We start from the raw sequence: 57,671 nt of genomic DNA, 5'->3' as shown, positions 1-57,671 counted from the left end.
GATGGGCGGCATGGTTGGCAATAATTCCTCGGGAAGTACTTCTATAAAATACGGCGTTACACGCGATAAAGTTTTAGAAATTGATGCTATTTTAAGTGATGGAACTACCGCGATTTTTAAAGAAATTACTTCGGATGAATTCATCAATAAAACAAAAGAAAAATCCCTAGAAGGAAAAATATACCAATCGATTTACGCTGAACTTTCTTCAGAAGAAAATCAACAAGAAATAAAAAAAGAATTTCCGAAACCAGAAATTCATAGAAGAAATACAGGATATGCGGTTGATGAGTTTTTAACTTCTAATTTATTTGGCGGAACAGAACCCACTATAAATGTAGCAAAATTCTTGTCTGGAAGTGAAGGAACTTTGGCTTTTTCTACCTCAATTACGCTGCAATTAGACATTTTACCACCCGCAAAAAGTATTATGGTCTGTTCTCATTTTAAAAGTATAAATGAGAGTTTAATTGCCACTGTAACTGCTATGAAACACAATTTGTACAATTGCGAATTGATGGATAAAACCATTTTAGATTGCACAAAAAACAATCGCGAACTTGCAAAAAATCGCTTTTTTCTTCAGGGAGATCCTGAAGCGGTTTTAATGTTAGAAGTTTCTGCAAATACCATTGAAGAAACAGAAATTTTAGCAGACAACTTAATTGCTGCTTTAACGAAAAATAACTTCGGATACCATCACCCGAAAGTATATGGAGATGATATTGCAAAAGTCCATTATTTAAGAAAAGCAGGTTTGGGCGCTTTAGGAAATATGATTGGCGATAGAAAAGCGGTTGCCTGTATTGAAGATACTGCCGTAGCCTTAGAAGATTTGCCAAATTATATTGTAGAATTCACTAAAATAATGGATAAATACCAGCAAAACGCTGTATACTACGCCCATGCAGGCGCTGGGGAATTGCATTTACGTCCGATTTTGAACTTAAAGAAAAAGGAAGATGTTGTACTGTTTAGAAAAATCACCACGGAAACTGCTGAATTAGTCAAAAAATATAAAGGTTCTTTTAGTGGCGAACATGGAGACGGCATTGTGCGTGCAGAATTTATTCCGTTGATGATTGGTGAGCAAAATTATCAACTCTTAAGACGTATTAAAAAAGCATTTGATCCCAACAATGTTTTTAACCAAGGAAAAATTACGGATGCTTTTTCGATGGATAAAAACCTTCGGTATGAAGTTGACAGAAAAGAACCAGCAATTAAAACAATTCAAGATTTTTCTGATAGTGAAGGAATTCTAAAATTAGCCGAAAAATGCAACGGTTCTGGAGATTGCAGGAAACCGGTAGAAGCTGGCGGAACCATGTGCCCAAGTTACAGAGCTACAAAAAACGAGAAAGATACCACAAGAGCGCGAGCAAATACTTTACGAGAGTTTTTAACCAATTCAGACGAAACGAATAAATTTAATCACGAAGAATTAAAAGATGTTTTTGATTTGTGTTTAAGCTGCAAAGCCTGTGCTTCTGAATGCCCAAGTAATGTAGATATTGCCACGATGAAAGCCGAATTTTTATATCAATATCAAGAAACAAATGGCTATTCCTTAAGAAACCATTTGTTTGCCAATAATGTAAAATACAACAAACTAGGAAGTATCGCGCCAGCAATTACAAATTTAGTGTTAAGTACTTCTTTAGCAAAAGCTTTTATGGGAATTGCGCAAGAAAGAAAAGTACCCAAGTTAGCGCCAAAAACTTTAAAAAGCTGGTATCAAAAACAACCAAAATCCAAAAACACCAAAACAGTTTATCTATTTTGTGATGAATTTACCAACTTTTATGATGTAGAAATCGGTAAAGACGCTTTTTATCTATTAGAAAAATTAGGCTATAATTTACAAATCATCAATCATGAAGAATCTGGAAGAAGTTTTATTTCTAAAGGATTTTTGAAAGAAGCAAAAGCAGTTTGTAATTTAAACGTCGAAATTTTTAAAGATGTAATTACCAAAGAATCTCCTTTAATTGGTGTGGAACCCTCTGCAATTTTAACCTTTAAAGACGAATATATTCGGTTGGCAGACGATAAAAAATCCGCAGAAAAAATTGCAGAAAACGTATTTACTTTTGAAGAGTTTTTAGCAAAAGAGTTAGAGAACAATAATATTAATATTGATCATTTCACATTAGAAAAAAAGGAGATTAAAATTCATGGACACTGTCACCAAAAAGCATTATCAGGAACACATTCAAGTTTTCAAGTTTTAAACATTCCTAAAAATTATTCGGTAACATTGATCAGTTCAGGGTGTTGCGGAATGGCAGGTTCTTTTGGGTATGAAAAAGAGCATTATAAAGTAAGTATGCAAGTTGGCGAAGACACCTTATTTCCGAAAGTAAGAAATTATAGTGCAGAAACAGAAATTGCTGCAGCTGGCACAAGTTGTAGGCATCAAATTTTTGATGGCACAAAACGAATTGCAAAACACCCAATAACGATCTTAAAAGAGGCCTTATTGTAAGTTTTTAGATTTAAATGTTTAGTTTTCGGTTGTTAATTTTTAACATGTAATTATTTAGCCAAAGGATACTAATTACAATCTTCTCGATACAAATTTTTTCGTTCCTCAAAAATTCACTCGAAGTGACACTATGTTCTTAATTTCACAAATTGTCACATCGAGTGAATTTTTTTTTTAAGAATTTTGTATCGAGCTATTTTTGTACCTCAAAAATTCACTTGAAGTGGCACTATGTTTTTACTTTTGCGCATTGTCACATCGAGTGAAATTCTTCTTTTTAAGAATTTTGTATCGAGATGCTTTCAACTCAATAGTTACCTTTAAATCTTTTAATCGATTGTTTTTGTACCTCAAAAATTCACTTGAAGTGGCACTACGTTTTTACTTTTGCGCATTGTCACATCGATTGAAATTCTTCTTTTTAAGAATTTTGTATCGAGCTATTTTTGTACCTCAAAAATTCACTTGAAGTGGCACTATGTTTTTACTTTTGCGCATTGTCACATCGAGTGAAATTCTTCTTTTTAAGAATTTTGTATCGAGATGCTTTCAACTCAATAGTTACCTTTAAATCTTTTAATCGATTGTTTTTGTACTTCAAAAATTCACTTGAAGTGGCACTATGTTTTTACTTTTGCGCATTGTCACATCGAGTGAAATTCTTCTTTTTAAGAATTTTGTATCGAGATGCTTTGAATTAAATAGTTACCTTTAAATTATTTAATATTTTAATCGATTGTTTTTGTTCCTCAAAAATCACTCGAATTTTCATTATGTTCTTAATTTCACAAATTGTCACATCGAGTGAAATTCTTTTTTTTTAGAATGTTGTATCGAGCTATTTTTTAACTCAATAATTCCCTTTAAATTATTTCATCTTTTCATCGATTGTTTTTGTACATTTAAAGTCTAATCAACCAATTTTGCCAAAACAATCAAAAGTAACAACGATGTTTGCCCTCATTATTGCAGGGGAAGCAATTTTCTTATTGCCATTTATTTTAATGCGGGTTTTTAAACCAATTATTAGAGAAGCCTTTGTTATTTCTGATGCTCAAATAGGAGAAGCACAAGCGTTGTATGGCATTACAGCGGTAATTTCCTATTTCTTTGGTGGTTTTATTGCTGATAAGTGGGAACCTAAAAAACTCTTATCACTTTCTTTATTTTTAACCGCTATTGGTGGCTTTTGGATGACGATGATTCCGTCGATATTTACCCTTAAAATCTTATACGCCTTTTGGGGAGTTTCTACTATTTTATTATTTTGGGCTTCTTTGATAAAAGCAACAAGGCAATGGGGAAATAAACACAATCAAGGGTTGTCTTTTGGTTTGTTAGATGGCGGAAGAGGTTTTTTCGCCGCTGCTATCGCACTGTTCGGAGCCTCAATTTTAACCTATTTTTTTCCAGAGAAAGGCATCGAAATTACCTTTGAAAATAAAATTGAAACCTTGCAATATATTATCGGAACCATCACCTGCATTGTATTTTTAGTCGCCTTGTTGGTTTGGAAAGTTCTACCGAAAGAAGAACATAAATTTGAAACTGAAAAAGAGTTTCAATTCAATTTTAAAAAAGCGTTTTCTTTAATGAAACAGCGAAAAGTAATTTTCCATTCCGTTATTATTTTTTGTGCCTATTGTTCTTATAAACTAACAGGCGTTTACGGAACTTATGCGAAAGATGTTTGGAATTATTCTTTAGAAGAAGCAACTTATTTTGCCGTTTTTATTCAGTTTTTAAGACCAATTGCTGCTATTTCTATCGGTTGGATTGCAGATAAATTTATTCCATCAAAAATGATTCTACCAAGTTTTACGATCTTGATACTTGGATCTGCGATATTAGGATTCGGATTTTTTAACCAGCAAGCCATCTATTTGTCCTTTATAGTTTTTATCTTTATCGCTTTAGGAACTTATTCTTTAAGAGGCTTGTATTTTGCCATTATTGAAGAAACAAAAACCCCTATTCAAATGACAGGAACTTTAGTCGGCATTATTTCTGTTGTTGGCTTTACACCAGATATTTTCATGTCCTTATTTATAGGATATATGTTAGGCGAAAATCCGACACTAATAGCATATCAACAATTATTTACAACATTTACAATCATTCCTATTATTGGTTTATTAGCAACTTTAGGATTTAGAAAAACGATACAAAAATTATGAGTAAAAAAAGCAATTATGTAGCAGCTGAAAATCGCTATGAGAAAATGAATTACAGAAGAACAGGAAATAGCGGTTTATTATTACCCGAACTTTCTTTAGGTTTATGGCATAATTTTGGAGATCAAGACAATTTTAAAAACGCGAGAAACTTATTAAAATGTGCTTTCGATCAGGGGATTACCCATTTTGATTTGGCAAACAATTATGGACCTTCACCAGGTTCTGCCGAAAGAAATTTTGGAAAAATATTAAAGAAAGATTTCAGTGCTTATAGAGATGAGCTGATTATTTCTACAAAAGCGGGGTACGGAATGTGGCCAGGACCTTATGGAGATTTAGGCTCTAAAAAGTTTTTAGTAGCAAGTTTAGATCAAAGTTTACAAAGAATGGGACTGGATTATGTGGATATTTTTTATCATCACAGACCCGATTATGATACGCCTTTAGAAGAAACTATGGGCACGTTAGATTTAATGGTACGCCAAGGAAAAGCCTTGTATGTTGGTCTTTCTAATTATCAACCAAAAGAAGCAGAAAGAGCATTTAAAATCTTGAACGATCTCGGAACGCCTTGTTTAATTCATCAACCAAATTATAACCTTTTTAATCGATGGATTGAAGATGGATTGTTAGAACTTTTAGGAAACTCAAAAATTGGAGCAATCTGTTTTTCTCCTTTAGCACAAGGAATGTTAACCGATAAATACATCAACGGTTTACCGGAAGATTCAAGAGCAGTAAAAGATAGTCCGTTTTTAAATAGTAACCAAGTTTTAGAAATGCTGCCAAAAATTAAAGGCTTGAATGAAATTGCAAAAAGCAGGAATCAGAGTTTAGCGCAAATGGCAATTTCCTGGATTTTAAAAGACGATAGAATTACCTCTGTGCTGATTGGTGCTAGTAAAACTGAACAAATTATAGATAGTGTAAAAGCGATTGAAAATACTGTTTTTTCTGATGAAGAACTAGCAAATATTAATGCCATTTTAAAATAGAAAATTAGAAATAGAAAGCGCAGGGCACATGCTAAAAACGTTGTGTTATAAAAGACACGAAACACATCCTTTTTGCAGTGCGCTGCATTTTATGAGCACGTAAGCACTAATATCTTAAACAAATAAAGAGCAAATAGTAGCCATTAAAATGCCTATAATATAACGCTAAAATTCCATACATAAAAAAAGTGCTCTCCTATTTAGCAGATGATGTATTAATAACCACCGGAGATGGAGCTTTGTTAACTAGAAAAAAAATACTTGCCTTTAATATTTTAGGGCAGAAAAAGTAAGAATTATTTAAGCCGCTAGGCAAAAGATATTATACTTGGTAAAAAAGTGATGTGGCTTAAGAGAACGGAGTTTGGAACGCATACCATCCTAAAAAAGGTAATATTTCTCTTACTCATGAGAATTATGTCGCTATGTACACAAAAAAGTTTTGGTGTTTAAAAAATAAAATCTCAACTTTTTGTAATCCTTGGTTCTCCATAAGGACTAAATTCAGCTAAAAAACGCTTATTTTATATTCATCTTACTCTTTACAAAACAGTTTATTGGCTAAACAACTAACGATACTTTTATAAGCGCTGTAACTAATTTAAATACTCAAAATACATTCATCAAAAAGCATGTTAGATAAAAAACATATCAAAAAACCAACAGATAAAAAGATCATATTTTCTTAAAAAATAGAAATTAATTGGTAAAAAACTTTCAGAAAAACAAATAATATCAAAAACATTTCGCTGTTACTAGCCGATTGTTTTTATTTTCAAAGCATTAGAAATTATGGCTAGAAAAAAAACAATACACAGAAAAAGAAGTAATTGAAAAAGCAATGCAATTGTTTTTGGAGAAATGGCTACGAAATCACTTCTATGCAAATGTTAGAAAAGAGAATGGGGGATTAATAAATTCTCTATCTTTGCAAGCTTCGGGAGCAAGCAAGGCCTTTTATAGAAAGTTTAAAAGCTTACAAAGAAAGAATAAGAGAAATATTCGAGAAATTTAAGAACGCATGCAATGGTGTTGAAGATATCAAAAAAATTTTCTATGATTCAGTTCAAATTTGCTACAAAGAAGGCAACCAAAAAGGATGTTTGATAACAAATAGCTACAATGAATTCTCTAAAAATAATCATGATTTGATTCATCCTCAAATACAAGAATTTATAGATACCTTAAAAGAAATTTTCATTGAAAAATTAAACATGGATCCCAACAAAAGCGAAGAAGCTGTTTTAAAACAGGCCAGTTTTTTATTGATAGCTAAACATGGTTTGGCCGCAGCAACAAGAGTTAACAAAAAAAAAATAGATAAATGACTATATTGAAATGACATTTTATAGCAGTTAGTTTTTTTTTACCCTAAAACTAAACGATTGTTTAGTTACTTAAAGTTAATTTTAGAAAGCAATAAATTCTTGTTGAACTTTGTACATTATATCCAATTTCAATACGTACATTCTGGTATATTTTTTCACCACGCTAATGAAAGCATAAAATACAACTTAAACGAGCTCTTAAATGAATTTAACGAAAATAAAAAGCAATGATAGCAGGTTCAATAACATCTTTGAAAACATTTAATAGTGCTGCTGTGTTTATATCGTTTTTTTAAAAGTGCAATCATATCAACCTTTTCATAAAAGCCCAACAGTAAATCTGCTCCCTCAAAATTTCGATTATCATAAATTACTTCTATAAAAATCTCTAAAAGTTACCGCCAAAATTCTTTCCTATAAACACTAGAATTTCTGATAGCTTCAAAAAAATCCTTTATCCTTAAAACCACCTCAATGATAATTTAAATAAACAGCCTTGCGGCGAAGCCTTCGAAATATTAAAAAAAATTCCCCCTTTAATATTTCGAGGCATAGCATCGGGGATATTAAACCCAAGATCCCGCTAAATACTGAAACAAGCCTACCTAACGGACAAGAAGGTTCAGCCCATAAAGTGCGATTAGCCTCACCGCTAGACAGAAAATTTCTACTTACAATTTTGAATTCATAACTGCTCCAGTTTTCAAAATTGATTTTTACTAAATAAGCATAATAAAAACAAATAAACCTCTAAAAAACTGTTTTTATAAAGGATTATTTTATTGAATTTTAGTAGATTATTTAACATTAAAAAAGATTTTTACTGTTCATTTTTAAGATAAAACCGCTAACTTTGTTTAACTATATATCAAAATTGATAAACAGTTTTAAGTTAGTGTATTCAACAAAGAATGAGCAAATTTTATTGTAGTTATGAAAAAAAATCTTGATAAATTAGATAGAGGCCTTATAAAAATTATGCGGAGCACGAGCCTACCTGCCATCCGCTTATCTTTTGGTGTTATATTTATTTGGTTCGGAATATTAAAACCATTAGGCCTTTCGGCAGCAGAAGGTTTGCTAAAAGCAACCGTAATTTGGTTGCCTTTTGGTTCTGCAGATACTTGGTTAATAGTTATTGGGCTTTGGGAAGTTGTTATTGGTATTTTCTTTTTCTTTGAAAAAACAACTAGAATAGCCATCATACTTTTATTTTTGCAAATGTTAGGAACTTTTATGCCTTTAGTTTTGCTGACCGAAGTAACTTTTCAAGCTAATAATTTTCTTCTTCCTACGCTAGAAGGGCAATATATCATTAAAAATTTGATGATTATTTCAGCAGCGTTGGTTCTTGGTGGCGAAATTAAAAGAAAAAATGGATAAGAAATAAAGCTATAAAGTTAGGGATCGTTCATTGTAAATACGTATAGCAAAAAACCTAATTTAGCTTTATGTTTGGCAAAAATATTTGTATTTCTTTAGAGAGAATCCTTAAAAAAAAACCATACAAGCATCTAAAAAGAACATCTCTTTTACTATTTAAAAACAAAGCATTTCAGTTGTAAAAATAAACACCGCTTACTCCTAAAACAAGTTTAGTACTAAGCGGTGTTTGTTTTATATACAATTTTGAATTTTAAGCTTCGCTATTTTTCAAAACTGAATTATCTTTTTAAACAATACAATTCAATAAAACTCCCTACTCAAAACCAATCTCATCAATTATATCTGATGATGGATTTTTTTGTTCTTTAATATCAAAAAACACAAAAACAGTAACGATTGTAGAAAGAATGTATAAAATGAACTTTACGAAATAAGAAAAAGCTATTAACGTAAGATAAATTGGATCTGTAAAAGCATTTAACAACTCTGTAGTATCTTGATCTTTTAAAATTGTAGTGATATCAGCCGTTTGATAAAAAGCTGCAGGTATGTCTGCAACATAAGAAATAGCGAGAATAATCAGTTGTACTACAATTAAAATACCAAAAGTTTCCCACCAATGTTCTTTTATAAAACTAAAAGAATCACTAATAGATTCGAGAACCCCTTTATTCTGAAAAATAACCAAACAAAAAGATACGGAGAGTACAACCCAAAAATAGATTCCGGGAAGAAAACAAAATATAGACCCCACCAATATGATAAGACTAACTAGAAAAAACAACCCAACATAAGGCCAAAATTTTACTTTGGTTGCGTCTTGTATTTCTTGATAATTTACGAGCCCTTTATGATCTATATACGATTTTATATAAGATAGTGTTGCAATGGTTATTAACGCATACGCAACTAAATAAGAAAGCAACAATGCAGAAGTTGGAATTACTAAATCTGAAAAATTTAAATTTAAGGAATCATAATTCGAAGCTTCCGAAATATCACCTATAAAGGACACCGAAGACATGGTGTAATACACCACGGCGCAAATAGCAATTAAAATAGGTATAATTGATATTTTTAAAATAGTGGCAAAAAATGGTTTCCATTCTGTGTTCAGAAACTTAAAAGTATCAGAAAGCATGGTACCTAAATCTCTTTGTTTTTTAAAATTTATAAAATTTTGGTCGTTCATTCTTCTTTTTTAATCCTAGATATTTATGTTAGAAATTACCTTCTGCTATAATTTGGTGATTCTTTGGTAATGGCAACATCATGAGGATGGCTTTCATTTATACCACTCGCGGTAATTCTTACAAATCTTCCGGTTTCTTTTAGAGTTTCAATATCTTTTGCGCCACAATAGCCCATTCCTGCACGTAAACCGCCAATAAATTGATGAATGCTTTCATCTAAATCTCCTTTGTAAGGCACACGACCTACAATACCTTCAGGTACTAATTTTTTAATATCATCTTCTACATCCTGAAAGTAACGATCTTTAGAACCTTGTTTCATCGCTTCTACAGAGCCCATTCCTCGATAAGACTTAAATTTTCGTCCTTCATAAATAATTGTTTCCCCTGGCGATTCTTTTGTACCTGCCAATAAAGAACCTAACATCACACAATCTGCACCTGCTGCAATTGCTTTCGGAATATCTCCTGTATATCGAATTCCGCCATCTGCAATCACAGGAACTCCGCTGCCTTTTATGGCGTGCGCAACTTCTAAAACCGCAGAAAATTGAGGAAAACCAACTCCTGCAACAATTCGTGTCGTACAAATAGAGCCTGGACCAATACCTACTTTTACCGCATCTGCACCTGCATCTACTAAATATTTAGCTGCTTCTGGTGTTGCAATATTACCAACAACCACATCTAAATTCGGAAATTTTGCTTTTAAAGCTCTTAATACTTTGACTACACCTTCTGTATGTCCGTGAGCAGTATCTATAACAACAGCATCTACACCCGCATTTACAAGGGCTTCTGCTCTATCTACAGCATCATTTGTTACTCCTAACGCCGCAGCAACTCTTAATCTACCGTATGTATCTTTATTTGCTATTGGTTTTTGAGTAACCTTTGTAATGTCTCTAAAAGTAATTAGTCCTTTTAACTTGTAAACATCATCAACAATTAATAATTTTTCTATTTTATTTTTTTGAAGAATTGCTTCCGCACCTTTTAATGAGGTACCAACTGCGGCAGTAATTAAGTTTTTACAGGTCATTACCTCTGAAATAGGTCTGCTATTATCATGTTCAAAACGCAAATCTCTATTGGTTACAATTCCTTGAAGAATTCCCTCGTCATTTACAATAGGAATTCCGCCAATGCCATGCTCTTTCATGTTTCTTTTTGCATCCAACACAACCGCAGTTAATGGCAACGTTACCGGATCTATAATCATACCGCTTTCAGCTCGTTTTACTTTTCTTACTTCTTGTGCTTGGTGTTCAATAGACATATTTTTGTGCAAAACGCCAATACCGCCTTCTCTTGCCATGGCAATTGCCAAAGCAGATTCTGTAACGGTATCCATAGCTGCTGAAGCTATCGGTACGTTTATTGTAATATTTCTAGTGAATTTTGTTTGTATGTTTACTTCTCTGGGAAGAACTTGAGAAAAAGCTGGTATTAAAAGAACATCATCGTATGTTAAGCCTTCTCCTATAATTTTTTTATCGTGTGCTATCATGGTGCAATTAAGATATAATTGCGAACAAATTTAAGGCTTATAATTGATTTTATCGAAAATTACAACTTAAAATTGATGAAAATTATTAATTTCTAGAACTCATGACACTTAAACAAACCGTCTTTTCAAACGAAATTGCTGTTTTTATCCTGAATATTTTTGATCTATAAATAGCATTAAAATAACAAATGATTTAAATATCTACAGGAGAAATTTAAATCATTTGTTATCAATTGAAATACGGTTACATAGTTCTTTAACTAATTTTATCATGTTCACTTTGCCAAGAATATTCGCTAAAATTCTTACCAGAACTTCCGCAAAGAATAAAGAACATACCAACAATACCTTTAAAATAAAACATAAACACCATTAAAAGATAGCCAAAAGTTGGAGGTCTTTTAAAAAACAGCGGATAGGAAATAGCAGTTAGTAAAAGACTTAAAACAGCTAAGGCAATCCCTAAATTCTCAATATTTTTAAATGCCCAATATTTTAATTTTCTTAACGGATGTAAATCAGTTCCCCATTTGTGAATTAGATAATAATAACCATTGCCCATGGGTGCAAACAATAAGGGATCGTCTGCTTTTTTTAATTTAAAAGCTTCCATCGGAGCAATAATCTTAAAACCATTAAAAGTAGTTTTATGTAATTTTTCTAATGCCTGAAGTTTGCTAATTGCTTCTGGTGGATAAGGTTCTTTAAAAAATACTGCATCTAAAAAACGCAACCTATAATCGATACATATTTTTCTTATTTGACTCTCATGAAAAATATGTTCTGACTCAATTTTATCAATATCAAATTTATTTGGAATTGAAGAGTTCCCAAAATTTAGTTTCTCTAAAGTCTGCTCTCTTTTAGTATCTGCTTGCGCTAATATTTGTTTATAACCTGAAAATAACTCATCACAAGAAATGGATTTTTTCCTTGTTTCCTTTAACTCTTGGAGTACATTAATTAGTTTCATTTTTTTTGTTTAAAATTACGGACAAAATAGGTGTTGAGAAAATAATATTTTTAAATGATGCTTATTTAAAATGATTTTAAATTTTGATTTCTAAAGATACATAATAATTTATTTTTAGAGCCGTAATAATTCCGTGTTCGCCATACCCAGTTGCTCTTCTTGTAAAATACACATCGTTTGAACGATTGTTCATCGCTTTTTCTAATTTCATAAAGGTATCCTTTAAAAGTTGCTGAAAATTCTAAAATTTCATCTGCAAAGAGTTCTGTTGTTCCGACACTTAAACGAACTCCTTTTACATTGTTAGTGTCAGAAAACTGACTCGATAAATAAGAATATTGAATACTACTTAAAGGTTTTAATACCCGCACCTAACGCCTGTTTTTATATTAATATTCAGTATAAATTCTAATGTATTACAACCAATTTTATCAATGTAATATTTATTGTATTCTGATGGATTAATTGACGAATTTAAAAAGTGTTTAAACACGTATTCTTAATAATTTAAAAAATAATTTATTAATAGTTCTCGTATAATTTTTAAAGTTTGCGAGCAATATTTAAATCTGATAAAAAACATTAGTGTCCGTTTAAAAATAGGACAAATTCAGAAAACGCTTTAAAATAAAAGAGTTACGCTTGATTTTAGAGAGATCCTTTATTTTTAAAATTAATTCTGAAATGAAAAATTTATCTTTGTTTTTTATCTTATTTTAGTTCATAATCATCTCATCTTGGTTTTTGATTCTTGCATCTAAAAGCAAAATACTCTTATTTTTTTTTCAGCCAACAATGATTTAAAAATAAGTTAAATAAGGCGTGTGTGCTTTATGTTACAATTTATAATCATCAAATAACAATTCTATATAATTACAATTAGGTTTTTCAAATACTTCTTTTGTATTTCCTTGTTGTAATATAATTCCTTTTTGAAGTATTATAATATCGTCAGAAATCTTTAAAGCGTCTTTAATATCGTGGGTTACAAAAATTGCAGTAGCATTTGTTTTTCGTAAAATTTCTACAATATCATTTCTTAATTGATGCCTTAAAATAACATCTAAATTACTAAAAGGTTCGTCTAAAATTAATAATTCTGGCTTTGGTGCCAAAGCTCTTGCCAAGGCAACTCGTTGTTGTTGTCCTCCAGAAAGTTCGTGCGGATATCTTTTCTCTAAACCTGATAAGGCTACCAATTCTAAAACTTCTTCTGTTCGTTCTTTTTTATCAAGGTTTTGAGAAATACCGTAACAAATATTGTCAAACACATTAAAATGCGGAAATAATGCGTATTCCTGAAAAACCATTCCAATATTTCTTTTTTCTGGATTGATAAAAACCGTTTCTGATGAAAGCACTTTATTTTTAAAATTAATACTTCCTGTATCTTGGGTTTCCAAACCTGTAATCAACCTTATAAGGGTTGTTTTACCACTACCACTCTCTCCTACAATTGCTACAATTTTTCCTTTATCCAAAGAAAGCGAAACATTATTCAAAGCTTTTACTTTACCGTTATTAAAGGTTTTAGTAATATTTTTGATGTCTAAAAGTGTAGAATTCATTAAGCTTTAGAGATTAATCTGTTTAAAAATATAATTGGTAAAATGCCTGTAAAAATAATACATAAAGACGGAATGGCTGCTTCGGCTATTAATTCGTCACTTGCATATTCGTAGGCTTTTACCGCCAATGTGTTAATATTATAAGGTTTTAAGATTAAGGTTAGTGGTAATTCTTTCATCACATCTACAAACACCAAAATACAACCACTTAAAATTGCTGGCTTAATGGTGGCAAATTCTACCTTAAAAAAGGTGAAAATATTTCCTTTTCCTAATAATTTAGAGGCTTCTACCAAAGAGTTTCCTTGTTTTAAACTAGAAGCTTCAATTGGCGAATAAGCAACTGCTAAATACCGAATTACAAATGCATAGATTAAAATGATGATGGTTCCGTTTAAAACAAAACCGATTTTTATATCAAAAACATTTTTAAAAAATACGATCAGGGCTTTGTCTAAAGCTAACGAAGGAATTAAAATACCAATGGCAATAATAGCTCCGGGAATTGCATAGCCTAAAATCCCTATTTTTTCTACAGATTTTAAAAAGGACAAACGATTCCATTTTGACGCAAAAATAAACAACAAAGCACAAAAAACAGTAAAGATTGCAGAAAGCAAAGAAATTCCTAAACTTTGAAATGCGATTAATAAAAAACTAGCATTAAATACGTCTGAATAGGTTAAAAATGCCCAATAAAATAGCTGCGCTACAGGAATTATAAATCCTAAAAAGAAAGGCAAAACTACTATCAAAAATAAAAAATATTGCCGATTTTTAGAAGTGCTTATTTTCTTTACTTCTCTATGATTTTTTACGCTATTAAAATAACCTATATTTCTACGTTGCCTTTTTTCTATTAGAATAAAAAGAAGAATACAAACCAATAATATTACAGACAAATAAATAGCGGTTTCTGGTTCTTCTAAAGAAAACCAAGCTCTAAAAATACCGGTTGTAAATGTATTAATTCCGAAGTATTTAGCAGCACCGTAGTCATTTAAAACCTCCATTAAAACCAAAATTAACCCACCAACAAAAGCGGGTCTTGCTAAAGGTAAAATCAGTTTAAAAAAAGTTTTTCGTTCGCTTGCCCCTAATAATTTAGAAGCTTCTATAATATTGTTAGATTGATTTACAAAAAAAGCTCTAGAAGCTACATAAACATAAGGATACAAAGAAACACTCAACACAAAAACAAGTCCGTAAATATTCATAATATCTACTTTTAAAGTACTAATTTTTAGAAAAAAACCACCATAATCGAAAAAACCTGCATAGGAATAGGCGGTAATATAAGACGGAATTGCCAAGGGTAAAATGAGCAGCCATTCTAACTGTTTTTTAAAAGGAATGGTATATCTAGAAACAATCCAAGCAGAAGAAATACCCAATAATAAGGTTAAAATACTGGTACCAACAACCAACCAAAAAGAATTTTCAAGATAGGTTGGTAATACAGTTGTTAGAATATGATGCCAAGACTCACCAGGACCATCAAAAGCACTTATTACAATAGATAAAACCGGAATTGATACAAACAAAACAATGGTCAATAAAATTATTGACCATTTATTTGTATCTCTTTTTATGTTGTATAATCGCTTTAACTTCATAGAAACCCCACATCCACTAGGATTGAGTAAAAATAGTAATTATTTCCAGCCTGCGTTGTCAAAAACCAACACTGCTTTTTTATTATTTTCTCCTAATTTAGATAAAGATAATTTATCCTCTTTAAAAGTTCCCCAAGACTTTAACAATTCAGAAGCTTGTACCGCTTCGTTTACTGGGTATTCAAAATTAGTTTCTGCAAAAACTTTTTGTGCTTCTTTGCTTGCTAAAAACTCAATGAATTTAATAGCATTTGCTTTGTTAGGCGCATATTTTGCTACACCTGCTCCGCTTACATTTATATGTGTTCCTCTATTATTTTGATTCGGAAAGAAGACTTTTATTCCTTCTCCAGCTTTTACTTCGTCTGGATCTTTTGAATCTAATAACTTTCCTATATAATACGTATTTACAATTGCCAAATCTCCTTCGCCAGCAACCACCGCTTTTATTTGATCTCTGTCATTGCCTTTTGGCGAACGTGCCATATTTGCAACCACTCCTGTTGCCCAATTCGTTGCAGTATCTTCATCTGAATTTGCGATAATAGATGCCAATAAAGACTGGTTATAAATATTACTAGAAGAACGAACTAGTATTTTATTGTTCCATTTTTTATCGGTTAACGCCTCATACGTAGATAAATCTGCCGCATTTACTTTCTGCGGATTGTACACGATAACACGCGCTCTTTTGGTTAATGAAAACCAATTGTTATCTACATCTTTTAAATGAGCAGGAATTGTTTTCTCTAAAAATTCTGATGATGCAGCTTGTAATAATCCTTTATTTTTTGCTCTTACAAGTCTACCTGCATCTACAGTTATTAAAACATCTGCCGGAGATTGTGCTCCTTCTAACGTCATTTTCTGCATTAATTCGTCTGCATTTGCATTTACAACATTTACTTTTATTCCGGTTTGTTTTTCAAATTGTGCAAACAATTCTTGATCAGAAGCATAATGTCTGTGCGTATAAACATTTACTTCTTGCTCTTTTTTATCTGCTTGTTTTTTTTCTGATTTACACGCAATCGCTAAAACGGATAGAAGAATTATTGATACTATTTTTTTCATGGTAACAAGTTTGATTTAAAATTCTGCAAATATAGTTATTTAGAATTAATATAAATAAAAATAGGTGAGTTTTATGGAGGTATCTTTCAAAAAAGTATGTTAAAATTTCTTACATATACAGTGTAATAAATAAAATGCTATAGCGTTAGCTCTAACCCAACATAATAATTTCTTGGTGAAGACGGAATAATTCCGGGACCAGGATACCCAGTTGCTCTTCTAGTAAAATACGCATTGTTTAAAAGATTGTTAATACCTGTTTCTAATTTCATAAACTTATGTTTGTAAGAAGCAGAAAAATCTAAAATATCATAGGCTGGTATTTCTCCTGTTACGCCACTTAAACTACCCCCTTTTGCATTGGTCGCATCAGAAAACTGACTCGATAAATAAGAATATTGAATGCTACTTAAAAAATTTTTATACCCAAACCTAATGCCTGTCTTTATATTGATATTCGGTATGAATTCTAATTCATTACCCACAATTCCGTTGATTTGAGATTTGGTATATTCCGATGTAATAAAAGACGAATTTATAAAGTAATTAAACACATATTCAGCATTATTTGTAAAGAGCTTTTTTATGTTAAAATCGATTAAACTTTCGATGCCTAAAATTCTTGCGTCCCCAATATTATCTCTTTCTGCTTTGCCATCTGCTCTTGTATAAATATTAATTCTATCATTATAAAAGAGTCCGAAAACACTAGCATCATAAGAGAAAAAATTATCATAATTCCCTCGTATTCCTGCATCGATGGTAAACCCTTTTTCATCGGTAATATCTGGTGATATTTCAAAAGCAGGGTTTGCCGTACTAATATCAGAAAACGTTACAGATCTATAATTTTGTGAAATATTTCCGTAAAACTCAAGGGTTTTATTTACTTTATAACTAGCACCTACTCCTGTTAAAAGAAAGGCTCTTTCATTAGATTCTTCTTCATCTCGCAAATTTTCATTTATCACGTTTCCTGCGCCATCCACCACAATATCTTTAATAATTTCGTCTCTTTCTGTTTTTATATATTCGAGACGAAAACCTGGTGTAATTGAAAACTTTTCATTGATATAGATGATATTTTCTCCGAATAAAGAAACATTTAAATTTGGAAATCGACTGTCTGATTGTCTAGGATAATTAGGGTATTCATTCAATCGCATTTCAAAATCTGCATCAAAACCATCCGAACCAGGACCTTGAGTATTGGTATTATTTGCTTTATAAAATTTTGTTCCGATTAAAAAAGTAGCTTTTTTATCAAAAATTTTATACTTTTTTAACAATCGAGATTCAAATCCGAAGTTTTTAAAAGTTCCTTTTATCAAATCTCTTTCACTATTTTGATCTACCTGACTTACTCTGTTCGTTCTAAAACCAAGTGCATCTCTAGCCGCATCTAATCCGAATAAATTAAAAGAAAAATTGGTGTTTTCTGAAAAAGAATGTTCCCATTTAAAGTTATACAGCAACCAATCTACTTGAAACCAATTTCGCGCTCTATTACTTTGGTAAGGATTTTCTGCGAACATTTGATCTGTTAACCCCCCTGCTTGTTGGGCTAAATAACTTAAGTACGTAAATTCTGCAGATATTTTACTTTTATCATTAATTTGATACCCTAAATGTACAAAAGCATTTTTAGATTCGAAATTTGAATTTGGCCTAAAGCCATCTCCTTTTTTATAGTTGATATATGCGTAATAACTAAATTTACCATGCGTATCGCTCACACTTGTAAAATTGGTATACAACCCAAAACTACCCAAGGTATTTCTAAAAACTATTTCTTGTTTTTCTGTTGGTTTTTTAGTGATAAAATTAATCAAACCACCAAATTGGGTTCCGTATTGCAAAGAAGCTGCACCTCTAATTACTTGAATTTCTTGCAAACCTTCAGCAGCTGGCGTATAATAACTCTCTGGATATCCTAAAACATCTGCACTAATATCATAACCATTTTGGCGCGTATTAAAATTAGCGGTTCTATTGGGGTCTAAACCTCTACCGCCAATATTTAATTGCAAACCTGCATCGTCATTTTGATAAATATTTAAACCCGCAATTTGATTAAATATTTGCCTTGCATTGTTACTCGCTAAATTTGCGGTAGACTGATTTACTAAAATAACCTCGGTCTTTTTTCCGGCATAAATAGCGGTTCCTTCTACATCTCTTAAACGCTTTAATTCAAACACTTTTTCTCTTCTTGTTTTAATTTGAATTTCAGATAATTCTTCTGAAAAATAATCTAAAGTTACTTTTAAATCGGTGAAATCTTTGAAAGTCAAAAAAACATTTTCTAGACGGTAATTTTCGACATAAAAAATTAATGGAATTTCTTTTGTCTCCACCGAAAAAATAAACTTCCCTAAAACTCCAGTTTGTGCCAATAACTGTCCGTTTTCACTTAAAATCTGCACCTTATTAATAGGGTTATCATCTTTATTTACAACAGTACCTGTAATTTTATATTGACTAAAGACACTACTGGTAATACAAATAAATACAAGTGTAAATATATTTTTTAAAATCATGTTAGATTCCTTTAATTTTTATTTCTGATGAAAATGGAACAATCCAGTCTTTGTGTTTAAAACTTTCTTTTTGTTGATACAAATCTACTTTTGGATCGATAAAAACACTACTTAATCGCCCATTTAAAGCCACATAACTTTCTGTAAAAACACCTATATTTTTGTGACCCTGTTTTGCAAAATGATTTCCTAAAAAATGTGCATATTCTAATATAAAATCTGGCTGGTGACTCATTTGTTTTTCTTGAAAAGCAGTTAGAAAATCGCTATTATCAACCATAAAGGACGTTCCATTTTTTACATCAACAATCTTAAAATTTGTGTATCCTGCTTTTTCCATTAACATAACGCGCCATGAAAAACGATAGCCTTCTTCTGTCCAAAATAATTCTCCAGGATATACTAAACTTCTAAACGGAATTACAATTTGCAATAGTAAAAAAACACCTAAAACCGGATATATAATTTTTTTTGTAGTTGCTGAAAACGTGTAGTTTTTTACTGCGATTGTTTTTATTTTTACTGATGAAAAAATGGTGTGTACTCCGTTGATAATTTTTTGATGAAAATTAGCTTCAAAAAAAATCAATGTAGCAATAATCATAATAAAAGGAAACATCCCAATCGGAAATAAAACTCGGGTAAAAACATGGAAAAACACCACAACTACAAAGGCAAAAATTCGTGTTCTTTTATAAAGTAATAAAAACGGAATCGATAAATCGTACAACATTCCAGACCAGCTCATGGCGTAATGAAACCATTCTTGTTGCATAAAAGTCTCCCCTAAAAAAGGTAAATCGTATTTTGAAGGCAACCAAATTTTTAAAGGCATTGCTCTGAACAACCAATCTGAATTTAATTTTGTTAAACCTGCATAAAAATAGACGATTCCTAAAAGCAGCTTAATGCTATCAATTGTCCATTTTGGAATGTTTACATACTTTTTTTTATAAATCAAAGCATCAAAAGAAAAAGTAACATTTGCAGGTAAAAAAATCATTAAAAAACTTATCACACTTATAAAATAATAGTGATTTAAATAAGTTGATTTATCCATCAATTCTATATAGGTAAACGATAAGAAAAAAAGGATAATTGCCAATCGATATTTAAAACCTAAAGCGACGCATAAAGCTGTTAATCCGCAAATAAAAAACAAAACATACGTAAAATTACCCAAAGGCTGTATCCAACTAAAACCATCATAAGAAAAAAAGAATTTTGGAACGATGTATAATTTTTCTATCCAACCGTTTGCCCAAAAACGAATGATACTTGCCAGCATCATAATTCCAAAAAACAAACGAAAAACAACTAGCGGAGCTGCATCTGTTGGCGTATTTAAGTATTTTAGAAGTTTAGTTTTCATCATAAAAAAACTGAAAGTCATTCTAAATTTTAAGAATAACTTTCAGCTATTATTTTTAATTTTTAATTTAATGTTTTAATCGCCATCCGCATCAACATAATCTACGCTAATATTAAAGGCCTGTAACATGTCTACTTTTATCAAAACCACTGCTTTTTGTAACTCGTCATAAGCACGTGTCATTTGCACATTATCACTACCAATTTGATTGTAAAAGTTGGAATCCAATAAATTTACTTGTGCTTTTGCTGTGACAAATTGATCTGAAATTTTTGTTGCTAAATCCTGACGGTTTAAAGCAATTAAATACTGTTTAAAGCCAATTGCATTTGCTGTATTTCCGTTTTTAGATTTTCCTTCAAAAAAATCGATTACCCCATTCAAAGCTTCAATTGCTAATTCTTTTGAATTTTCTTTTTTGAAATACGCTTCTACTTTTTCTGGCAAAGCAGTTGCAGAAAAAACACCTGCAGGAATTCCAAATTTATTAGCTCTTAATCCTTTTTCGTAGTAAAAAATAAAATCATTTACCAATTTATTTGCACCACTTGTTGCAGTATTACTAGTTTTAGTTACAAACTCATTTCTATAAGAAGCCCAATCGGCAACCACTTGTTGCGTTAAAGAGCTCATTTGAGTTATAACGTCGGTCATATATTTCTTATAACCAGCAGCATTTTCATTACTAATATAGGCATCTAAAATTGCCACATCTGAGTCTGCAACACCATAAAGCAAATAATCTAAAGCAGGAAATCCTTGTGCATCGTGGTTATTTGGACTGTCTAAATCATAGCCCCCATTTGCAACATTGCCTTCAACATCGGAAACGGTTAATGGAAAAATATTCATATAAAAATTATAATTTAATTCTTCTGCTTTGCCAATATGATACATTTCTACATGTTGCCAGCTTTTATAAGCTGCAAACCAAGAAACCCTTACAGTTTCTAAATTTGTTTGATTTGGAGCTGCGACAAACGCTTCTCCATCCGTTTTTAAAACTGCCAACTTAACAGTGAACTCATCAAAAGCAGGAATAATAATATTGTCTGCAATGTTTGTTAACATTAGACCTCTATCAAAAGTGTCTGTTAACATTGGGTCGTTTTCTTCGGATGAAGTACATGCACTCATCACTACTGAAATTAAAAAAAGAAGGGATATTTTTTTGAACATATTATATTTATTTATTCTAAATAAAGATACAAAAGTAGTAAATAATCATCTTTATTCGTTCATATTTTACATTATTTTTTTTTATCAATTAACTTCCTGCTTGCTCTAAAGTAAAGTTAAATTTCGCAGTAATTGTATTAGACATTTCATCTAAAGTATCGGTAGAAATATCCCAAAAACCATCTCCTGACATTAAGGTGTTTATAAAACCATCTACCTCTGCTTTTGTAAAGTAAGGCTCAGATGAATTTGGTTGTCTTGTAAATTGTAAACTGTAGATAAAACCAAAACCTTCAGACAAATCATGAAAAGCAGTTCCTTTGTCATTAGCTAACGTAAGTTTAGCAACTTGTAAATAATAGACCGCTCTTATTCCAATAATTTCAGAAATTTTTTCTTTAATAATAGTAGCTTGTAAATCTCTTGTGCTATAATCTTTTGCTACAATTGCAGCTCTACCTATTGTAAAAGCATCATAAATGTCTGCAGCAATTCCTGCAAAATCTGCATCACCTTCTACTCTATTTAAATATTTATTTAAGTACTGATCTACATTTAAGACAGGGTTTGTAATATCTAATTCATTCCCATACATATACCCAAAAGCTTCGTCCCATTTATGCTCCATAGTAGTATAATTCTTTCCGCTTATCAAAACATCGTTATCATTGTCTGCGATATTGCTAGCAGCATCTAAAACAGCCGTACTTAAATAATTATTTAGTATTTGATCGGTCATTAAACCACCAATTAAACCTTTTACAATGGCTTGGTCATATTCTAAACCTTTTGCATTCACCCATCGAACTGGCCCACCACCAGCTTCTTGTAATTTACCTGCAACGCCTTTTGAAGCATCTTGATTCCAATAAGGAAAAACAATCTCTACCTGACCTACAATCCAAGAATCAAAATCTGCTTTTATTGCCGTTGCATCTGTAGTATTTGCTGCAAAAAAATCTATCGAATTAGCAACCTTACTTCTTACACTTTTTGATGAAGCATTTAAAGCCGCTTCAGAAAAATTACTTTCCCCTTCGGTATGCGCAAACTTGCCATTTAAAGAAGCTACTGTTTCAGTATCCGCCATTAATAACGCTTTTGCTAACTCATCACCCATTTTAATTCTAGTAGTTTGGCCACTAAAACTTACGGTAGATGCTCCGTCTCTCTCAAAACTATACGTAGTTGGCACTGTTGGTGTAACCGCTTCATTATCATTATTATCACATGATAATAAAACTGTTACCATTGCTAAAGACAAAATTACTTTCCTCATTTTTATTTAGATTAAATTTAAATAATATTTTATTTTTGTGCAAAGATACTTCTCAAATCAATATCAACAAAGTTTATTTAGAATAAATAAAAATAATAATTCTTAAAACTTGATAATCAGATATATAAACCCACAAATTTATTGAAAACTATAAGAATCACTTGAAAAATTTATTCTAATTTTATGATTTCAATACAAATACTCTTTGTATTTTTATGGCTATGAAAAAATATAATCTGTTTAAACTACTGTTTCTTCTACTATTTGCAGCTAGCTCTTGTAAATCTCAAAACAACAATACTTCTGATAAAAAAATATATAGTTTTAAAAAGGGTGATGATAATGGCATTGGAAAATGGTATTTAGATAGAGAAATTGCTTATGTAATGGGCTATGAAGGCATCAATTGGTTAGAAAGACCTAGCCGAGAAAAGGAAGAAAATACCTCTAAACTCATCAAAAACATGAATATTCAACCCACCGATATTATTGCTGATATAGGCGCAGGATCTGGATATCATGTTTTTAAGATGGCGCCTCTTGCCAACAAAGGAGCTGTGTATGCGGTAGATATTCAGCCAGAAATGTTACAAGCTATTTTATACAGCAAAGAATATCAAACTAATAAAAACATTGAACTTATTCAGGGTGATGAAAAAAACGTAAACCTTCCTGAAAATACTTTTGATAAAGTTTTAATGGTCGATGTGTATCACGAGTTTAATTTCCCCAAAGAAATGATTGCATCGATTAAAAAATCTCTAAAGAAAAACGGCAAAATATATTTGATTGAATATAGAATGGAAGATCCTTCAATCGCTATAAAAAAAATTCATAAAATGTCTGAAAAACAAGCTGTAAAAGAAATGAAAGCGGCAGGATTTAAGCTCGAAAAAAATATCGATAATTTACCAATTCAGCATTGCATGGTTTTTACAATGAATACAGAATCGTAAAGTCAAAAAAACACTTTTTTGTTGTAAAATTTAAAGAAATCAAAAAAAATAGGCTATTTATTTACAGTAACTATACTTTCTTGCATAAAAAATAGCTGTTTTCATAAATCTTAAAGTTTATCAAAACATAAAACCTTGTTCTCTTGCTAGAATGATTTTATTAAAATAATTTTGTTTGTCATGACAAAAAATATTTACAACAAGATCTTCTTACTTATAGCAATCTTTGCTAGTGTTGTAAATAGTTATGCAAACTCTTCTTTTCATGTTCACGAATTTTCTAACGGTCTTCATTCTCAAAAAACGATTAAAATAGATTGTCAGCTCAAAGAGTTTAACGATTCTACTTCTTTTTTCAAATCATTATTACCATCGAATAAAGATTTATTTTTTGCAGAAGAAATAAATATTGAGGATTTTGAAAAGCATGAAAAAAAAGTTTCTCTTCGTTTAAAAAAATCACTTTTTGGAGGCAACTCAAATGCAATTTTTTTCAAGACAGTATTTGAAAACTCTTATTTAAAAGTAAAAGAAAAATCAATATTCCAGAAGACTTTAACAGATAGTACACCTTTAAATTTATATAAAAAATTTGAAGTTTATATCATTTAATTAAAAGCATAAAACAGACTATTTATCTTCAGTCTGTTGTATTTCCCAAACGATTATCACGCTTAAAAACAGAAAGAAAATCAAAATTGATTTTCATTTCTGCAACCTATCATTTTAAAAAATTATTTATTTTAATAAAAAACCAATGAGAAAAATTTTCATAGGCTTGTTTATAGTTTCTATATATACAAGTTGCCAACACAAAGAAGAAGCAAAACATATTGCTGCGAAATACCTTATTACGAGTCCAATTCAAAAAGACACTTCCATTGTAAAAGAATATGTGAGTCAAATTCATTCTATAAGACACATCGAAATTAGAGCGATTGAAAAAGGATATTTAAAACAAATATCTGTTGATGAAGGTCAATACCTTAAAAAAGGACAAAAAATGTTCAATATCATGCCTAATATTTATAAAGCAGATTTTCAAAAAGCGAAGGCAGAAGAAAAAGTTACTGAAATTGAATATGAAAACACCAAATTATTGGCGGATGAACATATTGTTTCTCAAAACGAACTCGCCATGGCAAAAGCAAAATTAGACATTGCGAGCGCAGAAGTTTCATTAGCGCAAACCCATTTAGACTTTACAGATATTAGAGCCCCTTTTGATGGCATTATGGATCATCTTCATGTTAGAGAAGGAAGTTTATTAGAGGAAGGAGCGCTGCTAACAACGCTATCTGATAATAGTAAAATGTGGGTATACTTTAATGTTCCAGAAGCAGAATATTTAGAATATATCACCAGTACTAAAAAAGACAGCAAACAAGAAGTTGCTTTATTAATGGCGAACAACAAACCTTTTCATCAAAAAGGAATTGTAGAAACGATAGAAGGCGAATTTAATAGCCAAACAGGTAACATTGCTTTTAGAGCAACGTTTTCAAATCCTGATGGTATTTTAAGACACGGCGAAACGGGTACTATCATCATGAATACTCCTATTAAAAACGCCCTTATGATTCCGCAAAAAGCAACGTTTGAAATTTTAGATAAAAGATATGTGTATCTAGTTGATGAAAATAATACACTGAAGCAACAAGAAATTGAGGTTGGTGCAGAATTAGAAAACATCTTTATTATTAGCAAAGGTCTTTCTAAAAACGATAAATTTTTACTTGAAGGAATTCGAAAAGTAAAAAACAAAGAAAAGATACATAGTGAATTTGTAGCCCCAAATTCTGTTATTTCAAACTTGTCATTGTACGCAGAATAATAAGAATTTAAACTAGAAAAACATGTTTACCAAATTTATAAAAAGACCGGTTTTAGCCATTGTAATATCGATTATGATCGTTTTTACAGGGGTATTAGCCATCAAACAATTGCCCATTTCGCAATTTCCACAAATTGCACCAACCACCGTAAGTATCTTTATTGCCTATCCAGGATCTAGTGCAGATGTGTTGGTTAACTCAACGCTAATTCCGCTAGAAACCGCCATCAATGGTGTGGAAGGAATGCGTTATATTTCTTCGGATGCCACGAGTGCCGGTGAAGGAACTTTAAATATTGTTTTCGAACCAGGTACAGACCCAAATCAGGCCGTAGTACGCGTAAAAACTAGGGTAGATCAAGTGATGCCGTTGTTACCTGAACTTGTGCAAAGAGAAGGAGTCATCATTACGCCTATTCAGCCTAGTATGTTAATGTATGTGAATCTTTTTAGCACTGAAAAAAACAATGATGAAAAGTTTTTATACAACTATGCGTATACCAAAGTAATTCCAGAAATTCAGCGTATTAATGGTATTGCAAGTGCACAAATTTTAGGAAGCAGAAAATACGCCATGAGAGTTTGGCTAAAACCAGACCGAATGAGAGCGTATAACATTTCTGCAGAAGAAGTTTTAGAGGCCATGCAAGATCAAAGTATTTTGGCAAGACCTGGTAGATTAGGCAGAAGTTCTGGTAAAAAAGCGCAAGCTTTAGAATACGTGCTTACCTATGAAAACCGATACAACAAGCCAGAGCAATACAAAGAAATTATTATAAAAGCCAATAAAGAGGGGCAGTTTGTAAAATTATCTGACATTGCTGATGTTGAATTAGGAAGTGAATTTTTTGATATCTATTCAAATTTAGACGGAAAACCATCGGCATCCATCGTATTAAAACAAACTTTTGGCAGCAATGGTAGCGATGTGATTGATGCTGTAAAAAGTAAATTAGAAGCGTTAAAAATCGATTTACCACCCGGCATTGAATTTAAAATTAGTTACGATGTTTCTAACTTTTTAGATGCTTCTATAGAACAAGTACTTCATACCTTAAGAGATGCTTTTATTTTAGTGGCTATCGTGGTGTTTTTATTTTTAGGCGATTGGCGCTCTACCCTCATCCCTATTATTGCAGTTCCCGTATCGTTAATTGGCGCATTCTTTGTGATGCAATTGTTTGGTTTATCCATCAACCTCATCACTTTATTTGCATTAGTTTTGGCCATCGGTATTGTGGTTGATGATGCTATTGTGGTTGTTGAAGCCGTGCATCTTAAAATGGAAGAGGAAAATCTTACGCCCTACCAAGCCTCTGCTGCTGCGTTGAATGAAATTGGTGGTGCAATTATAGCAATTACGCTGGTCATGGTTTCTGTATTTATTCCTATTTCTTTCATGACAGGACCTGTAGGCGTTTTCTATCGACAATTTTCTATAACCATGGCAGGTGCCATTATAATTTCTGCAATTGTTGCTTTAACACTTACGCCTGTTTTGTGCGCTATGATGTTAAAAAATAACCATGGCAAACAAAAAAGAAAATCGCCAATCGATAAATTTATAGATTGGATTAACCGAGGCTTTGAAAAACTAACAGGTAACTATGTGAAAATTTTAAATAGAATTGTAGCAAGAAGAGTGCTAACCTTTGGTATTTTAATCGCTTTTTGCGTTGGTATTTATGTTACAAATGAAACATTACCTGCGGGCTTTATTCCTAACGAAGATCAAGGAATCATTTATGCAATTATACAAACGCCGCCCGGCGCAACTTTAGAAAGAACAAATGAAGTTTCTAAAGAACTGCAAAAAATATGCGGACAAATAGAAGGCGTAGCCTCTGTAACCTCATTGGCAGGTTATGAAATAATGACGGAAGGCAGAGGCTCTAATGCGGGTACTTGTTTAATCAACTTAACATCTTGGTCTGATCGTAAACATTCAGTCCACGAAATTATGGAAGAGCTAGAGGAGAAAACCAAAGATTTAGGCGCTATTATTGAGTATTTTGAGCCTCCTGCTGTGCCGGGTTTTGGTTCCTCTGGCGGATTTTCTATGCGTTTGTTAGACAAAACAAACGCAACAGATTATCACGAATTTGAAAGAATTAACAACGAATTCATGGATAAATTATCGAAACGTGAAGAAATAACAGGCTTGTTTACCTTTTACTCTGCAAATTATCCGCAGTACAAACTAAAGATAGACAATAAAAAAGCGATGCAAAAAGGAGTTAGTATCGGCAACGCTATGGAAAATCTAAACATTTTAATTGGTAGTACTTACGAGCAGGGTTTTATTCGTTTTGGTCGATTTTTTAAAGTGTATACGCAAGCTGCACCAGAATATAGAAGACTGCCAACAGATTTAGAAAAACTCTATGTTAAAAATGAAGAAGGTGAAATGGTGCCGTATTCTGCATTTATGTCGATTACAAAAGAGTTAGGTCCAAATGAAATAACTCGATACAATCTTTACAATTCTGCTGCAATACGAGGTTTACCAGCAAAAGGGTTTACAAGTGGCGATGCTATTGATGCTATTAAAGAAGTAGCTGCAAAAGAATTACCAAAAGGATATGATATTGCTTGGGAAGGATTGACCTATGACGAAGCACAAAGAGGCAACGAATCCCTCTATATTTTTATTATCGTAATTATCTTTGTTTACTTTGTATTGGCGGCTCAATACGAAAGTTTTCTACTTCCTTTTGCTGTTATTTTATCGCTACCTATCGGGATATTTGGATCTTTTATTTTACTAAAATATATGGGGTTGGCCAATGATGTGTATGCACAAATAGGCATCATTATGTTGATCGGTTTGCTTGGCAAAAACGGTGTATTAATCGTAGAATTTGCAGTTCAAAAACGTACACAAGGAGCTACTATTTTAGAAGCAGCAATACTAGGAGCTAAAGCAAGATTTCGACCAATTTTAATGACCTCTTTTGCATTTATAGCAGGATTGATTCCTTTAATTGTTGCCACGGGCGCAGGCGCTATTGGTAATAGAACTATTGGAGGCTCTGCACTTGGCGGAATGCTAATTGGTACTCTTTTTGGGGTATTAATTATACCCGGTTTGTATTATATTTTTGCAACGATGGCAGATGGAAAAAGTTTAATTAAAGACGAAGCTAGTCAGCCTTTATCAGAAGAAATAATGCATTCTATTCAATATGAAAGTAAAATAAAACTGAAACTTAAAGAACTCAAAGTTTTATTAAAAAAGGTAACCAAAAAGAAATAATGATGAATACTATAAAAACCAAGATTTTAGTCTTTGTTAGTATGTGCATACTTTTGATTTTGAATTCTTGCGCACCGACAAAAGAGATTCGAAAAGAAAATAAAAAAGCTCCAGAAACCTATGCAGATAAAAGCCTAGATTCATTAAATACCGTAACGACAAAATGGAGAACATTTTTTTCTGATACAAATCTCATCTCTTTAATTGACACTGCTTTGGTGAACAATCAAGAGCTAAACATGATGCTTCAAAAAGTAGCTATGTTTAAAAACACCATTCAAGCTAAAAAAGGAGCATATCTTCCTTTTGTGAATGCAACCGGTGGTGTCGAAATAGGAAAAGTAGGTAAGTATACGAGAAATGGCGCAGTTGAAGAAAATTTATCGATAGATGGAGAGAAATTCCCTGATCCTCTTACCAACTATTCCATAGGTCTTTCGGCTTCTTGGGAGTTAGACATTTGGAAAAAGTTACGCAATGAGAAAAAAGTAGCTGTTTATGAATATCTTTCTTCTGTAGAGGGTAAAAACTTTATGATTACAAATTTAGTTGCAGAAATTGCCGACACCTATTACGAGTTAATGGCGTTAGATAATCAATTAGAGATTGTACAACAAAATTTAAAAATTCAGCAAAATGCTTTAAAAATTGTAAAAGTTCAAAAAGAAGCTGCTAAAACTACAGAATTAGCGGTTAGAAGATTTACTGCGGAAGTGCTTAAAACCAGCAGTGAAAAATTTGAGATTGAGCAAAAGATAGTAGTTACCGAAAATAAAATTAACTTTTTAATCGGTAAATCTCCGCAACTGGTACCTAGAAAGTCTAACGATTTTTTAGCAATAGATATCGACACTATCTATACGGGGCTTCCTGCACAATTATTACAAAACAGGACAGATATCAAAAAAGCTGAATTTGAATTAGAAGCTTCTAAATTGAATACAAAAATCGCAAGAGCTAATTTTTATCCCTCTTTAGGCATTACTGCGGGTGTTGGTTTAGAATCTTTTAAAACAGTATTTCTTACAAAAACGCCTGAATCTCTGGCCTACTCTTTTGCAGGCGATTTTATAGGGCCTCTAATCAACAGAAATGCGATAAAAGCCACCTACAAAAATGCAAATAAACGACAATTACAAGCTGTTTTTGAATATGAAAAAACAATCTTAAATGCTTATTTTGAAGTAGCTAACGAGCTTTCTAATATTAAAAATTTGAAAGAAATTTACACTTTAAAGCAGCGCCAAGTAAAAGCACTTACAGAATCTATAGAAATTTCTGCACGTTTATTTACATCGGCTAGAGCAAATTATTTGGAGGTTTTACTCACCCAAAGAGAAGCGCTAGAGGCAAAAATAGCTTTGATAGAAACCAAAAAAGAACAATTGATGGCAAACATTCATATCTACACCTCTTTAGGTGGTGGTTGGAATTAGCAAAAAATTAAAAACTTCTATCATAAAAAAACCACTTTTAACGAAGTGGTTTTTTTTTATCAAATTTAGACAACTAATAATATCTACCTAGTGCTCAACTTTTTTAAAGTTAAACCTGATGCTATTTTTTACAATTATTTTGATGCTGATAATTACTTGAAACTAAATCACAGAATTTTATAAAAACCTAATGTAAAGAATCTTCTAAAAATTACTTTTTATGATCATTAGAATAAGCTCCAACTTCTAAACATATTTTTAAACGTCCATTCTAGATTTTACATGCAGATCCATTTGAGGGAAAGGTATGATGATGTTATTTTCGATAAATTTTTTACAAATAATTCTTCTAATATCGCTTTTTGCTTTCCCTATTCTAAAAATATTTTTACTAAAAAACAACAGTTCGAAATCCATAGACGAATTTCCAAAATTTATCAATCTTCCTTCTACTAACTCTCTATTGGTAACCTCTGGATGCTCAAAAGCGCTTTCTTCTAATATTTTGATTACACGGTCAACATCACTTCCGTAAGCCACACCAACCTGAATTTTAAAACGCGTTTTATCGGACTGATGACTCCAATTGATTACTTTGCTTGTTGTGATTAATGAATTCGGAATGATGATAGAAATATCGTCTCTATTTAAAGCTTTAGAGGTTCGCAAACCGATGCTTTGAATTTTTACTACATCACCATCTATTTCTAAAACATCATCAATTTTAATAGACCGTTCTGAAAGTAAAATAATCCCCGATATAATATCATTAAACGTTTGTTGTAAACCCAAACCAACACCCACTAATAAGGCCGCAGAACCGGCTAATAGTAAAGTAACTTTTATCCCTATCGCCTCGAGTAAAAATCCGGTAGAAATAACCCAAATAACATATTTTATAATTTGGTACAAGGCGTACGTGCTACCTGTATCCATTTTACCAAATTTATGTTTTTGAAGTAAGGCTTTCTTTATAAACCAAAGCGCAAATCTAGTGATCACTAAAATCATAAAAATAGCGACCAAATCAGATGCTCTAATCGTATAATTATTTATGCTAAAAATTTCAAATTCTAAAATATGTTTTAAAGTTTCCATAAATTTTTAAAAGGTGTAAAATAGACGCTTTTTAATTGAAAAGAGTTCGCCGAGTCACTGCAACAAAGATAGTTTGTTTCAAAAAAACTATTTATTTTTTTACATAAATTGTTTTTCTATTTACAAACTCAAAAATACCATCTTTAGCCAATTCTCGTCCATAACCAGATCTCTTGGTGCCGCCAAAAGGCAATCTAGGATCTGATTTCACTAATTCATTAATAAAATAAGCGCCATCGCTCACTTTATCTGCAAACGCAATTGCCTTTTCTATATTTTTTGTGCACACCGTAACACCTAGTCCATATTTAGATTGCTCTGAAAGCGTAAAGGCGTGAGCTATATCTTTTGCTTTTATCATGGCTGCTAAAGGTCCGAAAGTTTCTTCATCAAAAGCGGGCATTCCTGGCGTTACATCACCAAGAACCGTTGGCTCATGATAGCACTCTTTTTGAGTGCCGCCAAGTACTAATTTAGCACCTAGTTTTACAGATTCTTTCACTTGTCTATTTAATTGATCTGCTAAATCTTTGCGCGCTAACGGTCCTACTTTTGTTTTTTCTTCTATAGGATCGCCTGATTTTAGATCAACTACAGCTTTTATAAATTTTGCAACAAATTCATCATAAATTGGCTCCATTAAAATAAAGCGTTTCGCGGCAATGCAACTTTGGCCGCAATTTAACATACGCGCAGTGAGCGCTATTTGAACACTTTGATCAATATCAGCATCTTCCCAAACAATAAAAGCGTTATTCCCGCCAAGTTCTAGTACTGTCTTTTTTATATGACGACCTGCTATTTCAGCAACGGCCGAGCCTGCTTTTTCACTTCCGGTTAAGGTTACGGCTTGCACAGCATTGTGCGCGATTATCTTCTCTGTCTGCTCATGATGAATAATTAAGTTTTGAAAAACACCTTCAGGTACTCCTGCTTTTGTAAATACCTCTTCAATTAATGTAGCACAACCAAATACATTTGGCGCATGTTTTAACAAGCCCGTATTGCCTGCGATTAAAGTTGGTGCGGCATATCTAAACACTTGCCAAAAAGGAAAGTTCCAAGGCATAATTGCGAAAACAGCTCCTATAGGTTCATTTTTTACAAAACTTTGTACTGCATCTGTGGCAATGACTTCATCTGCTAAAAAAGTTTCTCCATTATCAGCATAATAATCGCAAACCGAAGCACATTTATTTACTTCATTCCTAGATTCCGAAATGGGTTTCCCCATTTCTAAAGTAATCATTTTGGCATATTCTTCAACATTATCTCGCAACACCTGCCCTGCTTTTTTAATCAGCAGACAACGTTCTACAATGGGTACTTTTTTCCATGATTGAAAAGCAGTTTCACTTTTATTTAATTTTTCATCCAACTCATCTTCCGTCAGTGAAATAAATTGACCAACTTGCTGGTCGTTGTAAGGATTTATACTTTTAAATTCCATAGTTGTTATAATTATCCGTCTAAAAATGCTATTGATTAATGATTTTTTGTCCTTTTAGTTTTTGAAACGAGTTACAAGAACTAAAAATTGTAAATATATTAGAATTACTTTCTGATAAAAAACTAGATTCTATAAAGTTCCAGATAATATACCCAGCTAAAGGATAACTGTTTAAATTTATCTGATAAACAAATAACCGGTGCATCATCTTATTGCCTTTCCATTCCATCATTTTCTAATATCCGCACTAAAAAAGATGATGTTGACATTCTTAAATTATAAATTGTCCCTTTATTGAAAGCCTTCACCTGAATTTTGAGGCGAATAGTATCTGGAGGCGATTTTTTTTTTAAAAAAGGCTAATATAACATACACGCAACATTCAATAATTCTTCATAAAGCTTGATAACAGAATACGCTTGCCAATACCGATTTTCTTTAAGTTATTCGGAAGGCTCTTATTTCTGCTCCTTGTTTAATTAATTTCCAAAATTAAATTATAAAATGTTCATTGTGGCATCGTCAAATTCGAAATCTGATAATGCCAAACAACCTATTTCTTTTCGTTTCTCTTTTGGATTAGATGCTGCAGCCTCATCTTAAACATAATTAAACAAACTTAAAAAGGCTTCATGAGTCTATGCGTTTGGCATCTCATGAAGCTCCTTAAATTCTACTAATTCAACTATGTGCTTAAAATACTAATTGTATTATTTAGTTAAACTACCTGATAATAAAACTTGTTCTTTATGGTCTTCTACTATTTCAGATGCGTACTTGCCTCGTATCGCTTTTATCCATTGTTTAGCACGCTCATTTAACTCAAAATCATCCGACATCATTCTACCTCTAGACACTAAAATACCAATATCAGCACCTTCATACAAATAATCACCTTTTTTAGAAATATGCAAAAAGAAGGCTTCATTTTCGGTTTCAACCGCTCTTCTATGTGTGTCTAATCGATCAAATTGAATATGACCGTTATCGAACATTTTATAAATTCCAGATTTTGGTGCTTCAGAAATATACTCAACAGTTTCTTCTGTATGCTTGATTATTAATTGGCTCCAACTATCAATATTTGCTTGTTTTGCCCAACGATTATTAATCGCTTTCACATCTAATTTATAGTCAACATTCATCCACTCCATAATATGGAAAATAAAAAGAGGCGCATCAGCCAATGCAAAAACGGCATGATTAGTAATTGAACTTGCACCCGTTACTCTTGGATTTAATTCGCCTAAATAAATTTCGCCATTATCTTGATCAATTAAAAAATCTAATTCAAAATAACCTTTATACCCCTCTTCTCTTAATTGATTTCCAAATAATTGTGTGTAATTTGCTGCTTTTTCTCTTAATTCTGGACTAAATGCGTCTGGATAAATTTCATTTCCGCACCAGCCACCTTTATAAGGAGTCATTTCTTTAAAACCAACTAATTCTGTCATCAAAGGCGCCACAATAGTTCCATGACGCGTAACACAAGCTTCAATAGCAGACCCTCTGCAATTGATGCGTTTCATGATCTTAACTTCTTTCTCTTTTACAATCTCTTTCTCATACTTTTTGAATTCCTTTTCGTTAGAGATAAAAAAAGTAGTGTGACCAGAATCACCAAATGGTGTTTGTATAACAAGGTCTGTTCCTAATGCTTTTGATACTTTATTAAGGTGTTTAAAATCTATAACTTGAGAGAGAACATAAGGAACACAAGGAACCCCAGCCTTTTCTGCAATGCGATTGGTATTGACCTTATTATCCATAAAAGTTCGCATTTTTGCACTTGGAAACATGATTTCTAATCCTAATTTTTTAGCGAGTTTCTCGGTCTGTTCATCAAACATCAAAAACATTGCCTTACCAACATTTTTACCTTTAGCTCTAGTTTTTAAATAATTTTGAACCTCTGGGTGCTGAAGTAAATAATTGTTAATATCCTCGATACATGTAAACTCATCATGAGGAATTTCTTCATTTGGAGAAAAAACATTGGGATGTAAACCATCAAAACATTCAATATGACAAATAAATTTAAACCCTTTAATCCATTCGTCTGCGCCTAACATATTAAAATTGGTAGCACTAATAAAATATAATGGAACTTCATTCTTATAAAAAAAACGTCTAATATCCGGAACGCCATCAAGTACATCGATACTGTTGTCTTTTTTTGTTACTGCTACTTTTTTAGTTTGTATTGTTTTCTTTGTAATCATACTATTTGTTTTATTTTTAGTTAATTATTTTTCACTATTCATTCCGCCCAAAGACGTTGTTGTTTTGTGTCTATCCAATACACTTTCAGTAAAGATTCTTAATCCTAAATCTGCACGGTAACCATGAATTTCACTCACATCTAAAGCGTTCATAAAATTGATAATTTCTTCACTCACTACCTGACCAGGAACCAGCACTGGGAAACCCGGTGGGTAAGGAATTACAAAAGTGGAAGCGACCAAAACTTTACCTTTTTTAAGAGCACCTAAACATTCATTTAAAGGAATATACTCATAGTTTTTTTCTTTATAGGCTAAAAAATAGGCAGCGCGCAAATCACCTCCTGGTACTCCAGGAACTGCCTGAAATGAATGGTGAAAAAAGCTAAAATCTGGCAAAGGAGGTACTTCTTTTGTTAAGGAATAAATTCGCTTTTGACGGATTTCCATTTCTTTATTGTTCAATGATTTAAATTCTTCATCTAATTCATCTGCTATTTTTAACAAAGCATTTGTTAAATAGGTAATACTTCCTCTTGTTGTGCCAATGTTGGTCAAAAACAATACGGTATTTCTTGATGTTTTATTGATTTGGATATTAAATTTATCCATCAAGTATTTATTCTTAAACGTATCGCCATCAATACCTGTTTTACCTATATGTAAAGTTATCTTTGTAGGATCGAGCACAAACTCATCCTGTTCCCAAGCATCATCCATAAGATTCCAACCTTCGTTTTTAGAGTAATATTCTTTCAATCCTGTTTGACGGTATTGATTCGGAATAAAATCTTTTACGGTTAAAATATCAAAGTATTTACTTAATTGCGGATTATCGTTTATTTTAGCACGCAACACCATGGCCATTTCAATACTTTTTTCCACGAGTTCAAAACCCTCTAATTGAACTTGGCGTCTTCCTGCATCTAAAGAAGCTAACATTTGATAATTGGGTGATGTGGACGTATGTGTCATATAAGCTTCCAGAAACGTGTTTTCACTTTTTCTACGAAAATCTTGATCCCAAATATGAATCATAGAACCTTGTCTAAAACTGCTCAATGTTTTATGAGTACTTTGTGTTGAATAAACCCGAATACGAACTTTATCAGGATTTGGCATTAGTGAAATCTCTCCCTCCTTTAATCCTTTGTTATATTCAGTATATTTCTTTTTGTATGCAATGCTTTTGTATTTATTATAAAGTTTTTCAGCGACATACATACCTGTTCGCTGCTTGTAATTATTTGCAAATCTTGCAAAAGCAAACCATGCTTCATCCCACAAAAAAATCATGTCGGGCTTTATGGCTAAAACTTCTTCCATAACGCGTTCTACGTTATAAACCATGCCGTCAAAAGTACAATTGGTAAGCAACAACGTCTTTACTTTATCTAACCTTCCTGCTTTTTTTAATTCCAATAATCTGCCTTTTATTTGTTCTAAAGGCACCGCACCATAAATAGAATATTTTTCTATTGGATACGAATCTAAATATACAGGATATGCACCCACCAAAACCAATCCGTAATGATGTGACTTATGACAATCTCTATCGATAAGCACCACATTTCCCGGCTCTACTAATGCCTGCATCACTATTTTATTTGCCGTTGATGTTCCATTAGTTACAAAATAAGTATGTTGAGATCCATAGGCATCTCTTGCCATTTCTTGTGCTTTTTTAAGCGGACCAGTTGGTTGTAATAAGGAGTCTAATCCTCCTGTTGTAGCTGAAGTTTCGGCCAAAAACATATTTCTTCCATAAAAATCTCCAAAGTCATTAATCCAACGCGATTTAAAAACCGAATTACCTCTCGCTATTGGCATCGCATGAAAAACACCCGTTGGTTTTTTACTATACTCTACTAAAGCTGAAAAAAACGGAGTTTCAAAGCGTTCATCAATACCGAGTAAAATGGTTAGATGTAATTCTTGTATATCTTCTGTTTGATAAAAAATACGCCTAAAACATTTAAGAGTACTATCTTTTAAATGCCCTAGTGAAGTATCTGTAACATAGTACGCGTCTAATTCTGGTCTTAATTGATGGATTAATTCCCCTATTAATGGACCAAGATCTGTTTCAGATTTTGAAGAATAATCAAGTTTTGTAATAGTTTGAATGTATGGTTTTATAAGAGGCGAGATTACTTTTGATCGATATGTTGGCGCATATCTTACAATTACGGCTTGTATATTGTGATTAAAGTGCAATGCAATCATCGCATCCTGAAAAGACCGCTGCACAGTTACTCCATAGGTAAATTTGTCATTTGGTGTCCGTAATGACATCAAACGCTGTTTTAGAATTAACTCTTCTTTTTCAGAAATATCATCAACAAATAACACTTCAAAATGGTTTTTACGAACACTGTTTTGTTGCTGGTGATCTTCAACAGATGCCATGGTATGCTCATCGTAATCAATATAATCCGGATTACTTCGATAGCTATCACCCACCAAATCTTTGGTTGTTTCAGCTATTAAATTAGATAATGAAGTATGCTCATGATCAGAAAGTGCCTGTTCTAATTTTAACATTCGTCCTATTCCAGGTGAAGCAAAATAACATTCAACTCCTTTTAAGTCTTTAATTAAATTTTTTACTACTTCCTTATGAGTTTTTTCATTTTCTGAACCATGGTTGCAACGTGACAACTCTGAACTTTCAATTTTCAATTTATTCCAGTAGTCTATCCGCAACTGACCAATATTGTAGTATGGCGAACTTTTTGATTTATTTTGTATTTTTATCATTGCTATTTTATGAGTTGTTTTTAGGAAATTTAGCACTAAAAAAAGGACTTATGTCACCTGATTAATCATCCAAATTTATGAGCATATTAGTAGATAACGTCTACTTTTTAGACATCTAAAAAAAAGAGTAACTACGTATAAATTTTCTTATTATTTAATGTTATCGCATTTAGTTTTTAGAATGTAAAGCCAATTTATTTCCTTGAGAATCAATAAAAACAGCAAAGTAACCTGACTCTATAGAAATTAAACTTTTTGGCATTATAATGCGACCACCAGCGGGTTCTACTTTATCAAGCACCACACTTAAGTTATCACCCGCATTCAAATAAATCAAGGAACCAGAATCACTAGGCACATAACCTGAACCCGACACAACGGCTCCCCCTATTCCTGTTGTCATAGGAAAATAGGCCATTGCATTAGACGCTGTAACATGCTGTTGCATGGTAATTCCAAAAATATATTGATAAAATTCGACGGCTTCTTTAAAATCCATGGCTGGTATCTCAAACCAACTTATATAATTTTCTGTTTTTTCTGTTTTTTTTATTCTTTTACCTGGTCGTACATCACCCATTTGTTTTTGTTTTTTATAAGATTGAATCTCCTTTGTATTGTGTTGGAGCAATTTGCTTTTCTAAAGTAGTTTCTTTTATTTTTAATTTTGTCAACGTATCCAAACGTGTTGGTTTTATTAACGAACCTAAAGAATCGAGGTATGGAGTTGGTATACCCGGTTGATAAATAGCAAATTGACTCGTATGAATATGATCCCGAAAGCTTTTAAGAGGTTGTCCTAATCGTAAAATACCCAATTCGCGACTTCTTTTTACGCGTTCTATATTTAACTCTAACGGAATAATTTCTTCAGTGCCTTCGGATTGATGAAGTACACGACCATCTGGCCCACAAACGATAGATCTTCCGCAACCTCCCGTATCTAATCCGTTTACATCAAAGAAATAACATTGATTTACAGAGGCCATTGCTCTTACAATAGACAATTCTATATCACGATCAATAGTACCAGACATTGTTGGATGCATAATAACCTCGGCTCCCATGGTTGTTAAAGTTCTAATGGTTTCTGGAAACCACATATCATAGCAGATAGAAACACCAAATCTTGCTACATTAGGCACATCGAACACACAATAATCTTGTCCTGGTGTTACTCCTGTTTCGTAAGGATAAAAAGGAAACATTTTACGATATCTTGTAACAATTTTACCTTTTGGATTAATTACCGATGCGGTATTATAAATTTTACCTTCGCTTTTCTCGAAGATAGAACCTGGTAGTAACCATATTCCGTATTGTTTAGCTTTCGCCTGCATTTCTGCTTCAAAATTATTTGGAATTGGCTGTGCAGTGTGCGTTAAAGGTCCGTAGGCACAAAGTTCACTAAACATAATCATCTGTATCCATGGATATAAATTCATCGTTATATCAATTTTTAACTTCATCATTTCAACGTTTGAAGCGACGGCTGATACTTTCATTTGTATTCCTGCAATTGCGAATGGTTTCATAAATTTATTATTGCTTTTTTAATTTTGGTTTCCAATATGGATAACCCTTTTGTTAATTGTTGTTCTTTAATTACTTTAGGTGATAAAATTCGTAGGGCATTTTTATAGGTTCCTACAATCAGAATACCAACCATTTTCGGAGCGTTATTTTACTATTTGAGGACAGGTCTCAAAATTGGATTGTCTAGGGTCTCTGTTTATAACAAATTCTATAACAATCATTGCCCCCGATACTTCTTACGTAGACAATTTCTGAATGTTGTTTCATTAAATTTTGTAATCGCGATATAATAACAGGTGTTTTTAAGTTATGAGGTGAAAACCACCTTCACCTTGAAAGGGTTACATCATAAAAGCAGCAATACTCTTTACAGCTGCTAAATTTAGTTCGCTTTTATGGAGTCTCTTTAATTCATCATCTACAAATTTGTCCATATCACGTTCTCCTCGACACCTATAAAAATTAGAGAAAGAAAGACAATATACTTCTGTTGTAAAAAGGCCGCAATCAGATGTATAACATTCTCTACTAGTGAACGAAATCACTATCATAGACCGCTCATGATGAGCACCCGTATAGCAAGGCATTGCTTATCTTTTAATAGCTTGCTTTCCTATTTTAAGAGCATTTTCTATAATTTCTGCCCCTGCACTTATCAGCATTATATTCGTTTTTTTACCAGGTTTCAGCATTTCAGCAAGTTCCTCATACAAAGGGATACAAGATTCAGAAGTAACCACATTAAAACGCGTATGTAAATATTCTCCTGCTTGCTCTATAATCGCTTCAACCACTTGTTTTATAAGATGTACTTCATCTACAATACTTATACCTCTGGCAAAATCGATCAATTCTCTGCCGTCAAGACCCATACTAGTAATCTCTTGTACCTTTTCTTAAAAAGTTCCAGTATTAAATACCCGCACTTTGTTGGTCACGAAATTTTGTCTCCTTTCAAAAAATTATTGAGCTTTCGTTTTTGCGTGAATCAATTTAAAAATTTCTTTTTTTTGAAATATTTATGCATAGGTAGCGGGTAGCCTAAAGAAACTTATTTTAACCCATTACATTGATACTAAACAAGAAGGGTACGTTGTTTTATCTAGAATGCAACCGGACCAATAAATTTGGCGGAAAGATTAAAAAGTAATTTAAATTTACTTCATAAAATACTCCGGTCAAAATTTTGACCATCACGTGTTTTTTGAAGTCTATCGAAACCCTGTTTTTCTCCAAAAATATGCTGCAAATGTTTCGAAATTTTATCAAAAGGCATTAAAAGAGCAGTCTTTTACTATTATCCTTGGCTATTAAACAATGTACTATATTTCTGCTTATTTCATGTAACATTTACATGCCATTAAGAAGAGTCCATTTGTTTCCATAATACATCAGTAGCCTTTGAAAACTTTAAAACAAATAAATTAAGAACTAATAAATTTATATCGTTTTTATTTTTTCTGAACAACCGCTGTAAGGATACTATCATAGATAATTTTAACAATTTTAGAAGTTAATACTCAATATAAAGCTACCTTATCTAATGGTTTTAACTTCTAGAAGTTAAATATTTATAGGAGAAATGGTTATTTAGCTTTTTTAGGGTGCTATAGGGTGCTAGTCGGCTTGACTTTGTGGTTGTTGTAAAGGTACACAAATAAGAATGTCGAAACCGCTACTTAAGTAGCACTCGCCATAATTATATGATAATATAGGAAGAAATAGTTAAGATAACTATTAAAGAATTCTCGCTAAATACAATTAAGGAATGTACTTTTCTTCTGCAATTGAGAATAGAACCTCTAAATTCTTAACATTAATTTTTTTGCGACTTACAGAGATTGCTCCGCAACGTTTCAACTCTTGAATGTGGCGACTCACAACAGCTCTAGTAGTGCCAATAAGCCCAGCAATTTCATCATTGGGCAAGTTGTTTATTAATTCTAGTTTACGAGTTTCTCCGTTAATGTTTTTAAGAAGCAAAGAAGCTAGGCGCACTAAAGTGCTATGCAAAGTAACATCTGTTGCAACGTCCATAAGCTGTCTCATACGCTCTCCTAAATAGTAAAGAATAGCCTTATGACTTATTGGATATTCATTAATCCATAACCTCATTTGAGGCACTGAAATTTTTAAAACTTTCAAGACATCCAAGGCCTCCCAATATACATCATGCGGTTCGGCATCTAGCAACGACAAAACATCAAAAACGTCACCAGTAGATAATACAAATACAGTATGTTCTCTGCCACTGCCGGGATTAGACTTAAACACTTTGAGTCTTCCCGAAACAATAAAATAAAAGGTAGCACTTACTTCCGCGCTACTTTTAAAGTTTTTCGCGTTCCAACGCTCTTCCTGCATATAACTTAAAAGGAGTTTTAGTGATTCTGGAGTAGAATCTTTTAAAAAAGGAGAACGTATTAAAGCTTTTAAATATCTATTGTAGTGAATATTTTCGGTAGTCATCAATTTGAATTAAATATAAAATTAGTGAAATTTCACTAAATAAAATAGAATAATTAGATATTTAAAAATATTGTTGTCCGTTAAAAAAACAATAGCTCTTTGCTTTTAGAACCAACATGCCTAAAGGCAATCAGGGAGGCAGAGCCAGATTTTAATTAACTTAAAATCAGACAAAAGCCAAGGATAAATTTTTTATTTTAAAAACAATTACGAATACAAGGTGTCATTTTACAAAACAAGTGAAATCGCTTTATGTTAAAGCGCTTGTTATCCGACACTATTTTTAGTTTGATAAACCTTGTTAAATATAAGATTTCTCGACTTTTTTTTAAACAAAACCTTGCTTTTTTTAAAATAATTTCATCAAGATAAAAGAGACAATTTTATTTTAAGCTATATAGATTTATCAGCTAGTTAAGATCAAGTCTTGGCTCCCTGCCGGCTGACTGGCAAGTTAATCCTAAAAACGAAACAATCTTGAGTCTTTTATCGGACAAGAATGCTTTTTTATTAGAGATTAACTAAAAATTATAAACTCTATTGGGTATAATTCTAAAATCACAAAAATCACCTTGATATAAAAATTAGCAAAAAGGAATCTTTAACTAATAATACTCCAAATTTTTGAGGATTTAGAAACCTGAATAAAGGTTCTTTTGATGGGTAAATTTTCTGGTTTCGATAAATTAGAATCGTCTTGCAATAAAGCAATTGCGGTATTTCTTGCAGATACCAAAATTTTAGAGTCTTTCACAACATCTGCAATATTTAAATTTAATACGCCACTTTGTTGGGTTCCCATTAAATTTCCTGGACCGCGTAACTTTAAATCTACCTCGGCAATTTTAAAGCCGTCTGTAGTTTCTACCATCGTTTTTAAACGTGTTTTTGCTTCTGCGGATAACTTAAAACTCGATAATAGTATGCAATAACTTTGGTCTGCCCCTCGCCCAACGCGCCCTCTTAATTGATGTAATTGCGATAAGCCAAAACGTTCTGAACTTTCAATAATCATCACACTTGCATTGGGTACATTTACACCCACTTCAATTACAGTTGTGGCCACCATAATTTGAGTTTCATGCTTCACAAAACGTTGCATTTCATACTCTTTGTCTGCAGGTTTCATTTTTCCGTGTACAATACTAATTTGATATTCTGGTGTAGGAAACTCGCGAGAAACACTCTCAAACCCATCCATCAAATCTTTATAATCCATGGTTTCAGATTCCTGAATTAACGGATATACGATGTATACTTGTCTACCTTTGGCAATTTCATCTCGCATAAATTTAAAAACCGACAACCGATTGCTATCAAAACGATGCACTGTTTTTACTTCTTTTCTTCCTGGAGGTAATTCGTCAATCACAGAAATATCTAAATCTCCATACACAGACATTGCCAAAGTTCTAGGAATTGGTGTTGCGGTCATGACTAGAATGTGGGGAGGAGAAGCCCCTACAACCTCCCCGAAGGGGAGGTTTTCCAACTGCTGTGTTATCTGTATTACGATTTTATCTGTGTTTCCTAGTACTTCTTCGTTGGTGAATCTGATAACTTTGAAACCTAACTCCTGTAAAATTGTTGTTCTTAATTCATCGGCCTCCTGTTGTTCTTTGCTATTGTGATATTTGCCATCAACTTCAATAATTAACTTTTTTTCTATAGAAACAAAATCGACAATAAATTCATCTATTAGATGTTGCCTTCTAAATTTTATATCTAACTTTTTAGTTTTTAATTGTTCCCAAAGAACTTGTTTTGCTTCCGTAGTTTTCTTTTTACGCTCTAATTGCAATTCTTTCATCAATTTATAAGTTGATGGACGGGCAGTTTCATACCGATTCCGCACAGATGTCCCCTTCCCTTCGGAAAGGGTTAGGGATGGACCTCCCCCACCTTTAGCCCACAATTTAGATCTTTGTGCTACTCCAAAACGATGCTGTTCATCGATGATGGCAATTCCTAAATTTTTAAATTTCACCTTATCTTCTAACAAAGCATGTGTACCTATTAAAATATCTAATGTTCCGTCTTCTAGATTTGCATGAATTTCTCTTCTCTTTTTAACTCTTACAGAACCTGTTAGAATATCTACCTTAAGATCCATTCCTTGTAAAAGTTCTGAAACTGCGATATAATGCTGATTTGCTAAAATTTCTGTTGGCGCCATAATAGTAGCCTGAAAACCGTTATCAATTGCCAAAAGCATAGAAAGTAAAGCCACAATTGTTTTTCCTGAACCTACATCTCCTTGTAAAAGACGATTCATATGTGCACCAGAAGCCACATCTTTTCTTATTTCTTTTAACACTCGCTTTTGAGCATTGGTTAAATCGAAAGGTAATTTATCTGCATAAAATTCATTAAAAATAGCGCCTACATTTTCGAAAATAAAGCCTTTAATTTTTGTTTTGTTGATGAGTTTCTTTCTCAATAACTGCATTTGAATAAAAAATAATTCTTCAAATTTTAAACGATATTCTGCTTTGGCTAAATTTTCTTGACTTTTAGGAAAATGCACATTTAAAAAAGCATCTTTTTTGGGCATCAATTTAAAATCGTCTATAATTTCTTGTGATAAGCTTTCTTGCATTTTATCGTAAAATTGCTGCAATAAGATCTGAATATAACCGCGCATCAACTTATTAGAAATACCTGAATTTGTAAGTTTTTCTGAAGACGGATATACAGGCTGCATTTTAGTCTGCAACTTCTTTTTATACTCTGTAACCAATTCCATTTCTGGATGTGGAATACTAAAAGAACCGTTATAATGATTCAGTTTACCATACACTACATAAGGTTCATTAATTTTCAAAGAATCTTTAATCCATTTTTGTCCGCGAAACCAAACCAACTCCATCGCTCCTGTTGCATCTTGAAAAGTAGCAACTAACCGACTGCCTCTTTTTTGTGCTACGGATGTAATGCGTGTTATTTTACCAACAATCTGTACTTCAGAAGAGTTTGGTTGTAAATCCTTTATAGCATAAAACTGTGTTTTATCAATATACCGAAAAGGAAAAAAGTTAAGTAAATCATTGCATGTTTTAATACCCAATTCTGAATATATAAGACTTGCTCTTTGTGCACTAATTCCGGGAATATATGTTATTGGATTGCTTAAAATCAACTTGTAAAATCTAGACAACGAAAATACAGCAATCAGATTTTATAAACGATATTTTATTTATTTTTATGGCGTACCGAATAGAATAACCTACCCACCTTATTACTTATCATAGATATTATATAAATTTATTTTTATAGTGACGTGCAAGTAAATTGAATTATTTTTTGATTAATTGAAATGAAAAGTAATTAGCATAGCATCGTTACTGTAATTATTTTTGATAATAGGTAAGCGGAAAAAAAACGATTTATTAGGGCATTATAAGGCTAATTTGGTATTAATGAACTAAAAATAAATCACACTTACCTATATTAGGTATGTGTTCTTTAAAAACTAGTTTAAAAGACACAAAATTATACGGTAATACTGAATAAAAAATATAAATTTTTAACAGCTATATATATTTTGAATATTCACTATTTGAAATGCTAGCCTCTTAATCGTTAAAACGCCAATATATGCGATGAGGTTTTACGGAAAACATTCACTTGTTTGAGCTACAATTCTAGAATGTCAATTTAAAAGATAATCAAATTTAAACAAAAAAAAGAGAGCTGATAAATCAACTCTCTTTTTTGTTAAATAATAATAATTTAACAATCTTATAATCCTATTTGAGATTTACTTAAAAATAATTTTAGTCACGGCATAATTTGTTTCAGAGCTTACGACTCTTAAAAACATAACTCCTGGTTTTGCTTGAACATCAAAGTTAAAATCGTTTCGGCCTTCTCCAACTAGAATAAATTAAAGAATAACAAAGCCTCTGTCTTACTTTATCAAAAAAAAATATCTCCTACATGATCACTTAAAACCATAAATAAAAAAGAACACAACAACTGAAATCAATTTTTCTAATCTTTAATCTTATCACAATAAGGCTATATGCCGTAGATGAAAATCTTTAGTCCTGCTTCGGTAGGACTTTTTTTGTCCTTTATCTTTTCTAAAGAAACTCTTATAATTCTTGTACCTTTACCCCGATTATTTAATTATAAAAATGAGATTACATAGAAATTTAACATTTGCTGTTATAGACAGTATAAGAGATATTTTTAACGAAGGTGTTTACGCTGATAAAGCCGTAGAAAAAGCCTTAAAACGCGATAAACGCTGGGGAGCAAGAGATCGTAAATTTGTTGCAGAAACAATTTATGATATTGTTCGTTGGAACCGCTTATATGCAGAAATTGCAGAAGTAAAGATACCGTATGATAGAGATAATATTTGGCGATTATTTTCTGTTTGGTGTATTTTAAGAGGTATTGCTTTACCAGATTGGAATCAGGTTGGCGATGTACCAGAAAGAAGAGTAAAAGGTCGTTTTGCAGAATTGTCTAGAACCAGAAAATATAGAGAATCTATTCCTGATTGGATGGACGAATTATGCCTTTCTGAATTAGGTGAAGAAATTTGGACCAAAGAAATAGCTGCTTTAAATGTGCAAGCAAGTGTTATTTTAAGAACCAATACCTTAAATGTTTCTAAAGAAATTCTTCAGAAAAAATTAAAAGCAGAAGGTGTAGAAACAGAATTTGTACCGCATCATCCAGATGCTTTATTATTACCAGAAAGAGCGAATGTTTTTAGAACAGAAGCTTTTCACAATGGCTTTTTCGAAGTGCAAGACGCTTCCTCTCAATTAGTTGCTGCTTATTTAGATGTAAAACCTGGCATGAAAGTTATTGATACTTGCGCAGGCGCTGGTGGCAAAACCTTGCATTTAGCAGCGCTAATGGAAAATAAAGGGCAAATTATTGCGATGGATATTTACGAAAGTAAACTGAAAAAATTAAAAATTAGAGCCAAAAGAAACAAAGCACATAACATAGATATGCGTGTGATTGATTCTACAAAACCTATTAAAAAATTACACGGCAAAGCAGATAGAGTTTTAATCGATGCTCCCTGTTCTGGCTTGGGTGTTATCCGTAGAAATCCTGATTCTAAATGGAAATTACAACCCGAGTTTATAGACAACATCAAAAAAGTACAACAAGAAATTTTACAAAGTTATTCTAAAATGGTAAAACCAGGCGGAAAAATGGTGTATGCTACCTGCTCTATTTTACCCTCTGAAAATCAAAATCAAGTGAATACTTTCTTAACATCAGAATCAGGAAAAGATTTTACATTTGTAAGCGATAAAAAAGTTTTAGCGCATATTGATGGTTTCGACGGATTCTACATGGCGCTTTTAGAAAGAAAATAATTTTTTTAGAGCACTATTTTAAAAATACTACTACATAAATTCCATTGATTAAACCAAAATTAAATTATGACAAAAAAACTACTTACTGTACTCACTATTTTATGGGTTGCACAACTTTCTTTTGCGCAGGTACAACCTTATTATAATGATGTAGATTTAACACTTTATGGACTCGAATTAAAAGACGCTTTGGCTGTTAAAACCATCGCAGCGCATTCGCGCTTTTTAGAATATACAAGCAGCGGACCCGATGTTTGGGACGCTACTAAAATTACCGATGACAATATAAATTTTTCTGGTGATGTCGTTTTATTTTACGGCTGGGAAGATGGTTCTGACCAAGATGATACCAACGATTTTTCTAGAGACAATAGAGCACAAGATAAGGCAGACGGAAACTCTTTTGTTTGGAACAGAGAACATGTTTTTCCTAAATCTTTAGCAAATCCAGTACTAGATACCAATGTTCCTGGCCCCGCAACCGATGCGCATCATTTGAGAGCTGCAGACAGAACCCGAAATTCTACTAGAAATAATAGAAAATATGGAAGAGGATCTGGTACTTCTAATTTTTCTTCTATTGATTCTCATGAAGGTTTAGATGGCCCAAATACATCCGCTTGGTATCCTGGTGATCAATGGAAAGGAGATGCTGCAAGAATGATTATGTATATGTACATAAGATATGGTTCGGTTTGTTTACCAACAGCAGTGGGTGTAGGCAGTAAAAAGTTTACAGAAGATGAAATGATTGATCTTTTTTTACAATGGAATGCAGAAGATCCTGTTTCTGCCATTGAAATTGCTAGAAATACTTATCACGGAAATGCGGAAGCAGATGCAGCGCAAGGAAATAGAAATCCGTTTATAGACAATCCATATTTAGCAACAAGAATATGGGGCGGAGACTCTGCAGAAGATCGATGGGATTTTTATAAAAAAACAGATACCAAGGCACCAACCAAGCCTTTAAATGTAACCGTAAACAACATCACCTTAAATTCTTTGGATTTTGTTTGGACAGCATCTACAGATAATATTGGCGTAACTCTTTATAATGTATACGTAAATGATATTCTCGAAGAACAAACAACAAATACAACTATTTCTTTATCAAACTTAAGCTCAAATACAAGCTATAGCGTAACTATTATTGCAAAAGACCTTATCAACAATAAGTCAGATGCTAGTATTGCAGTAAACGCAAGAACACTAGAAGATACAGAAGCACCAACAACACCTATGAATGTGATGGTTCGTAACCAAACAGATTCTTCTTTTAAAGTTTCTTGGTCTGCTGCTTCAGATAATAATGCTGTTGGCGATTATGAAGTTTTTGTAGATGGTACTTTAAACGGTTCTACTTCAGCTATTTTTTACACGGTAAGCGGTTTAGACTCAACGACTAGTTATTCGGTAGAGGTTTTAGCAAAAGATGTAGATAATAATAAATCTAATAAAAGTGCTGCAATTACTGCAACTACAACAGCCGGAACGTTTAACGGAGTTTCAGAATTGTTTATATCAGAATATGCAGAGCCTGCAAGCGGTAACGAAAAAGCAATTGAAATTGTAAATCTTTCAGGTGCTACCATAAATTTATCAGCATATTCTATTCAGAAACAATCAAATGGAGGTACTTGGGTAGATGATTATCCTTTAGGAAATGTAGATATTATTCCTGGTGATGTTTTTGTTATTGTACATGCAGATGTTACTGAACAAGTACTTTTAAATGAAGCCGATTTATTTGGCCCACCAAACGAAGATACTTCTCCTTACGGCTTTGGTTCTCCTTTAAATTTTAATGGTAACGATCCTATTGGTTTGTATAAAGACGGTGTTTTAATTGATATTGTTGGTTTTGAAGATGATTCTAGCAAACATATTGAAAATAAAACGTACCGTAGAAAAGCACCTATTGCAGCACCAAACACACGTTTTGATAAAGCGGAATGGGAAATTTTGGCCGCTGGCACTTTTGATGGTTTTGGCAGTCATGCTTCAACTTTAAGCACAAAAGAGAATGTATTGAGCAATTTTAGTATATATCCGAACCCAACGAATGGTAACGAAGTGTTTTTTAGTATATCAGAAAATGCAACCGTGCATCTTTATACCCTTTTAGGTAAAAGAATACTTACGGCTCAACTTTCTGAAAATAAGAATGCAATAGATGTTACCAGTTTATCGAAAGGTATTTACATGGTAAAAGTTTCTATTGGAGAACAAACAGTAATTCAAAAATTAATAAAAAACTAACTTACTAGCGATATTTTTTAGTTCAAAATTTACAACATGAAAAAAATATTATTTTTTACATTTCTTTTTTTAAGCTTTTTTGTAAACGCACAAGAAGCATATTATAGCGATGTCGATTTAACAGCAGAAGGCCAAAACCTAAAAGAAAAATTGGCAACAAAAACCATTAATCAACACACCAATTTTTTAGTGTATACACCTGGTGTTTGGGAGGCATTAAAAGTTACCGATTCAAACCCTGATAATAACACTGAAGTTTTATTGATTTATGGCTATTCAGATTCTGGCACTACGGCAAGAACAAGAAGTAAAAGTTTAACAGGTGGTGATCAAGGAGAATGGAATAGAGAACACACCTATGCTAAATCTTTAGGAAACCCTAATTTAGGCACATCAGGTCCAGGAGCAGATGCTCATCATTTAAGACCATCAGATGTCAATTATAATGGCCAACGTGGTAGTTTAAGATTTGCAGATGGTAATGGCAACTCTGGTAATGTTTCTGGTGGCTGGTATCCTGGTGATGAATGGAAGGGAGACATTGCAAGAATGATGATGTATATGTATATTCGTTATGGAGAAGAACAATGTTTACCTACAAATGTTGGTATTGGCAGCTCGGTAAATACCGAAGACGCCATGATTGATTTATTTTTAGAATGGAATGTAGAAGACCCCGTATCTGATTTTGAAAGACAAAGAAATACGTTTCACGATTCTAGTGAAACCTATGCACAGGGAAATAGAAATCCGTTTATAGACAACGCATATTTGGCTACCAGAATTTGGGGTGGCGCAGATGCTATCGATTCTTGGGGATTGTATACTTCTTCAGATGAAGAAGCACCAACCGCACCTACCAATGTATCTTTAAGTAATATTGGCACATCAAGTATCGATGTTTCTTGGACAGCGGCAACAGACAATGAAGCGGTTACTAAATATGAAATTTTTGCAAATGGCGTGTTAAACGGTAACACAGCAAACACCAACTATACAATTTCAAATTTAAGTTCTAACACAACGTATCGTATTACCGTGTTAGCAAAAGATATTGCAAATAACGAATCTGCTTTATCAACGGCTGTAAACGGAACAACTTTAGTAGACACTACTCCGCCCTCTGTTCCTGCAAACATTACAATTAGCAATCAAACAGGTGCTAGTTTTAGAGTAAACTGGGCTGCCTCTTCAGATGATTCTTTTGTTGCAAAATATGATGTTTTTGTAGACGGAACATTAAACGGATCAACCACAAATACAAACTACGATGTAACGGGTTTAGCCGTTTCTACAACATACAGTATCACTATTTTAGCCAAAGATTCTGCAAATAATATGTCTGAAAAATCGAACGCAGTAAACGCAACAACGTCAAACGGATTGAGTGATGTTTCTGAACTATTCTTTTCTGAATATGTAGAAGGTACTGGCTTTAACAAAGCTCTAGAAATTGTAAATTTAACGAGCAATAACATCAATCTAACTTCTTATACAATTAAAAGACAATCTGGAGGCGAATGGGAAGCACCGCTGCAATTAGTTGGAAATATTGCAATAAATGATGTGTATGTGATTATAAATTCTGATGCTACAAACAACACGTTATTGCAACAAAAAGATTTAGAAGTTAATAATACGACACCAATGACATTTAATGGTGACGATAGAATTGGGCTTTATAAAAATGATGTGTTAATTGATATGATAGGAGATTTAGACGGTACCGATGTATTTGCAGAAAATATCACCTTAAGAAGAAATACAAATGTAAAAGAGCCCAATATAAATTATAGTGAGCAGGGCGAATGGTCTGATTTCTATTCTACGACAATAGATTATAGTGATATTGGTAATTTTAACGGCACTTTTACTTTAAGCATTGATAAGAACATTTCTCTAAAAGCTTTAGAAATCTATCCGAACCCTACCAATGGAAATAAATTTTATATTCGAACAACTGAAGACACAAATGTTACTGTTTATAATGTTTTAGGTAAAGTAGTAAAAATAGCAAAAATTACTGCTAACAAAAATAGCATAGACATCTCTAATTTATCAAAAGGAGTTTTTATTGTTAAAATGAATCGAGACAATAAATCGATCACTAAAAAATTAATTAAAAACTAATTTTTGAAAAGTATATTTAAAAAGACTGTCTTTATAAGGCAGTCTTTTTTTTTGTTTGATACAGAAATATATGCCTCTAAAACTTCAACTAAATTAATTGGAAGTTTTAAATTGAAAAAAAGTAAATTTGCGCACTTAATAGAATTCTAAACAAGAACGAATGATTCATTTCTTTGGAAATAAAAACAATACACTATTTGCTGTTCAAACAACAAAAGAATTAGCGAAAGCAACGATTTCTAAATTAACTTGGTTATTTGCCGACCAACCTAAAATAGAAGAAACATCTTTAGATGCTTTTTATATAGGCCCAAGAGCTGCAATGATAACACCTTGGAGCACCAATGCTGTAGAAATTACTCAAAATATGGGAATCAAAGGCATTATTAGAATTGAAGAATTTATGGCAGTTTCAGAAGATTTTTCTGATTTTGACCCAATGATTTCCGAGAAGTTTAGCAGCTTGCATCAAGAATCATTTAAGATTGATGTAAAGCCAGATGCTATTTTAAATATTGATGATATTGCTATTTACAACAACCAAGAAGGCTTGTCTTTAAGTGATGAAGAAGTAACGTATTTAGAAAGTGTAGCAACTAAAATAGGAAGAAAATTAACAGACTCTGAAGTATTTGGCTTTAGTCAAGTAAATTCAGAACACTGTAGACATAAAATATTTAACGGAACTTTTGTGATTGATGGCGAAGAAATGCCAACATCATTATTTAAGTTGATCAAAGAAACAGCGAAACAATTTCCGAACGATATTGTTTCGGCTTATAAAGACAATGTTGCGTTTATAAAAGGACCTAAAGTAGCACAGTTTGCACCAAAAACAGCAGACAAACCAGATTTTTATCAAAAGAAAGACTTTGAATCTGTAATTTCAATAAAAGCAGAAACGCATAATTTCCCTACAACTGTTGAACCTTTTAACGGCGCTGCAACTGGCGCTGGTGGAGAAATTAGAGATCGACTTGCTGGCGGAAAAGGTTCTTTACCTTTAGCAGGAACAGCGGTATATATGACTTCATATTCTCGTTTAGAAGACAAAAGATATTGGGAAAATAAATTTGAAGCTAGAGATTGGTTGTATCAAACTCCAATGGATATTTTGATAAAAGCTTCGAATGGCGCATCCGATTTTGGAAATAAATTTGGGCAACCTTTAATAACGGGTTCAGTTTTAACTTTTGAACATGAAGAAAATTCAGCGGTAAGTACTTCAAAAGCTAGAAAGCTTGGGTATGATAAAGTGATTATGCAAGCTGGCGGAATTGGATATGGAAAAGCAGATCAAGCTTTAAAAGACACACCGAAAGAAGGCGATAAAATTGTAATTCTTGGTGGCGAAAATTATAGAATAGGCATGGGTGGCGCTGCAGTTTCATCTTCTGATACTGGCGAATTTGCATCAGGAATTGAGTTAAACGCAGTGCAGCGTTCAAATCCTGAAATGCAAAAACGTGCTGCTAATGCAGTTCGTGGGATGGTAGAAAGCGAAGAAAATTTTATTGTTTCTATTCATGATCATGGTGCTGGCGGACATTTAAATTGTTTATCTGAATTGGTAGAAGATACTGGCGGTCATATCGATTTAGATACATTGCCCGTTGGAGATCCTACTTTGTCTGCAAAAGAAATTATTGGCAACGAATCTCAAGAAAGAATGGGATTGATTATTGCCGAAAAACACATCGATACTTTACAGAAAATTGCAGATCGTGAACGTTCGCCAATGTACACCGTTGGTGAAGTTACAGGAAATGATCGGTTTACTTTTGAATCTAAAACAACCGGTGCAAAACCGATGGATTTGGCGTTAGAAGATATGTTTGGCTCCTCACCAAAAACAATTATGACAGACAAAACTGTCATCAGAAATTATAAAAATCCGCGTTATAAAACAAAAAACTTAAAAATATATTTAGAGCAAGTTTTACAATTAGAAGCGGTTGCTTGTAAAGATTGGTTGACCAATAAAGTAGATCGCTGTGTGGGTGGTAAAGTTGCGAAACAACAATGTGTTGGACCGTTGCAAATTCCATTGAATAATGTTGGCGTAATGGCGCTAGATTATAACGGAAAAGAAGGTGTTGCCACTTCTATTGGCCACGCTCCTATTGTGGGTTTAATTGATGCCGAAGCAGGAAGTAGAATTGCAATTACAGAAGCGCTTACCAACTTAATTTGGGCGCCGTTAAAAGACAACTTAAAAAGTGTTTCGCTGTCTGCAAATTGGATGTGGCCTTGTAAAAATGAAGGCGAAGATGCTCGTTTGTATAAAGCTGTAAAGGCAGTTTCAGAGTTTTCGATTGATTTAGGAATTAATGTACCAACAGGTAAAGATTCTTTATCGATGAAGCAAAAATATAAAGATGATGAAGTACTTTCTCCTGGAACGGTAATAATTTCTGCTGCTGGTAATTGTACTGAAATTTCTAAAGTGGTGGAGCCTCTTTTAAAAGTTGATGGAGGAAACATCTATTATATTAATATTTCTCAAGATGATTTTAAATTAGGCGGAAGTTCATTTAATCAGGTATTAAATGCCATCGGAAACGAAGCGCCTGATGTAAAAAATGCTGCCTTTGTAAAAAATACCTTTAATACAATTCAAGATTTAATTAAAGCTAATAAAATTGTTGCAGGACATGATGTTGCTTCTGGCGGTTTACTGACCACTTTATTAGAAATGTGTTTTGCTGATGTAAAGTTAGGCGCAGATTTTAACATTACTTCTTTACATGAAGAAGACCCGATTAAAGTATTATTTGCAGAAAATTCAGGAATTGTTTTTCAAGCGGATGCTTCTGTAGAAACTATTTTATTAGAAAATAATATCGAGTTTTTTACGATTGGTTCTGCAAATAATTCAGGAATTGTAAACATCAAAAACAACGAAGATAATTTTTCTTTTGATGTTGCTGAAATGAGAGATGTTTGGTATAAAACTTCTTTTTTATTAGATCAAAAACAAACCGCAAATGGTTTGGCACAAGTCCGATTTGATAATTATAAAAAGCAACCTTTAACCTATAAATTTCCAGAAAATTTTACAGGTAAATTAGAGGACGTCATTGCGAACCTTTCGACTTCGCTCAAGACAGCCACAGTGAAGCAATCTACTAGTAATAAAGAGATTGCTTCGGCAAAAAAGCCTCGCAATGACGGCAAGCGTCCAAAAGCTGCCATTATTCGTGAAAAAGGTTCAAACTCTGAACGTGAAATGGCAAATGCCATGTATTTAGCTGGTTTTGATGTGAAAGATGTACACATGACCGATTTAATTTCTGGTCGTGAAACTTTAGAGGACATACAGTTTATTGGTGCTGTTGGTGGTTTTTCTAATTCTGATGTTTTAGGTTCTGCGAAAGGTTGGGCTGGCGCATTTTTATACAATGCAAAAGCAAAAAAAGCGTTAAAAAACTTCTTTAAAAGAGAAGACACCTTGTCTGTTGGTATTTGTAATGGTGCACAATTGTGGATGGAATTAGATTTAATCAACCCTGATCATAAAGTGCATGGTAAATTGGTTCATAACGATTCTAAAAAACATGAAAGCTCTTTTACTTCTGTAAAAATTCAAGAAAATAATTCTGTCATGCTATCTAGTTTAGCAGGAACGGAATTAGGGGTTTGGATTTCTCACGGAGAAGGAAAATTTAACTTACCAGAAGCGGAAGAAAACTATAATATTGTTGCAAAATATGGGTATGCAGGCTATCCGAATAATCCGAATGGCTCTGATTTTAACACCGCGATGCTATCTGATAAAACAGGGCGTCATTTAGTGACCATGCCGCACATAGAACGTTCTACTTTTCAATGGAATTGGGCAAACTACCCTGCAGGAAGAAAAGACGAGGTTTCGCCTTGGTTAGAAGCTTTTGTGAATGCTAGAGTATGGATTGAAAATAAAGGGTAAAGTTTATAAAATGATACGTAATGATTTATAAAATCATTACGTATCATTTGAATAATTAAATATCAACTTCTAATTAATAGTGAGATTGCCACAGAAAGTAAAAAAAACTTTCTTCGCAAAGACTACTATAAATAAAAGTTCAAAATTCAAAAAAAACAGCTTTTAGAAAATTCTAAAAGCTGTTTTTTTTTGCGTTAGGGATTGGAATGGCATCCTTTTTATGCTAAAGTAAAGTCTCTATTTCTTACCAGAAATAAAATTATTTAATGGATAATAACAAAATTCTCTAATATTACTGCATAAAAAGATATAATGGAAAGCCCGACCTTTGGTAACGCCCAAAACAAGAATCTATAGAACTCTTCTAATCGTAGATTCGCCAATAACAATGCCTTTTTTTAAACTTCCATCTCCTTTATAAAGTACGGTTGCCTCGCCATACGCGGTTACTTTGATTTTTTCTGATGCGTTTACATGAAAGGCTCCGTCGCCGTAAGCCGTTATTTTAGTTTCTTTAGAAAAAACATTTTCCGCCATTACTTTACTTGCCCCGTATGTCGTTATTTTTTGCTTTTGAATACTACCAGCATCCATCTTTAAAAAACTTTCACCGTAAATAGAAACGTATAATTTATTTACATCAATAGAGTTTACCGTAACTTCAGAATTTTCATAGATACGTAAAATACACTCATCTTGCACCAACGGAGTTTGAAATGTAATTTTCTCTTCTCCTCTTAAAGAAAAAGTATTTACAGCTACGTACGTAATAATTACCTTTGCCACTCTGCCCATGTATAAAGGAACTTTTCTTTTAGAATTTCTAATAACAATCTTTTTATTTTTAGTGTATGTTTTAGCTCCTTCTAAATATACATGTAAGGTGCCTTTATTTAATTCGTACTGAAATTTTTCTAGGGCAACGTTGATATCTTGGCTAACGATACTCGCTTCATTTCCTTTTTTAAAGATTGCCTCGATATGCGGACTCACAATAATTTTATTAAAATCGTTATTTAATTTTATTGTTTTCTGTGCTTTTAAATGGCTAGAAAAACATAGCAAAGAGATAAAAAGAATACTTAATTTGAATTTCATAATTTTTGATTTAAAGTTGATTTTTTTGGATAAATTTAAGTGTTTAGCTTTATAATAGCTAAAGTAAAGACTAGAGGTTTTTTAAATTGTGACAGTTTTTGAGTAATTATCTAAACTTTAAATAGTTTATTTTCTGAAATAAACCACTTCAAAAACATAGTTGTTTGTTAAAATTGTAACTCTAAAAAATATTTTCTTACCTATGAAAACAGCCCGTAAAAATTAAAAAATCATTTTTATTGCCATCCTTTTTTTGATCATTTAGGCTTTAGCTCTTGCAAGAGAGAATTTTTTTTAATTTTAAGTTACTCGCACTGGGTATCTATTTTAAAAAAAAGACAATTTTATCGGGTTTAGATCAGAGTTGATAAAAATTATCTTCCATTTAATAAAGTACCCGAAAGAACAGGAGAAGAAGTTTTACCTTGTTTTTTAAATTTAATATAAAATGTTTAACTGCAAAACTGGTCTATTCATCTACATTTTTTTGTTTTTAATCTTTTATCGTAACTATTCAGCCTTTAAAACAGCAATAGTTTTAAAAGCAGCGAAAATATTTTGACCATTCTTAATACAGGTATCTGTTACTGATCTAATAACCGCATATATCTGTGCACCATTTTCAGTTTTAAATTGACCCGATACTTTTTGTTTGACCTTCACATTTCTAATCGCTCTTTCTGAAGCGTTATTATCTGAAGGCACATTATAATGGTCAAGAAAAGTAAGAATATACTCTTTGTATTTTCTCATTCGCTTATGAAAAGCACGAAGTTTTTTCTGCTTTTCAACAAGCGGTTTTTCTAATAAATTAACTAAATCATTTTTTATTCTATCCCTTTCTGCGACTGGAAATTTATAACATTCTTGTTTCAATTTTTTCTTAAGTTCCAAAGCATCCAACAACATTCTTTTAAAATTTGTAGCCCAGTTAGACTCAAAACGTTGTTCAAGAAATATAAGTTCTCTTAATAAATGTGCACTACATAATTGGTGTGTTTTACATTGGGTTTGAAAATGGCTTGCCCAACAATCATGCACCAATATCGTATCTTTAAAACCTTTTGGAAAGTTTGCTTTAATCGTATCAATTCCTCTATTTTTAGAGAACACTACATAAGTAGCAAACTTGCTTTGCCAAGTCCAAAACCAATTATTTTTACCATTTACTTTAATACCAGTTTCATCAGCACCAACCACATTT

Annotated in this window: 37 protein-coding genes (1 of these 37 running past the window's edge); 14 read left to right on the top strand and 23 right to left on the bottom strand. The window is 32.4% G+C overall.

Annotated elements, in window-relative coordinates; genetic code table 11:
• The 5 genes from ES044_RS08740 to ES044_RS08720 form a co-directional block, all read left to right on the top strand.
• Positions 1-2,488: the 3' portion of an FAD-binding and (Fe-S)-binding domain-containing protein gene (locus tag ES044_RS08740; protein ID WP_147119040.1), read on the top strand. 410 nt of this gene lie to the left of the window's left edge; only the last 2,488 of its 2,898 coding nucleotides appear in the window; its start codon lies off the left edge, out of view; the stop codon is at positions 2,486-2,488.
• A gap of 950 nt (positions 2,489-3,438) precedes the next feature.
• Entirely contained in the window at positions 3,439-4,665 is a 1,227-nt protein-coding gene (locus ES044_RS08735; protein WP_189663249.1) for an MFS transporter, read from the top strand.
• The gene (locus tag ES044_RS08730; RefSeq protein ID WP_147119038.1) at positions 4,662-5,660 is read left to right on the top strand and encodes an aldo/keto reductase; all 999 of its coding nucleotides are present in this window, start codon (positions 4,662-4,664) and stop codon (positions 5,658-5,660) included. Before ES044_RS08735 ends, ES044_RS08730 begins: the two co-directional genes overlap by 4 nt.
• A 1,103-nt stretch (positions 5,661-6,763) precedes the next feature.
• On the top strand, positions 6,764-6,988 hold the full coding sequence (locus tag ES044_RS18865; RefSeq protein ID WP_223269171.1) for a hypothetical protein: 225 nt from the start codon (positions 6,764-6,766) through the stop codon (positions 6,986-6,988).
• A 933-nt stretch (positions 6,989-7,921) separates the two neighbouring features.
• Positions 7,922-8,371, top strand: a complete 450-nt coding sequence (locus ES044_RS08720; protein WP_147119037.1) for a DoxX family membrane protein — start codon at positions 7,922-7,924, stop codon at positions 8,369-8,371.
• 316 nt (positions 8,372-8,687) lie between these two features.
• Here the strand turns inward: ES044_RS08720 and ES044_RS08715 are convergent, their stop codons facing one another.
• The 11 genes from ES044_RS08715 to ES044_RS08670 all read right to left on the bottom strand — a co-directional run bounded on the left by ES044_RS08715 (position 8,688) and on the right by ES044_RS08670 (position 22,678).
• Positions 8,688-9,566, bottom strand: a complete 879-nt coding sequence (locus ES044_RS08715; protein ID WP_147119036.1) for a hypothetical protein — start codon at positions 9,564-9,566, stop codon at positions 8,688-8,690.
• Positions 9,567-9,601: 35 nt separating this feature from the next.
• The gene (guaB, locus tag ES044_RS08710; RefSeq protein WP_147119035.1) at positions 9,602-11,077 is read right to left on the bottom strand and encodes an IMP dehydrogenase; all 1,476 of its coding nucleotides are present in this window, start codon (positions 11,075-11,077) and stop codon (positions 9,602-9,604) included.
• Between the two features lie 256 nt (positions 11,078-11,333).
• Entirely contained in the window at positions 11,334-12,050 is a 717-nt protein-coding gene (locus ES044_RS08705) for a hypothetical protein (protein WP_147119034.1), read from the bottom strand.
• Positions 12,051-12,126: 76 nt separating this feature from the next.
• Entirely contained in the window at positions 12,127-12,261 is a 135-nt protein-coding gene (locus ES044_RS19245) for a hypothetical protein (protein WP_262712461.1), read from the bottom strand.
• A 625-nt stretch (positions 12,262-12,886) separates the two neighbouring features.
• On the bottom strand, positions 12,887-13,618 hold the full coding sequence (locus tag ES044_RS08700; protein ID WP_147119033.1) for an ABC transporter ATP-binding protein: 732 nt from the start codon (positions 13,616-13,618) through the stop codon (positions 12,887-12,889).
• On the bottom strand, positions 13,618-15,234 hold the full coding sequence (locus tag ES044_RS08695; protein WP_147119032.1) for an ABC transporter permease: 1,617 nt from the start codon (positions 15,232-15,234) through the stop codon (positions 13,618-13,620). Before ES044_RS08695 ends, ES044_RS08700 begins: the two co-directional genes overlap by 1 nt.
• Before the next feature lie 39 nt (positions 15,235-15,273).
• Positions 15,274-16,308 (bottom strand): Fe(3+) ABC transporter substrate-binding protein, encoded by a 1,035-nt coding sequence (locus ES044_RS08690; protein WP_147119031.1) that lies wholly within the window; start codon positions 16,306-16,308, stop codon positions 15,274-15,276.
• Positions 16,309-16,445: 137 nt separating this feature from the next.
• Positions 16,446-18,848, bottom strand: a complete 2,403-nt coding sequence (locus ES044_RS08685; protein ID WP_147187029.1) for a TonB-dependent receptor family protein — start codon at positions 18,846-18,848, stop codon at positions 16,446-16,448.
• A gap of 1 nt (position 18,849) precedes the next feature.
• Positions 18,850-20,220 (bottom strand): HTTM domain-containing protein, encoded by a 1,371-nt coding sequence (locus ES044_RS08680; protein ID WP_147119050.1) that lies wholly within the window; start codon positions 20,218-20,220, stop codon positions 18,850-18,852.
• A 75-nt stretch (positions 20,221-20,295) separates the two neighbouring features.
• A complete protein-coding gene (locus ES044_RS08675; RefSeq protein WP_147119029.1) occupies positions 20,296-21,399 on the bottom strand; it encodes an imelysin family protein in 1,104 nt (367 codons plus the stop codon).
• 88 nt (positions 21,400-21,487) lie between these two features.
• A complete protein-coding gene (locus ES044_RS08670; RefSeq protein WP_147187027.1) occupies positions 21,488-22,678 on the bottom strand; it encodes a DUF4856 domain-containing protein in 1,191 nt (396 codons plus the stop codon).
• A 221-nt stretch (positions 22,679-22,899) separates the two neighbouring features.
• On the opposite strand from ES044_RS08670, the gene ES044_RS08665 reads away from it, so the two are divergent.
• The 5 genes from ES044_RS08665 to ES044_RS08645 all read left to right on the top strand — a co-directional run bounded on the left by ES044_RS08665 (position 22,900) and on the right by ES044_RS08645 (position 30,160).
• Positions 22,900-23,634, top strand: coding sequence for a class I SAM-dependent methyltransferase (locus ES044_RS08665; RefSeq protein WP_147187025.1), 735 nt, complete (start codon positions 22,900-22,902; stop codon positions 23,632-23,634).
• 180 nt (positions 23,635-23,814) lie between these two features.
• Entirely contained in the window at positions 23,815-24,246 is a 432-nt protein-coding gene (locus ES044_RS08660) for a hypothetical protein (RefSeq protein WP_147187022.1), read from the top strand.
• A 145-nt stretch (positions 24,247-24,391) separates the two neighbouring features.
• Positions 24,392-25,468: an efflux RND transporter periplasmic adaptor subunit gene (locus ES044_RS08655; RefSeq protein WP_147187020.1), complete on the top strand. Its 1,077-nt coding sequence runs from the start codon at positions 24,392-24,394 to the stop codon at positions 25,466-25,468.
• Positions 25,469-25,490: 22 nt separating this feature from the next.
• Positions 25,491-28,724, top strand: a complete 3,234-nt coding sequence (locus tag ES044_RS08650; protein WP_147119024.1) for an efflux RND transporter permease subunit — start codon at positions 25,491-25,493, stop codon at positions 28,722-28,724.
• A 2-nt stretch (positions 28,725-28,726) separates the two neighbouring features.
• Complete coding sequence (locus tag ES044_RS08645; RefSeq protein ID WP_189663248.1) at positions 28,727-30,160, top strand: TolC family protein; 1,434 nt, start codon at positions 28,727-28,729, stop codon at positions 30,158-30,160.
• Between the two features lie 258 nt (positions 30,161-30,418).
• Here the strand turns inward: ES044_RS08645 and ES044_RS08640 are convergent, their stop codons facing one another.
• The 10 genes from ES044_RS08640 to ES044_RS08590 all read right to left on the bottom strand — a co-directional run bounded on the left by ES044_RS08640 (position 30,419) and on the right by ES044_RS08590 (position 44,837).
• Positions 30,419-31,258 (bottom strand): mechanosensitive ion channel family protein, encoded by an 840-nt coding sequence (locus tag ES044_RS08640; protein WP_147119022.1) that lies wholly within the window; start codon positions 31,256-31,258, stop codon positions 30,419-30,421.
• Between the two features lie 91 nt (positions 31,259-31,349).
• Complete coding sequence (locus ES044_RS08635) at positions 31,350-32,708, bottom strand: NAD-dependent succinate-semialdehyde dehydrogenase (protein ID WP_147119021.1); 1,359 nt, start codon at positions 32,706-32,708, stop codon at positions 31,350-31,352.
• Between the two features lie 710 nt (positions 32,709-33,418).
• Positions 33,419-34,933: a biotin carboxylase gene (locus tag ES044_RS08625; protein ID WP_147119019.1), complete on the bottom strand. Its 1,515-nt coding sequence runs from the start codon at positions 34,931-34,933 to the stop codon at positions 33,419-33,421.
• Positions 34,934-34,957: 24 nt separating this feature from the next.
• Positions 34,958-37,693: an aminotransferase class I/II-fold pyridoxal phosphate-dependent enzyme gene (locus tag ES044_RS08620; protein ID WP_147119018.1), complete on the bottom strand. Its 2,736-nt coding sequence runs from the start codon at positions 37,691-37,693 to the stop codon at positions 34,958-34,960.
• A gap of 169 nt (positions 37,694-37,862) precedes the next feature.
• Positions 37,863-38,273 (bottom strand): VOC family protein, encoded by a 411-nt coding sequence (locus tag ES044_RS08615; RefSeq protein WP_147119017.1) that lies wholly within the window; start codon positions 38,271-38,273, stop codon positions 37,863-37,865.
• A gap of 13 nt (positions 38,274-38,286) precedes the next feature.
• Positions 38,287-39,228, bottom strand: a complete 942-nt coding sequence (locus ES044_RS08610) for a carbon-nitrogen hydrolase family protein (protein WP_147119016.1) — start codon at positions 39,226-39,228, stop codon at positions 38,287-38,289.
• 342 nt (positions 39,229-39,570) lie between these two features.
• Positions 39,571-39,816 (bottom strand): hypothetical protein, encoded by a 246-nt coding sequence (locus ES044_RS08605; RefSeq protein WP_147119015.1) that lies wholly within the window; start codon positions 39,814-39,816, stop codon positions 39,571-39,573.
• A gap of 3 nt (positions 39,817-39,819) precedes the next feature.
• The gene (locus tag ES044_RS08600; RefSeq protein ID WP_147119014.1) at positions 39,820-40,101 is read right to left on the bottom strand and encodes an aminotransferase class III-fold pyridoxal phosphate-dependent enzyme; all 282 of its coding nucleotides are present in this window, start codon (positions 40,099-40,101) and stop codon (positions 39,820-39,822) included.
• An 889-nt stretch (positions 40,102-40,990) separates the two neighbouring features.
• The gene (locus tag ES044_RS08595) at positions 40,991-41,698 is read right to left on the bottom strand and encodes a Crp/Fnr family transcriptional regulator (protein ID WP_147119013.1); all 708 of its coding nucleotides are present in this window, start codon (positions 41,696-41,698) and stop codon (positions 40,991-40,993) included.
• 601 nt (positions 41,699-42,299) lie between these two features.
• Positions 42,300-44,837, bottom strand: coding sequence for a DUF559 domain-containing protein (locus tag ES044_RS08590; protein ID WP_147119012.1), 2,538 nt, complete (start codon positions 44,835-44,837; stop codon positions 42,300-42,302).
• Positions 44,838-45,837: 1,000 nt separating this feature from the next.
• On the opposite strand from ES044_RS08590, the gene ES044_RS08585 reads away from it, so the two are divergent.
• The 4 genes from ES044_RS08585 to purL all read left to right on the top strand — a co-directional run bounded on the left by ES044_RS08585 (position 45,838) and on the right by purL (position 55,369).
• Positions 45,838-47,049, top strand: a complete 1,212-nt coding sequence (locus ES044_RS08585) for an RsmB/NOP family class I SAM-dependent RNA methyltransferase (protein ID WP_147119011.1) — start codon at positions 45,838-45,840, stop codon at positions 47,047-47,049.
• Between the two features lie 66 nt (positions 47,050-47,115).
• Positions 47,116-49,311, top strand: coding sequence for an endonuclease (locus tag ES044_RS08580; protein WP_147119010.1), 2,196 nt, complete (start codon positions 47,116-47,118; stop codon positions 49,309-49,311).
• 36 nt (positions 49,312-49,347) lie between these two features.
• Entirely contained in the window at positions 49,348-51,441 is a 2,094-nt protein-coding gene (locus ES044_RS08575; RefSeq protein WP_147187017.1) for an endonuclease, read from the top strand.
• Positions 51,442-51,601: 160 nt separating this feature from the next.
• Positions 51,602-55,369 carry a phosphoribosylformylglycinamidine synthase gene (gene purL, locus ES044_RS08570; RefSeq protein WP_147187015.1) on the top strand — a complete coding sequence of 1,256 codons (3,768 nt, stop codon included), beginning with the start codon at positions 51,602-51,604 and terminating at the stop codon, positions 55,367-55,369.
• A 351-nt stretch (positions 55,370-55,720) separates the two neighbouring features.
• Here the strand turns inward: purL and ES044_RS08565 are convergent, their stop codons facing one another.
• Positions 55,721-56,467 (bottom strand): GIN domain-containing protein, encoded by a 747-nt coding sequence (locus ES044_RS08565; RefSeq protein WP_147119007.1) that lies wholly within the window; start codon positions 56,465-56,467, stop codon positions 55,721-55,723.
• 510 nt (positions 56,468-56,977) lie between these two features.
• Positions 56,978-57,671, bottom strand: a 694-nt coding sequence (locus ES044_RS08560) for an IS66 family transposase (protein ID WP_147118669.1), incomplete at its 5' end; no start/stop codon positions are given.

The sequence above is a fragment of the Polaribacter sp. IC066 genome (genome assembly GCF_007997085.1).
Lineage (GTDB): Bacteria > Bacteroidota > Bacteroidia > Flavobacteriales > Flavobacteriaceae > Polaribacter.
This window is presented reverse-complemented; position numbering and strand designations above follow the sequence as displayed.

Coding starts and splice junctions, on each gene's coding strand:
- ES044_RS08685 (WP_147187029.1), bottom strand. CDS start 18,848: ATGATTTTAAAAAATATATTTACACTTGTATTTATTTGTATTACCAGT.
- ES044_RS19245 (WP_262712461.1), bottom strand. CDS start 12,261: ATGAAATTAGAAAAAGCGATGAACAATCGTTCAAACGATGTGTATTTT.
- ES044_RS08670 (WP_147187027.1), bottom strand. CDS start 22,678: ATGAGGAAAGTAATTTTGTCTTTAGCAATGGTAACAGTTTTATTATCA.
- ES044_RS08700 (WP_147119033.1), bottom strand. CDS start 13,618: ATGAATTCTACACTTTTAGACATCAAAAATATTACTAAAACCTTTAAT.
- ES044_RS08580 (WP_147119010.1), top strand. CDS start 47,116: ATGACAAAAAAACTACTTACTGTACTCACTATTTTATGGGTTGCACAA.
- ES044_RS08645 (WP_189663248.1), top strand. CDS start 28,727: ATGAATACTATAAAAACCAAGATTTTAGTCTTTGTTAGTATGTGCATA.
- ES044_RS08620 (WP_147119018.1), bottom strand. CDS start 37,693: ATGATAAAAATACAAAATAAATCAAAAAGTTCGCCATACTACAATATT.
- purL (WP_147187015.1), top strand. CDS start 51,602: ATGATTCATTTCTTTGGAAATAAAAACAATACACTATTTGCTGTTCAA.
- ES044_RS08695 (WP_147119032.1), bottom strand. CDS start 15,234: ATGAAGTTAAAGCGATTATACAACATAAAAAGAGATACAAATAAATGG.
- ES044_RS08565 (WP_147119007.1), bottom strand. CDS start 56,467: ATGAAATTCAAATTAAGTATTCTTTTTATCTCTTTGCTATGTTTTTCT.
- ES044_RS08595 (WP_147119013.1), bottom strand. CDS start 41,698: ATGACTACCGAAAATATTCACTACAATAGATATTTAAAAGCTTTAATA.
- ES044_RS08575 (WP_147187017.1), top strand. CDS start 49,348: ATGAAAAAAATATTATTTTTTACATTTCTTTTTTTAAGCTTTTTTGTA.
- ES044_RS08655 (WP_147187020.1), top strand. CDS start 24,392: ATGAGAAAAATTTTCATAGGCTTGTTTATAGTTTCTATATATACAAGT.
- guaB (WP_147119035.1), bottom strand. CDS start 11,077: ATGATAGCACACGATAAAAAAATTATAGGAGAAGGCTTAACATACGAT.
- ES044_RS08600 (WP_147119014.1), bottom strand. CDS start 40,101: ATGGGTCTTGACGGCAGAGAATTGATCGATTTTGCCAGAGGTATAAGT.
- ES044_RS08605 (WP_147119015.1), bottom strand. CDS start 39,816: ATGCCTTGCTATACGGGTGCTCATCATGAGCGGTCTATGATAGTGATT.
- ES044_RS08615 (WP_147119017.1), bottom strand. CDS start 38,273: ATGGGTGATGTACGACCAGGTAAAAGAATAAAAAAAACAGAAAAAACA.
- ES044_RS08715 (WP_147119036.1), bottom strand. CDS start 9,566: ATGAACGACCAAAATTTTATAAATTTTAAAAAACAAAGAGATTTAGGT.
- ES044_RS08640 (WP_147119022.1), bottom strand. CDS start 31,258: ATGGAAACTTTAAAACATATTTTAGAATTTGAAATTTTTAGCATAAAT.
- ES044_RS08680 (WP_147119050.1), bottom strand. CDS start 20,220: ATGAAAACTAAACTTCTAAAATACTTAAATACGCCAACAGATGCAGCT.
- ES044_RS08705 (WP_147119034.1), bottom strand. CDS start 12,050: ATGAAACTAATTAATGTACTCCAAGAGTTAAAGGAAACAAGGAAAAAA.
- ES044_RS08585 (WP_147119011.1), top strand. CDS start 45,838: ATGAGATTACATAGAAATTTAACATTTGCTGTTATAGACAGTATAAGA.
- ES044_RS08635 (WP_147119021.1), bottom strand. CDS start 32,708: ATGGAATTTAAAAGTATAAATCCTTACAACGACCAGCAAGTTGGTCAA.
- ES044_RS08650 (WP_147119024.1), top strand. CDS start 25,491: ATGTTTACCAAATTTATAAAAAGACCGGTTTTAGCCATTGTAATATCG.
- ES044_RS08675 (WP_147119029.1), bottom strand. CDS start 21,399: ATGTTCAAAAAAATATCCCTTCTTTTTTTAATTTCAGTAGTGATGAGT.
- ES044_RS08665 (WP_147187025.1), top strand. CDS start 22,900: ATGAAAAAATATAATCTGTTTAAACTACTGTTTCTTCTACTATTTGCA.
- ES044_RS08610 (WP_147119016.1), bottom strand. CDS start 39,228: ATGAAACCATTCGCAATTGCAGGAATACAAATGAAAGTATCAGCCGTC.
- ES044_RS08730 (WP_147119038.1), top strand. CDS start 4,662: ATGAGTAAAAAAAGCAATTATGTAGCAGCTGAAAATCGCTATGAGAAA.
- ES044_RS08690 (WP_147119031.1), bottom strand. CDS start 16,308: ATGAAAAAAATAGTATCAATAATTCTTCTATCCGTTTTAGCGATTGCG.
- ES044_RS08625 (WP_147119019.1), bottom strand. CDS start 34,933: ATGATTACAAAGAAAACAATACAAACTAAAAAAGTAGCAGTAACAAAA.
- ES044_RS08720 (WP_147119037.1), top strand. CDS start 7,922: ATGAAAAAAAATCTTGATAAATTAGATAGAGGCCTTATAAAAATTATG.
- ES044_RS08735 (WP_189663249.1), top strand. CDS start 3,439: ATGTTTGCCCTCATTATTGCAGGGGAAGCAATTTTCTTATTGCCATTT.
- ES044_RS08660 (WP_147187022.1), top strand. CDS start 23,815: ATGACAAAAAATATTTACAACAAGATCTTCTTACTTATAGCAATCTTT.